The following is a 57093-nucleotide window of genomic DNA, read 5'->3' as shown; positions in this document are numbered from 1 at the left end:
CCTGGGGCACGGAGTCTCGCTGGCCAATCCGCACGGCACCGACCCAAACTGATTAGCCCTCTCCTCCGAACACACTCCGACAGACTTTGGAGGAGACCGTGCTCTCACTTGCCCTCATCGGATTCTTCGGTGGCTTGATCACCGGGATATCACCGTGCATCCTGCCCGTGCTACCCGTTATCTTCTTCTCGGGCGGTGTTCAGGGGGCGAAGTCAAGCGACGACGCGGCCGCCATCGCACCCTCGCGCTGGCGGCCCTACCTCGTGATCAGCGGCCTGGTGGTGAGCTTCAGCGTCTTCACGCTGATCGGCTCGCTCCTCCTCTCCCTCCTCAATCTCCCGCAGGACGTGCTCCGCTGGGCGGGCCTGATCGTGCTCGTGTTGATCGGCATCGGACTGATCTTCCCCAGGTTCGAGCACATCCTGGAGAAGCCGTTCTCCTGGATCCCGCAGCGCAACGTCGGCACCGAGCGCGGCGGTTTCGTGCTCGGCCTCGCCCTCGGCGCGGTCTACGTGCCGTGCGCCGGGCCGGTGCTGGCCGCCATCACGGTCGCCGGCTCGACCGGCAGGATCGGCATCGAGACGGTCATCCTCACGGTCACGTTCGCGTTGGGCGCGGCGATCCCGCTGCTCGCCTTCGCCCTCGCCGGCCGACGAGTGGCCGAGCGGGTCAAGTCCTTCCGCAAGCGCCAGCGCGGCATACGGATGACCGGTGGAATCGTCATGATCGCCCTCGCGATCGGTCTCGTCTTCAACGTGCCGCAGCTGCTGCAGCGTCTCGTTCCCGACTACACCAGCGCCCTGCAGGACCGGTTCAGCAACTCGGAGCAGATCACCAAAGCGCTCGACCTCGGCGGCCTCGTCACCGACGAGAACCAGGCCCTCTCGAAATGCACCGACGGCGCCGGCGAGCTGCAGAGCTGCGGAACCGCGCCGTCGATCCGCGGCATCCAGGAGTGGTTCAACACCCCGGGCAACGAGCCGATCGTGCTCTCGGAGCAGAAGGGCAAGGTCGTGCTGGTCGACTTCTGGGCGTACTCCTGCATCAACTGCCAGCGCTCGATCCCGCACGTGACGGCCTGGTACGACGCCTACAAGGACGCCGGGCTCGAGGTCATCGGTGTGCACGCCCCCGAATACGCCTTCGAGAAGGAACCGCGCAACGTCAAGGCCGGCGCGAAGAGCTTCGGCATCGACTACCCGGTCGCCATCGACAACAAGCTCTCGACCTGGACCAACTACCGCAACCGCTTCTGGCCGGCCCACTACCTGGTCGACGCGTCGGGCACCGTGCGCCACATCAAGCTCGGCGAGGGCGACTACGACGTGACCGAGAAGCTCATCCGTGAGCTCCTGGTTCAGAACAACCCCGACGTCAAGCTGCCGCCGGCGACGGATGTCGCTGACACGACGCCGACCGCCGGCAAGACCACCCCGGAGACCTACCTCGGCACCACCAAACAGGTGAACTTCGGCGGCAGCGAGAAGTACTCGGCGGCGACGTCGGCCTTCGACGCACCGAAGAAGCTCGCCGCGAACTCGTTCGCGCTCGACGGCGCCTGGACGCTCGGCACCCAGTCGGTCACCCCGGCGGCAGGGAAGGCGAAGATCGCGCTGAACTACACCGCCAGCGAGGTGCGGATGGTCCTGTCCGGCTCCGGAACGGTCAGCTACACGGTCGACGGCAAGACGAAGTCGTTCAGCGTGAGCGGCACCCCGAAGTCGTATCCACTCGTGAAGACGAGCGACATCGGCACCGGCGCCCTCCGAGTGACCGTTTCGCCCGGTGTGGAGGCCTTCTCCTTCACCTTCGGCTGAACCGTCCGCCGTCGCCCCTCCCCCCGCCTCTCCTGCCCAGTTCGGCAGATCGTGGTGGTCAGGGTTGGCGGATGCGTATCGCCGCCGACAGAGACCGCACGATTCGCCGATCTGGCGCGTGTCTGGCATTTCCTGGTTGAGTTGCGGAAAAAGCGCCTTCGTTTGTGGATTTGAGGTGCTTTTTCCGCAACTCAACCTGGAATGCCGTTTACCGGACGTGTCAGCGGGTCGCAGGTGTCGACCGACCCAGTGGCGCCTGGACCTGCCCGACTGGACTAGCCCACGGCCGGCAGTGCGACGGTCCAGCCGCGAAAACCGGATCGGCCGCCGGAAACCGGCCGTTTCATCCTGTTGTCGGGCACGTGGGCGCAAACCGTCCGGTATTCGCGACGCGGATGCTGCCCCGCGGCAACGCAGGCAGGCAGGCAATGCAGAGTTCACCAACCCGATGACTCCACGATCTGCCGAAGGAGTCTCCTGGGGACGGGGGAGAGGTCGGGGGCCCCGGGTAGAGTTGGCGGGTGAGTTGGAACGCCGAAATACCCTGGGATCCCGACGAGTTCGAACCACCCGAAGACTTCGACGCGCCGCCACCGCCCGACAGCCACCCCGACCGGGCATTCGTCCCGGAGGGCTCCACGCCCGGCACTTCCGGGCGCGGGGCACCGGCCGCATCCATCGCGGCCAGCGCGAAGTTCGCGACCGCCGCCGAGGCCCTGCACACGGTGTTCGGCTACGACTCGTTCCGCGGCGAACAGGCCGCCATCATCGAGCAACTCATCGGCGGCGGCGACGCGGTCGTGCTCATGCCCACCGGTGGCGGAAAGAGCCTCTGCTACCAGATCCCCTCGCTCGTGCGCGAAGGCACCGGCATCGTCATCTCGCCGCTGATCGCCCTCATGCAGGACCAGGTCGATGCGCTCACCGCCGTCGGCGTGCGCGCGGAGTTCCTCAACTCGAGCCAGGACGCCGCCACCCGCGGCCAGGTCGAACGCGACTACCTCGCCGGCAACCTCGACCTGCTCTACGTCGCACCGGAGCGGCTCTCCTCCGAGGCCACCAAACGGTTCCTCGGCCAGGGCACCATCTCGCTCTTCGCCATCGACGAGGCCCACTGCGTGTCGCAGTGGGGGCACGACTTCCGGCCCGACTACCTCGCCCTGTCCGAACTCGCCGACCGCTGGCCCGACGTACCGCGCATCGCGCTCACCGCCACCGCCACGGATGCCACGCACAAGGAGATCACCACCCGGCTGCAGCTCGGGGAGGCGAAGCACTTCGTCGCCAGCTTCGACCGGCCCAACATCCAGTACCGCATCGTGAACAAGCTCGAGGTGCGCAAGCAGCTCCTCGCCTTCATCCGCTCGGAGCATCCGGACGACGCGGGCATCGTTTACGCCCTCAGCCGCAAGACCGTCGAACAGACCGCGGAGTTCCTCCGGGCCAACGGCGTCAACGCCCTGCCCTACCACGCCGGGCTCGACGCGGGAGTGCGCGCCCGCACCCAGTCGAGGTTCCTCCGCGAAGAGGGTGTCGTCATCGTCGCCACCATCGCCTTCGGCATGGGGATCGACAAGCCCGACGTGCGCTTCGTCGCCCACATCGACCTGCCCAAGTCGGTCGAGGGGTACTACCAGGAAACCGGCCGGGCCGGCCGCGACGGCGCCCCCGCGACGGCCTGGCTGGCCTACGGGCTGCAGGACGTCGTGCAGCTGAGACGCATGATCGACCAGTCGCCCGGCGACATGGCGCACCGGCGCAAACTCTCCGCGCACCTCGACGCCATGCTCGCACTCTGCGAGACCGTGCACTGCCGCCGGGTCAACCTCCTGCGCTACTTCGGCCAGGCCAGCGAGCCCTGCGGCAACTGCGACACCTGCCTCGAGCCGCCCGTCGGCTGGGACGGAACGATCCCCGCCCAGAAGCTGCTCTCCACGGTCGTGCGCCTGCTGCGGGAACGCAACCAGCGCTTCGGCGCCGGGCACCTCATCGACATCCTGCGCGGCAAGACGACCCCGCGCAGCACGCAGCACAGGCACGAGCAGCTCGCCACCTGGGGCATCGGTGCCGACCTCAGCGACCAGCAGTGGCGCGGCGTCGTGCGCCAGCTGCTGGCCCAGGGATTCCTCGCCCCCGAAGGCGAGTACGGCACGCTGGCCCTCACCGATGCCGCGGCCGAGGTGCTCGCCGGCAACCGCCCGGTGCAGCTCCGCACCGAGCCCGACCGCCCCGCGCGCCGCACGGCGGCCGCGAAGAGCACGGCCAGGGCCGGCGTCGCCGACCTCACGCCCGGGCAGGAGGCGCTGTTCGAGGCTCTCCGCGCCTGGCGCTCCGCCGCGGCCAGGGAGCAGGGCGTGCCCGCCTACATCGTCTTCGGCGACGCCACGCTGCTGGCCGTCGCGGCGGCCGGGCCGGCGACCCTCGGCGAGCTGGACGGCATCAGCGGGATCGGCGCGAAGAAGCTCGAGGCCTACGGTGAGGCGCTGCTGGGCGTGGTCGCGGCGGTCGCGGCCGAGTAGCCCATGGACTGGACCGGCTACTACGACGCGCAGGCCGGTCGCGCCGTGCGGTCGGTCGTGCTGCAGGCCCTCGCCCGCCGGGCCGATGCCCCACCCGGTGTGGCGATCGACATCGGCTGCGGCGAGGGAACCGAGACCCGTCACCTCCTCGCGAACGGATGGCGGGTGGTCGCGATCGATGCGGACCCCGCCTCCGCGGCGCGGGTGCGCGCGGGCCTCACCCCCGAGCAGCTCGCCCGCCTGGACTTCCGCCGCGCCCGGTTCGAGGAGATCGGCGAGTTCCCCGCCGCCGACCTCGTCTACTCGACCTTCGCGCTGCCGTTCTGCGCACCGGCGGCGTTCCCGGCCCTGTGGTCGGACATCCGTGCCTCGCTGAAGCCCGGCGCCTGGTTCGCCGGCGAACTGTTCGGCCCGCACGATTCCTGGTCCGGCCGCGCAGACATGAACTTCCACGACCGCGCCGAGGTGCAGGCGCTGCTCGCCGGACTGACCGTGCACAGGCTCGACGAGGACGACCGGACGGGCCAGTCCGCCTTCGGCCCCCGGCACTGGCACGTCTTCCACATCATCGCCAACAACCCCGCCTGACCTCGCCCGACCCTCGTCTTTTTGTGGGTCATGGCAGGCACATTCCCGGATGGCCTGCGGAATCCTACAAAGCGAATGCCGAGCCCGGCCTGGTTCTTTGTAGGCCCGTCACGCACAATTTCGGCCGCTTCGGAGCCAGCCGTAGCGTGGAACAAAACTCCAGTTCCGCGCGAAAGACGAAGGACCGACGATGGTTGACACCGCCCAGCGCCCCACCGCCCGCAGCACCTCGACCGGCGCCAACGTCGAGGCCGACATCGACGCCGGCGTCGACACCGGGCCGATCAAGATCGCCGGAGACCCGACCGCCCCGGCGGTCGACCTTCCGTCCCTGAAGCGGCAGCTGCTCGGCACCTGGGCCGACGTGCGCCTGACGGCGCGCGAACTCACGGCGCGGCCCGAGATGCAGCGCATCGACGGGCTCTCGATGGACGAACACCGCACCCGGGTATTCGGCCAGCTGAAGACCCTCGCCGAGATCGGCCACGTGCACCGCGCCTTCCCCAGGCACCTCGGCGGCCAGAACGACCAGGGCGGCAACATCGCCGCCTTCGAGGAGCTCGTCACCGCCGACCCCAGCCTGCAGATCAAGGGCGGCGTGCAGTGGGGCCTGTTCGGCGCCGCAGTGCTCCACCTCGGCACGAAGCCGCACCACGACGCCTGGCTGCCCGACATCATGAGCCTGAAGATCCCCGGCGCCTTCGCGATGACCGAGATCGGACACGGTTCGGATGTCGCCAGCATCGCCACGACCGCGACGTTCGACCCCGAGACGGACGAGTTCGTCATCCACACCCCGTTCCGCGGAGCCTGGAAGGACTACCTGGGCAACGCCGCGAAGGACGGCGTCGCGGCGGTCGTCTTCGCCCAGCTGGTCACGCAGGGCGTGAACCACGGCGTCCACGCGTTCTACCTGCCGATCCGCGACGAGGACGGCGCCTTCCTGCCCGGCATCGGCGGCGAGGACGACGGCCTCAAGGGCGGGCTGAACGGCATAGACAACGGACGGTTGCACTTCACGAATGTGCGAATTCCGCGTGCGAACCTCCTCAACCGCTACGGCGACGTCGACGCCGCCGGAACGTACACGAGTTCGATCGACAGCCCGGGCCGCCGATTCTTCACCATGCTCGGCACGCTCGTGCAGGGACGGGTCTCCCTCGACGGCGCGGCCACCCAGGCATCCGCGCTGGCGCTCACCATCGCCATCACCTACGGCGGCCAGCGCCGGCAGTTCACGGCCGGCAGCGAGACCGACGAGGAGGTCATCCTCGACTACCAGCGGCACCAGCGCCGGCTGCTGCCGTGCCTGGCCACCACCTACGCCCAGACCTTCGCGCACGACGAGTTCCTCGTGAAATTCGACGAGGTCTTCAGCGGCCGGGCGGACACCGACGACGACCGACAGGATCTCGAAACCCTCGCCGCCGCGCTCAAACCGCTCTCCACCTGGCACGCCCTGGACACCCTGCAGGAGGCACGCGAGGCCTGCGGAGGCGCCGGCTTCATGGCGGCCAACCGCCTCGTCGGCCTGCGCGCCGACCTTGACGTCTACGCGACGTTCGAGGGCGACAACAACGTGCTCCTGCAGCTGGTCGCCAAGCGCCTGCTCACCGACTACAGCAAGAAGTTCGCCACCGCGGATGCCGGGGCCCTCGCCCGGTACGTCGTGCAGCAGGCCGCGGACCGCGCCTACCACGGGACCGGCCTCCGCACCCTGGCCCAGGCCGTCGCCGACTTCGGCTCCACCGCCCGCTCGGTCGGGCAGCTGCGCGACACGAATGTGCAGCGGCAGCTGCTCACCGACCGGGTCGAAACGATGATCGCGGATGTCGCGGCGAAGCTTCGCTCGGCCAACAAGTTGCCGAGGAAGCAGGCCGCCGACCTGTTCAACTCACACCAGAACGAACTCATCGAGGCGGCCAGGGCGCACGGCGAACTCCTGCAGTGGGAGGCGTTCACCCGCGCGGTGGACTCGACCCCGGACGCGGGGACCCGGCAGGTGCTCACCTGGCTGCGCGACCTGTTCGGGCTCGGCCTGGTCGAGAAGAACCTGGCCTGGTACCTCATCCACGGCCGGCTGTCCGCGCAGCGCGCCCAGTCGGTCACGGCCTACATCGACCGCCTCATCGCCCGCCTGCGCCCGCACGCACAGGACCTCGTCGACGCCTTCGGCTACAGCCAGGAGCACCTGCGCGCCCCGATCGCCAGCGGCATCGAACGCGAGCGCCAAAACGAGGCCCGCGAGTACTACCGCAACCTGCGTGAGAGCGGCACGGCACCGGTCGACGAGAAGGCGCGCAAGGCGAAGTCCGGCAAGACGCGGAAATAGCGCCCGGAGCCCGGCTCGATCACGGTCCGTCGATCACCTACGCCCGCCGACCCTCTGCTCGACCAGCCCGACCGTGTTCCCCTCGCTGTCGGCCACGAAGGCCATGAACTCGTCGGTGCCGGCCGGGCCGAGGCTGTCGTCGCCGTGGTGGAAGATCAGCGCAGGCTCGGCGACGACCCGGACGCCGTCGGCGCGGAGCCGCTCCAGCGCGGCAGCCAGATCGGGCACCTGCAGGTAGATGACGGCTGACGGCGCCCGGCGCTCGAGGAGCAGCCGCACGCCGTCGAGGTCGAAGAACACCAGCCCGGGCGGGTCGAACACCCCGGTCGGCTCCGTGCCGAGCAGCCGCGAATAGAACGCGCTCGCCCGCCCGAGGTCCTCGGCCCTCTGGGCTACCTGGATCATGCGCATGCCGGGCATCGTACCCGCACCCGCTCGGCACCCGCTCGGCCGGCACTCGGGCGGCGGCACTAGGGTCGAGGAAGGTCAGCCGCACGCCGATCGCACGCCGATCGCCCGCCCACCTCACGCCCACCGCCCCGCACCGACAGACGAACGAGGACAGCGATGATCCAGGCACAATCCCTGACCAGGCACTACGGAAGCAAGACGGCGGTCGGCGCGGTCGACTTCACAGTGCAGCCCGGCAAGGTCACCGGTTTCCTGGGCCCGAACGGCGCGGGAAAGTCCACCACGATGCGCATGATCGTGGGGCTGAGCAGACCGAGCGCCGGCTCCGTCACGGTCAATGGCAAGCACTACCGCGACCACGCGGCCCCGCTCCGCGAGGTGGGGGTTCTCCTCGACGCGAAGGCCGTGCACACGGGGCGCTCGGCGTACAACCACCTCCTCGCCATGGCCGCCACGCACGGCATCCCCGCCCGCCGGGTGCGGGAGGTCATCGAGCTGACCGGCCTCGAGTCCGTGGCCCGCAAGCGTGTGGGCGGTTTCTCCCTCGGCATGGGCCAGCGGCTGGGCATCGCGGCGGCGCTCCTCGGTGACCCGGCGACGCTCATCCTCGACGAACCGATCAACGGACTCGACCCCGAGGGCGTGCAATGGGTGCGCCGCCTCGTGCGCCACTTCGCTGCCGAGGGCCGAACGGTGCTCCTGTCCTCGCACCTGATGAGCGAGATGGCGCTCACCGCCGACCACCTCATCGTGCTCGGGCGGGGCCGCGTGATCGCGGACGCCCCGGTGGCCGACATCATCGGATCCGCCACGCGCAGCACGGTCCGGGTCCGGAGCCCCTACTCCGGACGGCTGGCCACCCTGCTCGCCCGGCCGGACGTGACCGTCACCCCGACGGGGCCGGACGTCCTCGAGATCGTCGGCATCACCGCGGCGGACATCGGCGAGCAGGCGGCCGGTGCCGGCATCGCGCTGCACGAGCTGACCCCGCTCTCCGCTTCCCTTGAAGAGGCCTACATGACCCTGACCCAGGACGAGGTGGAGTACCGCAGCATGGGCTCCCCGGATTCCGACGCGCCCGAACTGCAGGAGGCCGCACGATGAGCACGACGACCCCGACCTCGACCCCGTCGCAGGCGACACCTCCCGCCCCGGCCGGTGCGGAACGTCCACCGTCGGCCTTCCGGCTGAGCTTCGCCGGCATCCTCCGCTCGGAGTGGATCAAGCTGCGCACCGTGCGCTCCACGTCGTGGTCCTACGCCATCGTCGTGGTCATCTCCCTGGGCATGGCGGCGATCATGTCCGCCGCTCTGGACCTCCAGGACGGAGGCCCGATGCCTGCCGCCGTGCAGGCCGCCTTCGTCGTGCAGGCCTCGACCTTCGGGGTCTTCTTCGGCCAGCTGGTCGTTGGCGTGCTCGGCGTGCTCGTCGTGACCGGCGAGTACTCCACCGGCATGATCCGGTCGACGCTCACCGCGGTGCCCCGTCGGCTGCCCGCGCTCTGGGCGAAGGCGGCCGTGCTCTTCACGGCCACCTTCGTGGTCGGCGCGATCGCCACGCTGGGATCCTTCCTCGTGGCCGGGCCGATGCTGGCCGGGAAGGGCATCCACGCCAGCCTGGTCGACGGCGCGGTCATCGTGCCCCTGCTGGCCGGCGCCCTCTACCTTGCCCTGGTTGCCGTCTTCGCCCTCGGGGTCGGCGCCATCCTGCGCAACAGCGCCGGCGGGATCGCCGCGACCCTCGGGATGCTGCTGCTCTTGCCGATCGTCCTGTCGATGATCCCGGCGACCTGGGCGAACGACCTTGTCCCGTACCTGATCTCCAACGCGGGCACCGGCATGATGGCTTCCGGCGGGCAGGCGGTCATGGAGCCCTGGCAGGCCCTGCTGGTCGTCCTGGGCTGGCTGGCGGTGAGCCTGGCCGGCGCCGCCCTGCTGCTCAAGCGTCGAGACGCCTAGCCTCGAGGCGCCCGGGGCATAGGCTCTTCGCATGCGAGAGTTCTATCCCGAAATCGAACCGTACGAGACCGGCACCCTTGACGTGGGGGACTGCCAGACCCTCTACTGGGAGGCCTCCGGCAACCCGGACGGGAAGCCGGCGGTCTACCTGCATGGAGGGCCGGGCGGCGCGTCCAGCGCCAACCAGCGCCGCGTCTTCAACCCGGAGAAATACCGGATCATCCTCTTCGACCAGCGCGGTTGCGGCCGGAGCACGCCGCACGCGAGCGAACCGGACGCCGACCTCGAGACGAACACCACCTGGCACCTCGTGGCCGACCTGGAGAAACTCCGCGAGCGCCTCGGCATCGACAGCTGGCTGGTCTGCGGCGGATCGTGGGGCAGCGCCCTCGCCCTGGCCTACGCCCAGACCCACAGGGAACACGTCACTGAACTGGTCGTCCGCGGCATCTTCACGCTGCGCCCGGTCGAGCTGGACTGGTTCTACGAGGGCGGCGCCGCGGCGATCTACCCTGACCTCTGGGAAGACTTCCTCGCCCCCGTGCCGGTTGACGAACGCGGCCACCTGATCGAGGCCTACGGCCGGCTGCTGAACGACCCCGACCAGGCCGTTCGCGAACGCGCGGGCATCGCCTGGTCGAAGTGGGAGTCGTCCACGATCACGCTGCTGCAGCAGCCGGAGACGATCGCGCACTTCACCGAGCCCGCCTTCGCCGTCGCCTTCGCCCGGATCGAGAACCACTACTTCCAGAACGGGGGCTGGTTCGAACCGAACCAGCTGATCCGCGACGCCGCCAGGCTGAAGGACATCCCGGGAGTCATCGTGCAGGGCCGGTACGACATGTGCACCCCGCCATTCACGGCCTGGGAACTGCACAAGGCGTGGCCGGAGGCCGAGTTCCGGATGATTCCGGATGCCGGCCATGCCTTCGACCAGCCGGGCAACCTGGACGCCATCATCGAGGCGACCGACCGCTTCGCCGGGTAGCGTGATTCCATGACGTTCAACGACAACGCCAACATCGGCGGTGGCAGGGCCAGCAAACGCGGACGCAACACGGGCATCGCCGTCGGCGGAGGCGGCCTTGGTGTCGTGGCCCTGATCATCCTGTCGCAGATCCTGGGCGTCGACCTGACCGGGCTGGCCGGCGGCGGCGGACCCCAGCCCACCGGGTCCTCCCTCGAAAACTGCCAGACCGGCGCCGACGCCAACGCCAACATCGACTGCCGGATGAAGGGCGCAGCGGCGTCGCTCGAGACCTACTGGGCCGCCGAACTGCCCGCGCTCGGAGTGGACTACCAGTCACCCCAGGACCTCGCGCTGTTCACCGACAGTGTCAACACCGGCTGCGGCGCCGCCTCGAGCGCGACGGGACCGTTCTACTGCCCGCCGGACGCCACGATCTACATCGACACGGCGTTCTACGACGAACTGCGCACGCGCTTCGGCTCCTCCGGCGGGCCGCTCGCCGAGATGTACGTCGTCGCCCACGAGTGGGGCCACCACATCCAGAACGTCACCGGGGTCCTCGAGGCCTCCCAGGACGGCCGGACCGGGGCCGGCTCCAACGCGGTTCGCGTGGAGCTGCAGGCCGACTGCTACGCCGGCGCCTGGGCGGCCGCCGCGTCGACCACAGAGGATGCCGGCGGAGTCCCGTTCCTGGAACCGATCACCCAGGCGCAGATCACCGACGCACTGAGCGCGGCATCCGCAGTCGGCGATGACCGGATCCAGCAGGCCACACAGGGGCAGGTGAACCCGGAGGGCTGGACCCACGGATCGAGCGAGCAGCGCCAGCGCTGGTTCCTGACCGGTTTCGAGCAGGGCGCCGACGGCTGCGACACGTTCAAGCCGGGCGACGCCGCACTCTGAGCGCGGCCCGACGCGCGTACCGGCCGAGGGTCTGCAGGTCCGACCGCCGCACGCCGTAGAACTGGAAGAAGCCGATCCCGAACACCCGCGACAGGAAAACCAGGTTGAGGTTGCTGGCGATCACGCTGCCGGCCAGGGTCGCCAGCGCGGCGCCCATCGCGCCGAGTGCGGGCGCCAGCCAGACCAGCAGGCCGATGTTGATGGCGCAGGCGATGGTCAGGGAGAGGCTGCGTAGTCCCGGCCGGCCGCGCGCGCTCAGGCCGGACCCGGCGATCGACCCGGGCGTGAGCAGAACGACGGCGAGCAGCAGCACCGCGGCCACCGGGATCGACCCCCGGAAGTCCTCGCCGAAGAGGAACGGGAGCCACCAGAGCATGGTCAGGCCGATGAAGAGGGCGGCGAGCGCGCTGAGGGCGGTCGAAATGCGGGCGGATGCGCTCAGCCTCGCGTCCACCGAGTCGGCCGCATCCGTCACGAAGGTCACATCACGCACGGCGTGGTGGATGATCAGGGGGAGCTCGCTGATGCTGACCGCGACCACGTAGAGCCCCAGCTGGTAGGTCCCGGCGAGCGGAGTCATCAGCACCTGGTCGACGCGGGAGAGCAGAATCCCGGACAGCGATCCCACCCAGATCCGGCCGCCGTAGCCGAGCAGCCCGGCGACCCTGGCCTCGCGCGGCACGACGAGCGCCCGCGGATCGAGACGACGCAGGTGGCCGATGTACACGAAGGCGCCCACGACCGGCATGCCCGCCACCGTGATGGTCGCGACCAGCGGCGTGAGGGTGCCGGTCAGCCAGAACGGGATGAGCACGGCGAGGCGGAGCGAGGACGTCAGGATCCTCTCTATGGTGACCAGCCGCCAGTGGTTCGTGGCCGAGGCCACCCCCCGCAGCACGCCGACGAGGAGGTTCGGCACGATCGCGAGGCTCGCCACGATGATCAGCTGCTGCACCCCAGGGTCACCGCCGCTCAGCCAGGGCGGGGCGAGCAGGATGCCGGCCGTGGCGAGCACGCCGGCCAGGGCCAGGATCAGCAGGCCCCGGCCGGCCGCATTCCGGGCCAGCCCCGGCGACCGGGCGATGGCCCAGGTCACGGCCTCCGGCACGCCGAAGGTGGCGACGGTCACGACGAGGGCCATCGGGGCGATCGCCGCCGCAACGGAACCCCGCCCGTCCACGCCGAGCGCCTGCGCCAGGATCGGCCCGGAGAACAGGGCGACGAGGGGCGGGAACGCATTGCCGAGGAGCGAAATGGTCATGTTCCGCGAGACGGCGCCGGAGCGCGCGGCCGGGCCGCCGGGAGTACTCGCCCGGGGCGCAGCGCTCTCCTCGGGCACGGGCGGCCGACGCTTAGGTGACATGTCGGTTCGTCACGGCGCTCTGCTTCCGTCGGGTCGGCGCGGATCTGTGGGTCGCCACTCTACTCGCAGCCCCCGCGAGGGAGGCTACCCCCGGTCGGGGGGCATTGCCCGGCGATTTCACGTCGACCCTTGTTTCCTGCGCCGACCGAGTCCTATGGTGGGGCTCGAGGTGGCTACGCGAACAGGCGACGAGACCCGAATCGTCGCCCGCGGGGCCCGGTGCGGTGGTGAGCGTGGCATCACAGGTGCTGTCCGGACGGAAGGCGGCGAGGGAGCGGGCCGCTCCCGCAGTCGTCGTGCGCCGGATCGTCGCGGTCGTCGTCGTCGTACTGATTGCCATGCGCATCGAGCTGCAGTTCGGCCTCACCGTGGGCTATCTGGCCGCCGCCGCGCTGGCCCCGCTGTGGTTCCCGGTCCTGCGCGAGTACCGAGGCGCGCGTGCCCTGCTCATCGCCGGGCTGGTCGCGCTCGGCTCGGGGCTGTGGCTCACCGAGCTCGCGCGCGACACTCACGAGATCAGCCTGGGCATCGCCGCAGGCTGGACCTTCCGCCTGGCGGGGGTCCTCTGCTCCGTCGGCTTCATCCTCTGGGCCCGGAAGGTGATTCCCGGCTCCTGGCTCGCGCTCTGCTTCGGCCTGGGACTCCTCGCCGGGGGGCCGACCGCCAGCGAGCTCTACGAGCAGAACCCCTGGCGCTTCGGCTTCTCCTTCGCCGTGTCGATCATCGTGCTGGCACTCGCCACCCTGGCCGGCCGCCGGTGGCTCGGGTTCGTTGCCGCCCTCGGCCTCACCGTTGTCGCGATGTTCACCGATGCGAGGTCGTCCTTCGCGATCCTGCTGCTCACTGCCCTCCTCCTCGGCTGGCAACTGCTGCCGGCGCGCACGGCGCGGGGCAGGTCCGGGGCCCGCGTGGTCATCGCGCTCGCGGCGCTGGCCGTCGTCGTCTACAACTTCGGCCAGGCGGCCATCGTCGCCGGGTACTTCGGGCAAACGACCCAGCAACGCACGATCGAACAGCTGGATGCCTCCGGCTCGCTGATCCTGGGCGGCCGGCCGGAACTGGCGGCGACGCTGGCGCTCATGCAGGACCGTCCGATCGGATTCGGCGTGGGAACCCTGCCGAACCTCGGGGACATCCTCACCGCGAAGTCGGGAATGGCCGAGATCGGGTATGAACCCAACAACGGCTATGTCGAGAGGTACATGCTCGGCGGCCACATCGAACTTCACTCCCTCTTCGGCGACCTCTGGGCGCACTTCGGGATCCCCGGACTGGCCCTGGCCGGCTTCATCCTCTTCCTCATCCTCCGCGGCATCGGGGCGACCATCTCAGCCCGGAGCGCGAGCCCGGTCCTGATCTTCCTCGTCGTCACCGCCGGGTGGACGTTCTTCTTCGGGCCCTTCTACAGCGCGGAACGGATGCTCATCCTCACCCTGGGGCTCGTGATGCTGCCCGGTGCCTCGACGACGACCGTGACGACGCCGCCGACCGGCACCTCGCCGCCGCGTCCCTCGGCGCGCAACGGCCGCAAGCGGCGGTCTGGACTCGGCGCGTGACGACGGCCCCGGAATCAGCGGTTCCGGTCCGGCCGCGCGAGTCCTGGATCGACGTTGCGAAGGGGATCGCGATCATCCTCGTCGTCCTCTTCCACGCGGTGATGTACCTCGACGCGGTCGGTCTGGCCGGTGCGCTCGCCCGGCTCAATCCCCTCCTCGACACCTTCCGGATGCCGCTTTTCTTCTTCATGTCCGGCATCCTCGCCGCAGGGGTCATCGGCCTGCCCTATCGGCAGCTCTTCCGAAAGCGGATGCTGCTCCTGCTCTACCTCTACGTCGTCTGGGCCACCGTGCAGACCCTGTTCCTCCTCGCCCTGCCGCCCATCGGTCACGGGGCCGTGAACGCGGGCTGGAGCAACCTGTACACCATCTTCGTCCGGCCCAGTTCGAACCTCTGGTTCATCTATGCGTTGCCCCTGTTCTTCACCGCCGCCTGGCTCATGCGGCGGTGGAACCCGCTGGTCCAGGTGGCCGGGACGGCCATCGTCGCCGCGGCCTTCGGATCGGGGCTGCTGCACACCGGGACGCCCTGGGACAAGATGGGGCGATATCTCGTCTTCTTCCTGGCGGCCGTGTGGCTCGGACCGCTCGTTCGCCGGCTCGTGCCGCTCGTTCGCTGGTGGCATGCCGGCGTCCTGGCGGGCGCCTATCTCCTCGTCGTGCTCGCCATGGCAAGGCTGGAACTGACGCATGTGCCGTTCGTGCTCCTGGGGGTCAGCGTCCTCGCCGTCATGGTGGGAATCTCGCTCGCCGTCCTGCTGTCGCGCCTCCCCTCCTGCGATTTCCTTCGTTTCCTGGGCACGAGGACCTTGCCGATCTACCTCGTGCACACCTTTCCGATGACGGCGCTCGCGGCCGTTCTGGCCGGCACCGGCGCGAGCGTCGCGTTCGGCTGGGCCACGCTCCTGCCGCCTGTGCTCTGCGTGTTCTCCGTCGTCGTCGCCCTGCTGCTGCACGCGCGTTTCGCGGGGGTGCCGGGGGTCTTCACCGTCCCGGCAGGATCCTGGCTCGCCGTGTCGACGCCGCCGAGGCCCGCGGCCGCCGACTAAGCGCGCACGTCGGAGCGTTGCGGGTTGAGCGAATGCAGCGCCCTCCGGAGCACCGTGCTGGACGTGTTGACGGTATAGGGGAAGTAGACCACCTCGACCCCGACGGCCTCGAACTCCCGCTCGAGTCTCCGCCCGCGCTCGGTGCCGCGCCAGTCGTCACCCTTGAAGAAGACGTCGAAGCGCAGCTCGTTCCAGGTGTCCAGCTTGTCCTCCAGCACCTCGGCGACGGCCTCGTCGACGTAGGAGATGTGGCGCACGATCTCCAGCCGTTCGAACAGCGGCACGACAGGGGGAGTCCCCTTGCGCTCGAGGAGCAGTTCATCGGAGACCACGCCGGCAATCAGGTAGTCGCACTGGCTCCTGGCGTTCTTCAGGATGTTCAGGTGGCCGACATGGAAGAGGTCGAATCCGCCGGCGGCGTAACCGACGCGCATCTCGGTGGTGCGGGGCGGTACGTCGGAGCGGTCCAGTGTCACGGGGTCTCGGTTCTCTCAGGCCGTCCGGGGGTGGCAACGGCGTTCGGGTAGAGAGGTAGGTGAGCAATCCTAGTTTTGTGGGAGCGTTCGGTCTAGTGCCAGTCCGGCCGCAATTCCGGCGACCGCCTCGTCGACCAGCTGCAGCGCGGCGCGATGGCGGCGCGCGCTGGATCCGTGCCCGTCCGCGATGTCGAAGGTCGGCTCGACGAGGCCCCTGGCGCGATTGAGGTCATCGACGAAGTCAGCCAGCCGCTCCGCCGGCCCGTGCGCCGACGCGGCCCGGTAGAGGTCGCCCCGGGGGCCGGCCGCCCGGGCCGCTTCCGCGAGGGCGGCCGCCTCGCGCAGGGTGAAGGTTCGCCATCGCGCCTCCGGGGCGAGCCGGGCGACGGCCGCCCGGTGGTCGCGCTCTGCCGTCAGCACGAGCTGGGCGTCGTCGATCAGCTCTCGCGTCAGCTGGCGTGGCTGGTGGCCGGCCTGGTCCAGCCCCAGGCGCTCGAGGAGCCGGCCGGCTTCGCGGCAGGCGGGGTGGTTGTAGGCCACCCGGGTCCCGGCGCTGGAAACTGAGAATTCGCTGGGCAGCCAACCGCCAAGGCGCGCCCGCAGAAGCTGCTCGGCGAGGGGGGACCGGCACGCGTTGGCTGTGCAGACGACGAGGATGCGCGCGTTCATCGACGGCAGCCTAACCGCATTTGCCCCCGGAACGAACCTTTGAATCTCATGTGCCGGTTTGACGCGGGGACAGATAGTGAGCAACACTCTGTTAACGATCGGTGGCCCCCTACGGTTGCTCAATCCCGCATATCCCGAACGTGTGCACACACACGAAAACTTAAATGCTCCTCTCTAAGCTCCGCTCACAGACCACCGCTTCCACCGACACCACCCAGGCTTCACGCTCCAGCAGGACCAGGAAAGGCGCCCTCGCCGTTTTCGCGGCCACGGCGATCATGACCCTCGGAATCACCGGCTTCGCCGCCGCTCCGGCCCAGGCCGCAGTCGCCGGATCCACGACCACCGGCGTGCCCGTCGGCACCGCGCTCAAGGTCCACTACGGCGACCTCAAGATCACCACGCCCGGACAGGTCGTCAGCGGCCTCGACGTGCGCGGCCTGATCAAGATCGCCGCGGCCAACGTCACGATCAAGAACTCGATCATTCGCGGGCGCACCGTGACTGCCCCGACCGCGCTGATCAACAACCTGTCCGGATACTCCGGCCTGAAGATCATCGACACCGAGCTGTTCCCGTCCAAGGCCTCGCCGTACATGAACGGGATCTACGGCTACAACTTCTCCGCGACGCGCCTGAACATCCACGGCGTGATCGACGGCGTCCACATCACCGGCAGCAACGTCGCCGTGACGAACTCCTGGTTGCACCACAACACGCACTACACCAGCGACCCGGTCCAGGGCGGAACCCCGAGCCATGACGACTCGATCCAGATCCAGAAGGGTGACAACATCAAGGTCATCGGCAACACCATCAGCGGCTCGTACAGCGCCGGTGTGCAGATCACCCAGGACCGCGGAAAGGTCTCGAACTTCACCTTCACCGGCAACCGGGCCGACGGCGGCAAGTGCACGATCAACATCGCGCAAAAGACCTACGGTCCGCTCTCCGGCGTGAAGATCCAGGACAACAAGTTCGGCCGCAACACCCGGCTCGCCAACTGCGCGATCATCGCGCCCACGACCACGGCGACGCAGAACGCCGGCAACTACTACACCCCCGACGGCACCATCGTGACCGTCCGCAAGGGCGCCTAAGCACTCCGCGTCACCCCGGCAGAGCCCCCGCGTCCAGACGCGGGGGCTCTGCTTCTTTTTTTGCGCAGGGGGTCGCGGCCCCGCGCGAAGCGTTTTATTGTCGCTGCAGCACCGGGGTCACTCGAAGGCCCTTGTCCTGACATGATTCGAGGGCTCCATGCATCCGCGACTCTCGCACCTGTCCTTCGCCGTGGCGGCCGCGGTCATCGCGGCCATTTTCATCGGCCCGCCGGCCGGCGCGGACACGGCCCCGCCCAGCTCCTCGACGCCGAAGACGGTGGCCGCGGATGCCCTGCCCACGCCGCAGATCAACGGGGTCGTCTGGACCCAGCTGATCGTGGGCACGACCGTGTACGTGGGCGGGGAGTTCACGAAGGCGAGGCCGGCCGGCTCAGCGCCCGGCGCGAACGAGGTCACCCGCAACAACATGCTCGCGTACAACCTCACAACGGGAGCGATGACCTCCTTCAACCCGAACATGAACGCCGCCGTGCGCGGCCTCGTCGCCTCCGCCGACGGCACCCGGGTGTACGCGGGCGGAAGCTTCACCAGCGTCGGAGGCGTCAGCAGGTACCGGCTGGCGGCCTTCAGCACGGCGACCGGGGGGCTCGTTTCCACCTGGGCTCCCGTGGTCAACGCGGCCGTGAAGGCGGTCGGCATCTCGGGCGGGACGGTCTTCGCGGGCGGCACGTTCACCGTGGCGAACGGGCAGTCGCGTCCCCGGATCGCATCCTTCGCCACGTCGAACGGGGCCGTGCAGGGCTGGAAGGGCAACCCGTCCGGCGGGTCGGTGAACGCCCTCACCGTGTCCCCGGATGGGACGAAGGTCGTCATCGGCGGAAGCTTCACCTCCTACAACGGAGGCACAAACCCCGGCTACGGCATGGCCGCCACGAGTGCCGGCACCGGGGCATCCCTGGCCTGGAAGGTCAACGGGTTGATCCGCAACGCCGGGGCGAACGGCGCCATCCTGAGCCTGACATCCTCGAGCAGCGGAGTCTTCGGCACCGGCTACGACTTCGGCTCCGGGGCGATGTTCGAGGGGACGTTCCGGGCCAGCTGGACCGACGGCACCCTGGTCTGGATCGAGGACTGCCATGGCGACACCTACTCCGCCGTCCCCGTCAACGACGTCGTCTACACGACCGCGCACGCGCATTACTGCGGCAACATCGGCGGGTTCGGGGAGACGAGCCCTCGCTCCTATCACCGCACCCTGACCTTCACGATGGCGGCCACCGGGGTGGTGGCGAAGAACGCCGTGGGCAACTACTACAACTTCGCCGGGCAGCCCCGGCCGACGCTGCTGGCCTGGTACCCCGAGATCAACACGGGCACCTACACCGGGCAGGGACAGGGCCCGTGGAACATCGCGGCGAACTCGCAGTACGTCCTCTACGGGGGTGAGTTCACCTACGTGAACAACAAGCGGCAGCAGGGCCTCGTGCGCTTCGCCGTGTCGGCGATCGCCCCGGACAAGGAGGGCCCCAGGCTCCAGGGGGCAAGCTTCCTCCCGACGCTCTCGTCGCCGAGCGCCGGGACGGTGAGGGTGTCCTGGACCTCGAACTACGATCGGGACAACGAACAGCTCACCTACCAGGTGCAGCGCGACGGCGTCACGGTGAAGACGCTCACCGGGCTGTCGGTCGACTGGAAGAGGCCGACGATCACCTGGACCGAGACCGGCCTCACCCGCGGGAAGACCTACGCCTACCGGCTCAAGGTCACCGACCCGTTCGGCAACGTGCGCACCGGGAACCCCGTCAGCGTGACGGTGTCCTAGCGTCGCTTGCCCGGGCGATCACGTCGGCGACCATGCGCATGCGGCGATCGAGGTCGAAAACCGGATTGACCGCCGCCGGCTCCGGCAGGGCGGCCCGCTCCCGGGTCGCGGACGCCACGGCGCAGAGGGCCGCCGAGATGTCGGCGACGGGATCGATGGTCCGGGGAACCCCGATGCCGCCGACCAGGGGGAGCACCTCGGCCGCCCCGCCGTCCGCGTACCCCGCCGACCGGATCCCCAGCCGCCAGGCCTCGACCGGAACCAGGCCGAAGGGCTCCGGCTTGGAGGGAAAACAGGCGACGGCGTCGATCGTGCCGGCCAGCGCCGCCATCGACGGGGCTTCCCCGAGGTAGGTGATCCGATCGTCGTGGGCGATCGCATCCCGCACGGCGTCGAGCGCGTCTTCCTGCCCCGGGAACGGCGCACCGTAGAGCAGCAACTTCCAGTCCCGGTCGCGCAGGGCCGGAGACGCAAAGGCCCGCGCCACCTCCAGGTGCCCTTTGTGGCCGTTGACCCGGCCGACGACCCCGATCACGAGGGGCTCGTGCGGCTCGTGCGCCGGCAGCTCGGCGACCGGGCTGAAGACGGGGGACATCACGGTCACCCGGCGACGGTCCACTCCCGCGCCGGCCAGCCACCCGGCGGTTGCCTCGCTGCAGGCGCTCACCGGGAAGCGACCGCCGGCGAGGAGTCCCCGCACGAGGATGCCCCCGACCGGGCCCGGCAGGAGTTCATGGACGGAGACATAGAAAGGCAGCTTGCGGAGGCGCAGGGCCGGCACGTAGGCCGCCAGGGCGAGAGTCCACACGATGACGAAATCCGCGTCGGCCACTCCGGGGCGGAGCGACGGAAGACGGAGAGCATCGGCCAGGCGGCTTCGCCGGAGAACCGCCAGCCCCGGGTCGATGGTGACCACGGCCCAGTGCCCCAGGTGCGCGAGCGAATCGGCCAGGGGGCCGTCATGGGGCACGAACACGCTCACGTCGTGGCCGAGCCTGACCAGGCACTCCACTTCCTGGATCAGCACACGCGTCGCCCCGTAGCTGTCATTGCTGCCGTGCAGAACGGCAATCTTCATTCTCGACCCCTCGACGGATGGCGCTTGCTCAGAACTGTACCGCCAGCGGCGGGGCGGAGGAGGGATTGGGCCTGGCCACTAGTCATGAGGCAGGCTCACGTGTATGAATGGCTGCACGAGGTAACCCGACCGGCGCGCCACCACGAGCCGGCCTCACCGTGGGGAGTTCGATCATGGCAGCACAGCAGCCCGGGCACGCCGGTGGACGCCAGGCGCGAGCGTGGGGGATCCTGGGCGTCGCCGTCCTGGTCCTCGTCGTCACCGTTGCCGTCCTGGATGGGGCGGAATCCCGTGACCAGGCCGGCGCGGCCCCCGCGCCCAGCGGGGCCGTGGCGGGCGCAACGCCGACGGCGGTCCCCGCGCCGAAGTCCGAACCGGCGCCGACCCCGACGCCCGCCCCGCCCAGCGCCCCCCGCGCGGGGGAACCTGCTCCGCCCGCGGCCAGGCCGGCGGTTCCGTTCACGAAGTCGTCCGCGCCCGTGGCCGGAGTGGTCTTCAGCATCGACAAGCTCCAGGCCGTCAACGGCATCGCGCAGGGCCCCGGCGAGGTCGGCGGCCCCTCTCTCCGCTTCGAGCTCACCGTCCGCAATGACACCGCGGCGGCTGTGTCGCTGACCTCCACGGTCGTGAACGTGTACTTCGGGCCGGATGAGGCGCCCGCCACGGAGCTGCGGAAGCCCGGCAGTATCCCACTGCCCGCAACCCTGGCGCCGGGGCGGACCGCACGAGGCGTCTTCATCTTCGCCGTCCCCGAGCAGTCACGGGACCAGGTCCGGATAACGGCCGACTACACGGCCGGGGTTCCGATCGCCGTCTTCGAGGGGCAAGCGCCGCGCTAGCCTGCCGCGCGTCGCGGTCTGCGGGCGCGTGCCGGGCCCCGATCCTCGACCCCCTGTTGGGGGACATCCATAGCTGAGCAATCGTCACTATACTCACGAAAACGGCGGCCACCCGAAGGCCGCCGGCTTACCCGAACAGAGGTCTTCCATGGGTGTTCCATCCGTGTCCCGTCTGCGATTCCTTGCTCTGGCCACGGCCGCGGCCGTCGCCGCGGGCGTCCTGATGGGGACCGCGGCGGCGCACGCCGACACGGCGCCGCCCGACGCCTCGCTGCCGAAGACGGTGGCGGCCGACTCCCTGCCCACGCCGCAGATCAACGGGGTCGTCTGGACCCAGCTCATCGTCGGCAACACGGTCTACGTCGGCGGGGAATTCACCAGGGCGCGGCCGGCCGGCTCGGCGGCCGGGGTCAACGAGGTCGCACGCACCAACCTCATGGCCTACAACCTGACCACGGGCGTGATGACCTCGTTCAACCCCAACGTGAACGGCGCGGTTCGCGCGCTCGTCGCCTCGCCGGACGGCACCCGCGTCTACGCAGGCGGGAGCTTCACGTCGGTCGGCGGGGTCAACCGCTATCGGCTCGCCGCCTTCACCGCCGCCACCGGCGCGCTGGTTACCACCTGGGCGCCCGTCGTCAACTCGACGGTCAGGGCGCTCGGCATCTCGGGCAGCACGGTCTACGCCGGTGGCGTCTTCACCGCGGCCAACGCGGTCACGCGCACGCAGATCGCCTCCTTCAGCACAACGAACGGCGCCCTGCTGCCCTGGCAGGGGACGCCGGCCGGCGGCGGGGTCTACGCGCTGGCGGTTTCGCCGGATGGCACCAAGGTGGTCATCGGCGGCAGCTTCACTTCTTACAACGGGGGGACGGACCCCGGCTACGGCATGGCGGCCACGAACGCGAGCACCGGGGCCCCGCTGCCCTGGAAGGTCAACGGTTTGATCCGCAACGGCGGGGTGAACGGCGCCATCCTCAGCCTGACTTCCTCGGCCGACGGGGTCTTCGGCACCGGCTACGACTTCGGCGCCGGTGCGATGTTCGAGGGCACCTTCCGCGCCGCCTGGGCCGACGGCACGCTGATCTGGATCGAGGACTGCCACGGCGACACCTACTCTGCGGCGCCCGTCAACGATGTCGTCTACACGACCGGCCATGTGCACTACTGCGGCAACATCGACGGTTACCCGGAGACCACGCCGCGCTCCTACCACCGCACGCTCGCCTTCTCCATGAAGACGACCGGTGTGATCACCGCCAACGCCGCCGGCAGCTACTACAACTTCGCCGGCAGCCCGCGGCCCTCCCTCCTCAACTGGCACCCCGACATCAACACCGGCACCTACACCGGGCAGGGCCAGGGGCCGTGGAACGTCGCCGGCAACTCCCAGTACGTGCTCTACGGCGGCGAGTTCACGATCGTGAACAACAAGGGGCAGCAGGGTCTCTCGCGCTTCGCCGTGTCCACGATCGCTCCCAACAAGGAGGGGCCGCGCGTCACGAACACCGCCTTCGTCTCGTCGGCCTTCGTCCCCGCGGTCGTCTCGCTGGCCGCGGGGAGCGCGCGGGTGTCCTGGTCGTCGGCGTACGACCGGGACAACGAACAGCTGAAATACGAGGTCCTCCGCGACGGGGTGTCGGTCAAGACGCTCCAGGCGTCCTCGTCCGACTGGAACCGCCTGAATCTCGGCTGGACCGACACGGGCCTGACCCCCGGCCAGTCCTACTCCTATCGCATCCGGGTCACCGACCCCTTCGGCAACGCCCGCACCGGCGACCCGGCAACGGTGACGATCAGCGCGTCCGGGAGCGCGAGCGCCTATTCGGCCCTCGTCCAGGGTGACGCGCGTTCCTACTGGCCGTTCGGTGAGGCCGGCGGAACAACCGCCTACGACTGGGCGACGGGCGTCGATGCGACCACAGGCTCCGGCGTGACCGGGAATGTGCCGGGCGCCATCACCGGCACGACGGGGACAGCGTCGCGATTCGACGGCACGACTGCCGGGTTCGCGTCCACCCGATTGATTGAGAATCCCGCGAGCACGTTCAGTGTCGAGGCGTGGGTCAAGACCACGACGAAGCGCGGCGGCAAGATCATCGGTTTCGGTAACAGTGCCACCGGCGCGTCGACGAGCTACGACCGGCACGTCTACATGGACACCAGCGGGCGGATCTGGTTCGGGGTGCGGCCGCCGGCCGGGACGCGCACGGTGAACTCTGCAGCCGGCTACAACGACGGGAAGTGGCACCAGATCGTCGCGACCCTCGGTGCCCAGGGCATGGTGCTCTACATCGACGGGAAGCAATCCGCGCAACGCACCGACACGACCACGGCCCAGTCCTATCGCGGCTACTGGCGAATCGGCGGCGACAACCTCAACGGCTGGACCGGCCGCCCGCTCAGCGACTACATCGCGGCCGACATCGACGAGGTAGCGCTGTACACCAGGGCTATCAGCGCAGAGACAGTGGCCAACCACTATGCCCTGGCAACCACGGGCACGCCCGGAAACCTCGCCCCGACCGCGGCCTTCAGCAGCGCGGCGAACGAGCTCGCGGTGGCCGTGGACGGATCGGCCTCGTCCGACCCGGACGGCACGATCACCGGCTACGCCTGGGCGTTCGGCGACGGAGCAACCGCCGCCGGGCCAACCGCCTCGCACACGTACGCCGCCGCCGGCACCTACACGGTGTCCCTCACCGTCACCGACAACGGCGGCTCGACCGGCACGGTGACGCACCAGGTGACCGTCGCCCAGGCCCCCGCCAACGCGACCCCGACGGCCGTCCTCACGCTCACCCCCACGGGCCTCTCCGTCGCCGTCGACGGGTCTGGGTCAACCGACGCCGACGGCACCATCGCCGGATACGCCTGGGCGTTCGGCGACGGGGGAACGGGGACGGGAGCCACGGACACCCACGCCTACGCCGCGGCAGGCACCTACACGGTGACACTGACGGTGACGGACAACGCCGGGGCAACCGGAGTGGCTACCCGCCAGGTCACGGTGGCCGCCCCGCCGCCGGCCGGGGCTGCGTTCGCCGCCGACGCGTTCGAGCGCACCACCACGGGTGGCCTCGGCACCGCCGACACCGGCGGCCCGTGGACCGTGACCGGATCGAGCGCCAACTACTCCGTCGGGGACGGGGTCGGCAGGCTCCGCGCGGCCACGGCGGGGGCGACGGTGAACGCCTACCTCGCGAACGTGTCGTCATCGGACGCGGACGTGACCGCGACCATCTCGCTGCAGGACCAGGTGACCGGGTCCGGTGCCTACGTCTCGGTCATCGGCCGGCGGATCGGATCGGACGACTACCGGGCCCGGGTGAAGGTGCTCGCCACCGGGGTGGTTCAGCTCCAACTGCTGCACGGGGCGACGAACCTGCAGACCGTGACCCTCGCGGGAATCACCTACGCCACCGGGGACCGGCTTCAGGTCAGGACGCAGGTCTTCGGAACCTCGCCGACGACTGTCCGTGCGAAGGCCTGGCCGCTCGGCACGGCCGAGCCGACCGGGTGGCAGGTGAGCGTCACCGACGCCACGGACACGATGCAGGGCCCCGGGCACATCGGTTTCGCCCTCTACCTCGGTGGAACCGCCACCGTCGTCCCCCTGACGGCCTCCTTCGACGACCTCGTCGCCAGGCCCGTCGGCTGACCGGCGGAGCGTGAAGGGAGATGTTCATGCCCGATGCCCGGCCGCGCATCCTCATCGCGGTCCTGACCTTCCGCAGGCCCCTGGACCTGGAGGAGTTGCTTCCGGCGCTCGTCGACCAGGCCGCAGGCGTCGGCCCGGAGGCGCACATCCTTGTCGTCGACAACGATCCTGATGCCGGGGCCCGCGGCCTGGTCAGGGAGCTCGGGCGGTTCGACCCGGTCGCCTACGTGCACGAACCCGAGCCCGGGATCGCCGCGGCCAGGAACCGGGCGCTCGCCGAGGCCTCCGCGTACGACCTCCTCGTCTTCATCGACGATGACGAGCGACCCACCGACGCGTGGCTGGCGGCACTGCTGGCCACCTACGACTCCTCCAGGCCCGCGGCGGTGGTCGGCCCCGTGCTCTCACGCTACGACACCGAGCCCGACCTCTGGATCCGCGCCGGTCGCTTCTTCGAGCGCCGCCGGCACACCACCGGGACGCGCGTCCCGCTCGCCGCGACGAACAACCTGCTCCTCGACCTCGAGCAGGTTCGCGCGCTCGGCGTCACGTTCGACGAACGCTTCGGGCTGAGCGGGGGCTCGGACTCGCTGTTCACCCGGCAGTTGCACGCGCGCGGCGGCGAGATGATCTGGTGCGACGAGGCGGTGGTCATCGACGTCGTTCCCGCCGTGCGGCTCACCCGGCAGTGGGTCCTGCGACGCGCATTCCGGATGGGCAACACCTGGAGCCGGATTGCGCTGGAGGACACTGAGAGCGCCCGGCGTGCGCTCGTGCGGATCTCACTGCTCACCCGGGGATCCGCCCGCGTGCTCGGGGGCACCGCCCGCTACGCCGCCGGCGTCCTCACCGGACAGCTCGGGGCTCGCGCCCGGGGCCTGCGTACCGCGGCGAGGGGGGCGGGAATGCTCACCGGGTCCGTCGGGTCCGTGTACAGCGAGTACCGGCGGAGCTAGGCGATGCCGGCGGCGCACACGGCCCACCCGAACGCTCCGCTCGGGCTGGAGCGGGCGCGACTGCTGCGCACGCTCCGAAGCGCGTATCTCGAGCGCGCCCACCGGCTCCCCCCGGCCACGATCATCTACCGCGTCCGCCGGTACGATTTCCAGGAGTCCCTGCTGGCCGGACTCGAGGTCGTGCAGGCCGGTCCCGTCCGGGCGGCCTGGCTGCTGGCTCGCTCGCGCGTCTCCGAACTCGAAATCAACGAGCCGCTCATGCTCTCCAGCCTGCCGGGGAGCGCTCTCGCGGTCGCGTCCCTGCGCCTGCGCTCACTCCTCGGGGGCCCGCGCGCGACGATCGTGAGCTACGCGATGGAGAACGCCGACCCATTCGGCCGCCCACCCGCCGGTTCGGCGAAAGAGCGGCTGAGGCGGACGGTCGACGGCGCGCTGGCGCGTTTCGTCTGGGGGCAACTCGACCGGGTCGCATTCGCGACGGACTCCGCACGCGGCACCTACGGCAGCGCCCTGCCGGAACCGCGCGATCGAACCCTCACGACCCTCATACCGGCCCTGCCGGCCCCCTGCTCCTGCGAGCACGACACCGTACGGGATCTTCCCCGCGTCCTCTTCGTCGGGGCGCTGGTCGAGCGCAAAGGGGTCCTGCGCGTTCTCGAAGCGTGGGACTCCGTGCGGGAACGGGTGCCCGGAGCGCGGCTCTGCATCATCGGCAAGGGGGTGCTCGAGGGTCGTGCCAGGTCGGCCGCGGACCGGGACGATTCGATCGAGCTGATGATCGACCCCGACCGGAGCGAAATCCATCGGCACCTCCGTCGCAGCGGCGTGCTCGTGCTGCCCTCGCAGCCCACGCCGACCTGGCGGGAGCAGGTCGGCCTGCCCATCGTGGAAGGCCTCGCGCACGGGTGCACGGTCGTGACCACGACCGAAACGGGCCTGGCCGGCTGGCTGGCCGACCACGGCCACGGTGTTCTCGAACCGGCCTCCGGTCCCTCGGAACTCGCCGATGCGCTCGTCTCCGCGCTCCGGGCCGGACGCAGCGCGTCCGCGGTGACGGCCGACCTGCCGGCCATCGACGGCCGGCTGGCCGCCGATGCCTGGCTGTTCAGTACAGCCCGGCCGGAACCGCGCGGGGAGCTGGTCGTGGCGAGCGAGCCGCGAGCACGGCCGACTCGTAGGCTTCGAAATGGCGGTCTATGACGTCGTCCCAGCGGCGCCGGGAGAGGTCGGGCCCGGTCTCGCCGCGCTGGGCGCGGGCACGCGCCATCCCCTCCGCGAGGACAGCCGCCGAGATCTCGCCGGAGTACGTGATCACCCAGTCCTGCCCGACCTCGGTCCTGAGCGCCTCGGTGACGGCGTTGGAGGGAACCAGGATGGGCCGGCCCAGGGAGAGTGCCACGAGGGCGGCCCCGGAATTGTGCATCTCCCGGTAGGGAAGAACGACGAGCTCGGCCCGCCCGACGGCGTCGACGAGTTCGGCATCGCTCACGTAGCGCAGGCAGACGTCGATCCTGGTGTCGACGGCGGCAGCGCGGACGACGGCCTCACCGAGCCCGGGCGGCTGGGGCCGACCGACGATCTGCAGGGACGGCGCCTCCGCCCCCGCGCCGGGGGCGGCCGGCAGCCCGGCGAAGGCGGTGATCAACGCGTCCAGGCCCTTGTAGGAACGGATGAGCCCGAAGTACAGCATCCGGCCGGGCTGCGTATCCGGGAGTGCGTGGCCGGCGAACCAGTCCCGGTAGTCGCCGTGCTCGATCGTGCGCACCGGGGCGCCGCCCGGCACCGGTGTCGCCTCGTTGAGGCGGATCCACAGGGTGGTCCGGCGGTCCAGGCGTTCGATCAGGCGCCGTTCCGCCGGGGTTGTGTCCTCGTGGCTCCGCACGTTGTGCACGGTGCGCACGACCGCGGTGCGCCGGCGGCGCACTCGAGCCAGGAGCGCTCGGAACAACAGCCGCCGCACCAGGGCTCGCAGGGGTGTGCGGCCGCGCAGCAGGGTCTCCGGCCAGTGCACGTGCAGCACGTCGTAGCGGTCGGTGAGCGCGCGCGTCCAGGTGAAGGTGAGCAGCTCCGAGCGTGCGCCCAGCCGGTTCCCGAGCTGGGTCAGGTACGGGTTCGTCGTTGCCCGCCCGCCCGGGTAGGACTGGAGGATGCGCACTACGTCGACCGGCTTCGCAATCCGTCGCGCAGGCGCACGAGGGCCGACTCCGCCCTGGACCGCCCCGCCGGGGCCTTCCGGCGGGTCGCGGCGGCCGGCTCGGCCGGCGCCTCCTCGGGTGGCAACTGGGCTCCGTAGTACGCCTCGGACCGGCGGTCGCGCACCTGGTTGAGCACGATCCCGAGCACGCGCGCGTTCACCGCTTCCAGCGACTCCAGGGTGCTCGCGAGCTTCTGCCGGCGGGTCGAGTTGAAGCGGGCCACGACAATGGCGCCGTCGGACACGTGCGCAAGCCCGAGGGCGTCACTGGCCGGCAGCAGTGGGGGAGAGTCGATCACGATGAAGTCGTACTCGGCGGACAGCTGCTTCACCAGGTCGTGCATGGCCGTCGACCCGAGAAGCTGGCCGGGATTCGGGGGAAGCGCGCCGGCCGGTAGCACGTGGAGCGCGTTCGCCCAGACGGTGATCGCCTCCGAGCGGGTGCAGGCTCCGACGAGAACCGTGGTGAGGCCGAGCTCGCCCTCGATCCCGCACATGTCCGCGAGGCTCGGTCGTCGGAGGTCGGCGTCGATGAGCAACACGCGCGGGTACCGCTCGGCCATCGCCAGGGCCAGGTTGGCCGCCGTGGTCGACTTGCCGTCCTGCGGCAGGGGAGAGGTGACCACGACGATGCGCGGCCGATTGTCCACGTCGATGAACTCGAGGTTGGCGCAGATCCGCCGGTAATCCTCCGCGAGCGAACTTCGGGGCATCGCCCGCATCACCAGGCCGGCCGGGTCGGTGCGGCGCTTCAGGCCGACCTTGCCGATCAGGGGAGTGTCGGTCACCCGCGCCAGGTCCTTGTCCTCCCGCACGCGCGTGTCCAGCAACTCGCGGCCGAGCGCGTACACGACGCCGAGGGCAAGGCCCGCGAGCAGGCCGGTGACCAGGATGAACGGCACGTTGGGCGACGACGGGTTCTTCGCCACCTGCGCGGTCGAGACCGTTTCCATGGTGATCGACGGCGCATCGTTCGGGCCCTTCGGCGCGAGGTTCTGCACGGTGGTGGCCAGCGAGTCGGTGATGGCGTCCGCGATCACGGCGGCGTCCGTCGCCGAACGGTCGGCCACGGTGATCTCGATGATCACGGTGTTGAGCGGCGTCTCGGCGGTCACCCGCGAGGCGAGCGCCCTCGCCGTGGTGTCGAGCCCGAGATCCTCGATGACGGGGTCCAGGACGGCCGGCATCGTCGCCAGCTGCGCATACGATTCGACGAGGTTCTGGGTGAAGGTCGAGCCCTGCACCAGCTCGTTCGTCGTTTCGCCGCGCTGGCTGGTGACGAAGACGCTGCTCCTCGATTGATACATCACGGGCAGGGTGGCCGCATACGCCCACGCGGCGGCGACCCCCACAACCCCGAGGACCAGGATCACCAGCCACCGCCTGGTCACCGTCCTCAGATAGTCGATCGGTTCCACGTTGTCTCCCCTCGGTATTCGCTCAAGGCGCTATTCGCTAAAAAGTCTTGTCGGACGGGTGCTGGATGGGTTCAGGGACCGTCTGTGCCGCCGCGGTCCCCAGCACGGCCATATCGCGGAACCACTTGTGCAGGGCGAGCGCCAGGAAGGCCGCATTCGCCGCGAAGATGACCGTGTAGACGGTGAAGAACAGCTGCGGTGCACCGAGGAGCACGAAGACCAGGCAGAGGATGCCGTAATCCGTCGGGATCACGAGCAGCGAGCGCCACGGCGTGCTGCGGCGGGGCGCGGCCTCCGCCCCGGTGGCGTGTTTCGCCTTGAGAAGGTCGTTCAGGATCATCGCGAAGAAGGAGACGGCCGCCACGACGGTGAAGCCCACCGGGACGAGCAGCCAGGCCGGGCTGGGGAGGTCGAAGTGGCTGAACGCCGTCACCAGCACGGCGAGGTGCAGGCTCGAGATCTTGACCGAGTCCACCACGTGGTCGAGCCATTCGCCGGACGGAGACCCGCCTCCCCGCAGCCTGGCCACCTGTCCATCGGCGGAATCCAGGGCGTAACCGACGGCGAGGAGAAGCCAGACTGCGACGCCGAGCCCCCAGCCGGGCTCTCCGATCGCGAGGAGGAGGATCCCGGAGAAGGTGAAGACCGCGCTGATCGCGGTCACGCCGTTGGGGGCAAGTCCCACCCGGTAGGCGGCCGCGGCGAGGTAGCGGCCTATCCGTCGATTGACGTAGATCGAGTAGGCCGGTGCGCCGGGCGCCGCGGTCTTCTGGGCGGCCGACAGCCGCCGGACCGTGCCCCAGTAGCTCTCGGGCGCATCCGTGCCAACGGTGAACGGGGGCATGGCGCTCATATGATCGTCCGCCTGACCACGGCCGGCGACGGATGCCGGGTCGGCTTGTAGGCCTCGCTCCAGGCCGAATGGCCCGTGCGCCCGCGGCTCAGGCCGCGCGTGCTGTAGCCCTCGGTGAGCCGCATCGCGAGGTCTTCGTACCCGGAGGTGACGCTCTCCCAGTTGAAGAGCGCCCTGGCGCGTCCCTGCAGGCCCTCGCCGATTTCCGCGGTGCGGTGCGGGCTGAGCTCGGCGTCCTCGATCAGGTTGGCGAGGTTCGCGGCATCCTGGAAGTAGGCCCCGTTGCTGCCGAGCACCTCGCGATTGAAGACGACGTCCCAGGCCAGGACCGCCGTGCCGGCGCCCATCGCGCGCAGCAACGACGGGTTCGTTCCGCCGACCGAGTGGCCGTGGAGGTAGGTGACGGCGTGCGCGTAGAGCTGGTCGAGGAGATCCTGGTTCCAGACGCCGCCGAGCAGGCGGATGCGGGGATCGGACGCGGCGAGCCTGGCGACCCGGGAGGTGTACTCCGCCGCGTACGGCGCAGAGCCGACGACGACCAGGGGAAGGGTCGCGCCACTGCGGAGATACCCCTCGACGAGGACGTCGACGTGGTTCTCCGGTTCGAAACGCGCCACCACGAGGTGGTAGCCGCCCGCGACCAGCCCGAGATCCGACACGAGGTCGGTCGGAACCTCGCGCAGGATCTTCGCGCCGTAGGTGATGAGGTCGGTGGGAATGGCGAACTCGTGCTGGTAGTAGTCCACGATTCCCTGCGCGTCCGAGATGAGCGCGTCCGCCTGGCGTACGGCGACCTCTTCGGCCCAGCGGTAGTAACGCCGGCCGACGGGGCCCCACTTGCCGCGCTTCCACTCCAGGCCGTCGACGTGCACGGCCGTCGGCACATTGTGGCGGCGGAGCCGGGGCAGGAACGGCGCGTTGGCCGCGTTGAAGACGAACGCGACGTCGGGCCGTCGATGCCGCGACAGGTGGCCGACCGAGAGGGCGGTGTGGCTAAGGGTCTCCAGCGCGCGCAGGTGCAGGGACGGCAGGTGCACGAGGTCCATGCCCCGGTAGGTGCGGGGGGACGCTTCACCGGTGGTGCGGCAGTACACGGTGACCTCATGGCCGCGGCTGACGAGCCTGTGGCCGATCTCCTCGACCGCCGTCTCGAACCCGCCGTAGGCCGCGGGCACGCCCCGGGTGCCGATCATCGCTATCCGCAGAACGGCCTGCCCGTCCGTCATGTCGACCTCACCGGGGCCGGGGAGCCGAGGCGGAGGGCGCGGCAGGCGGCGGCAGTGGTGGCGGCGGGTGGGCCGGAGGTGCGGTGTCGACGGAAGCGTCGACGGCTCAGCGACGTGGTCACAGTTCATTCCCTGCAGTTCGGGTTTACAGGTAAGGGGTGGCGCGTCGGGCCTGGCGCCCTGGGGCGCCGGTCCGAAACTGTGAATCACTGAAGAAAGCTCAGCTACTCACGTGGCGAACATACCCCGCCGGAACGCGGCCCACAGCCCCCTGAAAGGGGGTCGCGGCAGCCGGTGGGCGCGCCGCCCGGATATTCGCCCCCCATCGGGGGGTATTCGAGCGCAGGGTGCCGTGCCATTGTCTGAAACGTGAGAGATATTCAGATCGCTCGGACGAGCCCGCCGGATGCCTGGCACTGGACGCACGCCGGTTGGAGGCGCAGATGACCACGAAGCTGAACATCGCGGTGGTGGGCGCGGGCTACTGGGGTCCGAACCTGGCCCGGAATTTCCACACCAGCCCGGACTGGAACCTCGTCGCGATTTGCGACATCGACGGTGAGCGGGCACGCCGGGTCGCGGAGATGACCGGCGGTGTGCGCGTGGTCACCGCGCTGAGCGACCTGCTCGCATCCGCCGACCTCGATGCGGTGGCGATTGCGACGCCGGCGAAGACCCACCACGGGATCGCCCGGGCGGCCCTGTCGGCCGGAATGCACGTCATGGTGGAGAAGCCGCTGGCCGACACAGGGGTGCGCGGGCGTGACATGGTCCGCGCGGCCGCGGAGCGCGGACTGGTCCTGATGGCCGACCATACCTACTGTTACACGCCCGCGGTGCTGAAGATCCGCGAGCTCATAGAAGAAGGAGCGCTCGGCGACATTCTCTTCGTCGATTCCGTGCGGATCAACCTCGGTCTCATCCAGCCGGATGTCGACGTGTTCTGGGACCTCGCACCGCACGACCTGTCGATCATCGACTTCGTGCTGCCGGGGGGACTGCGGCCCCTCACGGTTTCGGCGCACGGTGCCGACCCGCTCGGAGCGGGGAAATCCTGCGTGGGCTACCTCAGCCTTCCGCTGCCGAACGGGGCGATGGCGCACGTGCACGTGAACTGGCTCAGCCCCACCAAGATCCGGCAGATGATCATCGGCGGCACCAAACGCACACTCGTCTGGGACGACCTCAACCCCCAGCAGCGACTCAGCGTCTACGACCGGGGAGTCGACCTCGAGCTCCAGGCCCTCGACGGAGCCGAACGCAGCGCGGCCACGGTCTCCTACCGCCTCGGCGACACCTGGTCGCCGGCCCTCCCGGAGCGGGAGGCCCTCGGCGCCATGGCCAGCGAGTTCGCCGAGGCCATCCGGGACCGCCGCCCGTCCCGCACCGACGGCGAGGCGGGCTTGCGTGTACTTTCCATCCTGGAGGCAGCCAGTCGCAGCCTCGCCGGCTTCGGTGCGGCCACCCCCCTTGACGCCGATCGAATTGCCGCCGATCGACCCCTGGCAGAGGAGTTACTGTGAGCGAATTGCACGGAGCGAACGTGCTGGTCACCGGCGGAGCGGGGACCATCGGCTCCGAGATCGTGGACCAGCTGCTGGAGGCCGGGGTAGACCACATCGATGTGCTCGACAACCTGGTCCGCGGTCGGCGGGCGAACCTCGACGGCGCCCTGGCAACCGGTCGGGTCACCCTGGTCGAGGGCGACATCCGCGACCGCGACCTCGTTCGCGACGTGACGCGGGGCAAGGACCTGGTCTTCCACCAGGCGGCGATCCGGATCACGCAGTGTGCCGAGGAGCCGCGCCTGGCACTCGAGGTCCTCGTCGATGGAACCTTCAACGTCTTCGAGGCGGCCGTGGCCCACTCGGTCGGCAAGGTGATCGCGGCCTCCAGCGCATCCGTGTACGGGCTCGCCGAGGAATTCCCGACTCCGGAGCGACACCACCATCACAACAACGACACGTTCTACGGCGCCGCGAAATCGTTCAACGAGGGCATGCTCCGAAGCTTCCGGGCGATGAACGGACTCGACTACGTGTGCCTCCGCTATTTCAATGTCTACGGGCCCCGGATGGATGTGCACGGGCTGTACACCGAGGTGCTCGTGCGCTGGATGGAACGCATCGCCGACGGGAAGGCGCCGTTGATCTTCGGCGACGGCCTGCAGACCATGGACTTCGTCTTCACGAGGGACATTGCCCGGTCCAACCTGCTCGCCGCGACGAGCGAGGTGCGCGAAGGGGTCTTCAACATCGCCAGCGGCGTCGAGACGAGCCTGCTGGGCCTCGCGGAGGCGCTCCTGGAAGCGATGGGCTCCGACCTGCCGGTCGAACACGGACCGGACCGTGCCATCAACGGGGTCACCCGTCGCCTGGCCGACGTCTCGCTGGCCAGGGACGTCCTCGGGTTCGAAGCGAAGGTCACCCTGGCGGAGGGGCTCCGGGAGCTCGTCAACTGGTGGGAGCCGCTCCGTGAGGAGATCGCCCAGGGCCGCTCGCTGGTGCCGTCGTCATGACGCGCATCAACGTGATGAAGCCGTGGCTGGGCCCGGAGGAGATCGCGGCCGTCACCGAGGTCATCGAGTCGGGCTGGCTGGCGCAGGGACCGCGCGTCGCGCGTTTCGAGACGCTCTTCGCCGAGGCCGTGGGGTCCCCGTTCGCCGTTGCCACCTCCAATTGCACGACGGCGCTCCACCTGGCTCTCATCGTCGCGGGCGTCGCGGCCGGCGACGACGTGGTCGTTCCGTCGTTCTCGTTCATCGCGACCGCGAACGCCCCGATCTACGTCGGGGCCAGGACCGTTTTCGCCGACGTGGAGGCAACCACCGGGAACGTGAGCGCCGGGACGATCGCCGCGGCCCTCACCGCGCGGACGAAGGCCGTCATCGTGGTCGACCAGGGCGGGATGCCGGTCGACCTGGACCCCATCCGCGCGCTCTGCGACCCCCGGGGAATCCTCGTGATCGAGGATGCCGCGTGCGGCGCCGGCTCGCTCTACCACGGGAACCCGGTCGGCTCGGGGGCCGTCCTCACCGCCTGGTCCTTCCACCCGCGCAAGCTGCTCACCACCGGGGAGGGCGGGATGCTCACGACCTCCAACGAGGAGTGGGCGCTGCGGGCGCGCCGGCTGCGGGAGCATGCCATGAGCGTCTCCGCGGCGGACCGCCAGGCCAGCGTGCTCGCGCCGGCGGAGGAGTACCTCGAGATCGGCTTCAACTATCGGATGACCGACCTGCAGGCCGCCGTCGGCATCGTGCAGCTCGGCAGGCTGCCGGAGACCATCCGGCGCCGTCGGGAACTGGCCGACCGGTACGCGGCGCTGCTCTCCGGGGTCGCCGGGCTGCGCCCGGTAGCCGACCCCGAGTGGGGCCGGTCGAACTTCCAGTCCTACTGGGTGGAGGTCGACGAGGCGTTCCCGGTCGATCGCGACGGCGTGCTCGCCGCCCTCGCCCGGGCCGACATCTCCGCGCGGCGCGGCATCATGGCCGCGCACCGCCAGCCGGCCTGGTGGGGGATGGACACCGGATCGGCCCCGCTCCCGGTGACCGAGCGGTTGACCGACAACACGCTGATCCTCCCGCTCTTCCACCAGCTGACCGAAGAAGAACAGGACCGCGTGGCGGGGACGCTGCGCGCGGCGGCTTCGGTGCGGGAGCCGACATGACGGGCGTGCTCCTGCTCGCGGCAAGCGGGCTGGCCCGGGAAGTCATTGCCGCCGCGCGGGACACGCTCGGCATCGTCGGGGTCCTCGACGACGACGAATCCCTGCACGGCTCGCTCCTGTCCGGTGTTCCCGTGCTCGGCCCCATCGCCCGGGCGGCAACGCGGCCGGAGCGGCTCTTGATCTGTGTCGGGTCCGGGTCCGGCCGGCGCCGGGTCGCCGAGCGGCTGGCCGCCCTGGACGTCGGCGTCGAACGCTATGTCACGTTCATCTCCCCGGCAGCCAGTGTCGCCAGGGGCACCGGAATCGGGCCCGGGGGCATCCTGCTGGCCGGCGTGGTCGTGACAGCCGACGTTGGCATCGGCCGTCATGCCGTCATCATGCCCCATGCCACCCTGACCCACGACGACGTCGTCGGCGACTTCGTGACCATCGCCGCCGGCGTCTCCCTCGGCGGCGGAGTGGTCCTCGAGGCCGAGAGCTACGTCGGAATGAATGCGTCGATCCGGCAGCGGGTCCGGGTCGGGCGCGGGGCCACCGTCGGGATGGGCGCTGCGGTGCTCACGGACGTGCCGGCCGGGGAGACCTGGGCCGGCGTTCCGGCGCGCGCCCTGCGCTCCACGGCGTTCGCGGCCGAGCCGGCGCCGATGCTGGATGCGCGGCTGACGTGAGGATCGTGGTCTATCCGCACTCGATGGAAATCGGCGGAAGCCAGAAAAACGCGATCGACATCGCCGGCTCCCTGCAGGCTCGCGGGCATGAGGTCGTCGTCTTCGGTCCGCCGGGCCCGCTGGTCGACCTCCTCGCCGAGCGGGGGCTTCGGCACGAGCCGGCGCCCCGGCCCCGGATCCGGCCGTCGCAGGCCGTCATGGGCCGTCTCTGCGACGTCGTCGAGGAGCTGAACGCCGATGTGGTGCACGGCTTCGAGTGGCCGCCGGCCGTGGAGGCGGTCTTCGGCCCGTATCGGAGGCTCAACGTGCCCGCCGTGTGCTCCGTCATGTCCATGTCCGTGGCGCCGTTCCTGCCGCACTGGCTCCCGCTCACCGTGGGGACGGAGAGCATCCTCCGGTCGGAGCAGGCGAAACGACCCCAGGTCACCCTGCTGGAGCCGCCGGTCGACACCCGGCGGGACCGGCCGATCGACCAGCTCGAATCGAAGGCCCTGCTGGGCATCGACCCGGGCACCCTCGTCGTTTCCCTGGTCACCCGGCTGGCCGCCGAACTCAAGCGGGAGGGCATCCTGACCGCGATCAGCGCCGTCGGCCGGCTGGCAACCGAGTTCCCGGTGCGGCTCGTGATCGCCGGCGACGGGCCGGCCCGGGCCGAGGTCGAATCCGCGGCCCGGCGGGCGAACGCCGCCGCCGGAACGGATGTCGTCCGGCTGACCGGCGACCTGCCCGATCCTCGCGCCGTGTACGACGCCGCCGACATCGCGCTTGGCATGGGCGGGTCGGCGCTCCGGGCCATGGCCTTCGGCAAGCCGTTGGTCGTGCAGGGCGAAAGCGGCTTCTGGCGCCTGCTCGAGCCCGGTTCGCTGCCCGAATTCGTCGGCGGAGGATGGTTCGGCATCGGCGACGGCGGCGACGGCGCCGCGCGGCTCGCGGCGCTCCTTCGTCCGCTGCTGGCCGATGCCGCGCTGCGAGGAAGGCTCGGGGAGTTTGCCAGGGCCACCGTCGAATCCCGCTACGGCCTCGACGCCGCAACCGAGGCGCTGGAGGCCTTCTACGGCGAGGCAATCGGGCGTCACCGCTCCGAACCGCGCGCGATGTCCCGGCTCCTCGGGCCGTACCTCTCCGTCACCCGGTACGAACTGGATCGCAAGGTCAAACGAAGGCTGGGTGGCGTGGTGCGCGACGATTTCAACTCGCTCGCGGCCATGCGGGCGCAGGAGCAGAGGGGGCGGTCCCGGTGAGCGAAGCCGTACCGTTCATGGACCTCGTCGCCCAGCAGGCGGAGGTCGCCGACGAGATCCTGGCCGACCTCGAGGCGATCGTGCGCGGCGGCGGGTTCATCGGCGGCGACCAGGTGACATCGTTCGAGACGGAATTCGCCGCCTTCTCGGACGTGGCCCACTGCGTCGGCGTCGGGAACGGGACCGACGCCCTGGAGCTGGCGCTGCGCGCCCTGGACATCGGGGAGGGCGCGGAGGTGCTGGTCCCCGCCAATTCCTTCATCGCCTCGGCGGAGGCGGTGATCCGGGCCGGCGCCCGCGTGCGGTTCGCGGACGTCGACGACGAGTCGCTGCTCCTCGACGCCGCGTCGGTCGAACGGGCCATCACGCCGCACACGGCCGCCGTCCTGGCCGTCGACCTGTACGGGCAGCCCGCCCCGTTCGACGAGATCACGCCCGTCGCGGAACGGTTCGGCGCCGCCGTCATCGAGGACGCCGCGCAGTCCCAGGGAGCCACCCGTTTCGGCCGTCCGGCCGGGTCGCTCGCCCGCATCGCCGGGACGAGCTTCTACCCCGGCAAGAACCTCGGCGCCGCCGGTGACGCCGGCGCGGTCCTGACCGGTGACCGCACGCTCGCGGAGCGGGTGCGTGTGATCGCCAGCCACGGCAGCACGGAGAAGTACGTGCACGACGAATTCGGATTCAACTCCCGCCTCGATGCCATCCAGGCGGTGGTGCTCCGGGCAAAGCTCGCTCGCCTCCCGGCCTGGAACGCCGCACGCCGCGCCGCCGCGCTCCGGTACGACGAACTCCTTGCCGGCCTGGAGGGTGTCCGCCTGCCCGTCACCCTGCCGGGGAACGTGCACAACTGGCACATCTACTGCGTCCGGGTTCCGGACCGGGATCGCGTCCTGGCCGGCCTGAAAGCGGAGGGAATCGGCGCCGCGCTGCACTACCCGACGCCGATCCACCTCACCGGGGCGTTCCGGCGCCTGGGGCTGTCCCGGGGCGATTTCCCGGTCGCGGAACGTGCCGCGTCCGAGCTCCTGTCCCTGCCGATGTTCCCTCACCTGGCCGAAGCGCAGCAGGTCAGGGTGGCGGACGCCCTGAAGCGCCTGGTCTAGCCATGACGGCCGCGCCGGACGAACCCCTTCGCACCCTGGAACAACAGGTGGGGAAGGGACTGAGCTGGAGCCTGGTCAACACCCTGGCCGGACGGCTGGGTTCCTTCCTGGCCGGAATCGTGATCGCGCGGATCGTCGCCCCGGAGGACTTCGGCGTGTACGCGGTCGCCCTCGTCGTGCTCAATCTCCTGCTCAGCATGAACGAGCTGGGCGTCAGCGTGGCGCTGGTGCGGCATCCGGGGTCCGTCGCGGCGATCGCGCCGACGGTGACCACCCTGGCGATCGTCACGAGCGCCGCGCTCTTCATCGCGAGCTGGTTCGCGGCCGAGCCGTTCGCGGCGGCCATGGGAGTTCCCGAAGCGACGGGGATCGTTCGGCTGATGTCGGTCGCCGTGCTCATCGACGGGGTGGCCTCCGTCCCGGTGGCCCTGCTCACCCGGGCCTTCATGCAGGCCAAACGGATGCAGATCGATGTGATCGCCTTCGTGGTCAGCACCCCGGTGACGATCCTGCTCGCCCTGTCCGGCCAGGGCGCGTGGAGCCTGGCCTGGGGAGCGATCGTGGGCAACCTGGTCACGGGCGTGCTGTCCCTTGCCTGGGCTCCCGCGCGCTACCGGCCGGGATTCGATCGCGTGATCGCGGGCCGGATGCTGCGGTTCGGGCTGCCGCTCGCCGGCGCCAGCCTGCTCCTGCTCGCCCTCGTCAACGTTGACTTCGTGGTCGTCGGCCGGATCCTCGGGACCGCCGAGCTGGGCCTGTACCTCCTGGCCTTCAACCTGAGCACCTGGCCGATGACGCTGGTCACCGCCGCCGTCCGCCGCGTCACCACGGCCATGTTCGCCCGGCTCCACGAGAGGGGTGACGGCAGGCAGGGATTCCGGGAGGCGCTCTACCTCGTGCTCGCCCTCGGCGCACTGCTGAGCGCGCTCCTGGCCGCCTACGCCGAGGGAATCGTGACCTTCCTCTACGGCGACCGGTGGGCCGCCGCGGCCCTGGCCGTGCCGGCGCTGGTGATCCTGAGCCTCGGGCGGATGCTTGTCGAGTTGAGCTACGACTACCTCGTCGCGGTCGGGCGAACGGTCGGCAACGCCTGGCTGCATGCGGCGTGGCTCGTGGCCGTGGTGCCTGCCCTGGTGTTCGGGGCGACCTCGTTCGGGATCCAGGGGGTGGCCTGGGCGCACGCGCTCGTCGTCCTCGTCCTGGTCGTGCCGGGGATCGGCATCCTGCTGCACCGCGCCGGGACCAGGGTGCGCTACCTGGCGGCGGATCTCCTGCTCCCGCTGCTCGGTGCGGCCGGCGTGCTGCTCTCCGCGTGGCTGGTGAAGAGCCTCCTGCCCCCCGGCTTCCTCCTGCTGGCCGTTGGCGGCGTGACGGGCTTCGCGATCTACGCCCTCATCACAGGCCGGAAGTTCATCCGCACCGTTCGAAGCCTCCTGGGCGCCAGGCCCGCCGGCCTGGGAAACGAGCCGGCCTGAGCATCAAACCGGCCTGAGCATCGAGCCGGCCTGGGGAACGAGTCAGGCCAGGGGCGCGACCGGCCGGAGTCCCCCGGTCGAGTCGGCGTTTCTCCTCAGCGTGTTCGAGAGGGCGCCGATGCACCCGATTCCGAGGAACATGAGGCCGGACGCCTGGGGGAAGCCGAAGGCGTCGAAGGTCGCGAAGGTGCACGCCCCCGCCGCCACCATCGCGGCCAGGGACTGGGCCAGGCTGCGGGCCTTCGGGTCCTGGGTCAGTCGCCGGCTGCGCACCGCGGACACAATGGCCACGAGGAAGAGCCCGGCCGCCGCCAGGGTGCCCACGACGCCGACCTCGATGAGCAGGCCCAGGTACTGATTGTCCAGGATCCGGTATTCGGGAAGGAACGTCGAGATCCCGCGACCGAAGATCGGCGATCGGGAAATGAAATCCAGCGCGAGGGAGTAGCTGTCGGTGCGCGAGCGGGCGCTGCCGTCCTCGGAGATGCCCGTGAAGAGTTTGGTGAGGGAGCCGACCATTCCCGGGATGGTGACGAATATCGCGAGGATCCCCGCAGCGATGACGACGTAGGAGATCCGTCGCCGCTGGACCGACCACGAAGGGATGAGGACCAGAAGCGCGACGGCCACTCCCACCAGGGCCGACCGCGAGATCGTGATCGGCACGGCGAAGGCGATCACCGCCACGGGTAACCAGCGCGCCAGGTGGTTCCGATGGGTGTCGGCGAAGGCGAAGTGCAGGGCAATGGGAAGGATCATCGACAAGACCACGCCGAATTCAATGGGGTGCGTGGACGTTCCGGCGGCGCGAGTGAAGCCGGATCGGTTGTAGATGCTCGTCAATTCGTTGTTGGGGGTCAGCCCCGGAATCTGGATGACGTCGACGAACGGGATCCGGGTCAGGAATTGCGCGATTCCCACGACGGCGACGACCGCGCCGAAGAGCACGAGCAGTCTCAGTGGTGCTTCGAGTCGGGCGATTCCGACCAGGCCGTCGGACGTGAGAAGCACGATTCCCAGCCAGGAGGCGATCAGCAGGAGGCCGCGGTCCGCCCCGTTCAGCTCGAAGCCGTCGAGCGGTCGCACGGTCGCCGCGACGTAGCTGAAGAGCACCGCGATGGTGAAGCAGAACATCGCCCGTCGGATGGGCTGCGCGGGAGTCAGGGTGGAGGTCGTCCGGTTCATCTGGGAGCCGAGCCACCAGAGCAGCGCGAACAGGCCGACGATGAGGGCCGGTGTGCCGATCGAACCGAGCGCCGCGATCGTCAGGTTCGCCGGTATCAGGAGGAGGAGGGCGACGAAGACGGCCAGCAGCCACGCGGCGTCAACCCGGACGGGACCCGCACCGAACGCGTCCACGACGAACGCCGGCCGCTGACGTGGGATCGGACCGGCGGACCCGTCGGCGGCCGGTGGGCGGCGCTCGGTCACCGCAGGATCACTCTCTCTCGCCAACCAGCGCCGGCTCCGCGGACTCAGAACGTCCGGGCGGCGGCGCCGGGGGCGCCGGAGGCCTCGCGAGGGCCTGGCGGTGCTGCCGCTCGACCTTCTTCGCCCTCCGCCGACGGACCGCGGAATCGATCGTCACGGTGAGGAGCAGCGTCAGGGCGAGTCCGCCCCCCACGACGACGATGAGTGCGCGGACCAGGGAGGCGATGTTGGCTTCAGCGATCGTGTTGTTGGTGATGACCATCAGCCGCACGTGAGCATTCGCCTGCGCACCCGCCGCGGTCTGCAACTGGTCCAGCCTCTCCGTGGCGAGAGCCAGCACCGCGTCCAGGGTAGCGAAGGCCTCCCGGGGCGAAGCGCCGGAGGCGGCGACTTCCAGCACGGATCCGGACACGCTCGCATCCTTCTGGACGGTGTATTCGCCCTTCGAGTCGCCGGGGATGATGCTCCGAACCGACTCGGAATCGGTGAGCGACTTGCCGAGCACGCCCGCCACGAGATCTAGACCGCCGAGGTCGAGAAAGGGGTTCCCGCTCTTCTCTGCCGCGCTCGCGGGAGGCAGCAGGAGAATGGAGGATTTCGCGTCATACGTCACGGGCACGAACCGCAGGGTGAGGAAAACCAGGCCCGCGATCGTGAGCAGGCCGAGGACCAGGACATACCAGCGCCGACCCACCGCACGCAGGAGTTCGGCCAGGTCCATCAGGGCTTCCCTTCGCTTGGGCGCAATGTTAGCTTGACGGCATGATACCCGGATGGTGCGCCCTGTCCAGAGGAGCCGCCGCGCCATGACCATCTGGGATTTGCTCGGTTCCGCGGTGCGCCGCTGGGGCGTGACACTGGCCGGTCTGCTGCTGACGGCCACCGCCGTCTTCTGGGTGATATCGGTCCCCGAGGTCTATTCCTCGCACGTGCGGGTCGTTCTCCTGCCGCCGATCTCCGACGAACCGAACGGCTACGCCGACAGCTCCAGGTCGCTGGTCCACCTGGCAGGGGCGGTGGCGCGGGAAATCCGGGGAACGGGCGACATACCCGAGTCCGTCTCGGGAGACGTCACCCTGGCGCGTGCGGGCTACCACGACGGGTTCGAGGTGAGGCACGTCAATGCGGGCGGGCAATGGAAGTACCAGTTCGATGACCCCGTCCTGGATGTGCAGGCCGTCGGGGCGACCCGGGCGGAGGCCCAGAGCCAGATGACGCGCGCCCTCCAGGCGGTGGAGTCCACCCTGACCCGCATGCAGGATGCCGAGGCCGTCCCGGCGGAAGACCGCGTCCGCACGCGGCTCAACCCGCCCGCGCCCCAGCTCCGCGTGGAGGACGGCAGTCGAGTCCGAGCTCTCGCCGCGACGGTCCTGGCCGGCGTCATGCTGACCCTGGGCATCCTCGGCAGCCTCGGACCTGCGCGGGGAGCCGGCCCAGGGCCGGGACACCGGGACGGGCCCGACGGTCCTCAGGAACCCTCGAACAGCCTCACGAAGTCGCGCGCCCGCGCATCCCAGCTCTGACTTCGGGCATAGTCCATGCGTTTGCGCGCCAGTTCGGCGTCCGTCCCGCGTGCGAGGGCCCGCCCTGCCAGGTCGGCGAAGGAGTCCGAGTTCGGGCTGACGTCGATGAGGTCAGCGGGTATCCGCCGGGTGCTGGGCAGATCGCTGACCACCGCGGGCTTGCCCGCGGCCAGGTATTCGAGGGTTTTCAGGGGATCGCTGCTGCGGTTGAAATCGCTGTCGGTGTAGGGGGTGAGGCCCACCGCGATCCGCTTCATGAACGACGGCAGTCGCTCGAAGGGCTGGGGGCCGACCCACTGGACGTTGTCGTGGGCCAGCAGGGCATCCATCCGTTCCAGGTCGAACGTCGACTGGCGCGGCCCGATGAGGAGGAGCGACGCGCCGGATTCGGCGACTCGCTCCAGCGCGTCGATGTCGATCCGGTCCGACAGGTGACCGATGAACCCCGCCACCGGGTCGGGCAGGGTCACTTCCTCGGCGGGTTGCGCCGCGTCCGTGCGAGAGAAGTGGTCGGTGTCGCATCCGTTCGGTATGACGACCACGGACCGAGCCTCCGCCGACCACCGGGCGGCCAGCGTGTCTGACACGGCCACGACCACGTCCGCCTTCCGCAGCTGGGCGCGCTCGCGCTGCCGCAGCCACGCCGTCGGCAGGCCCATCAGGCTGCCGCCGGCGATCCAATCGTCGGTGCCGTACATCACCTTCATCCCGGCGTCGCACGCGTCGAAAACGTCGTCGAGGGAGGCGACCACGAGCGCCGCGGGCCGTGCGGCGAGGCGGCGGACCGCGCGAGCGATGCTGCGCCGGGTGGCCCAGGCCGCGATGTCGCGCAGCCCGCGTCGGCTGATGCCCGGGATCGTGATCGGGGTCAGCCTGGCCAGGTTCCGGTCGACCACTCGCAGGCGCGGCCCCCTGGTCGACCCGCGCAGGGCCGGCTTGTTGAGCGGGGTCAGGTAGGAGATTGCCGGGTCGACGAAGAGCACCGGCAGATAACGCGACAGGTGGATGGCCAGGTGTTTCTCCGAAAGCCAGGTGTCGTCCCAGGAGACTCCGGACATGATGACGACGAGCCCGGCCCAGTCCTGGTTGCCGAACCTGCCCTTCGGCGCCCCGTCACGTCGACCGCGGGTCATGTCGCCCGGCTCGTCTCGTCGCGCATCCACGTGCTGGTCCGACTCCCGCGCATACGGCGCTCGAGCAGCCGGGAGAGGATCGTCGTCACCAGGAAGACCGGGAGCCGGGTTGCCATCCGGGGTTCCGCTCGAACGATCCCGAGGAGGTCGCCGACGCTCGTCGACGCGGATTCCGAGACTCGCCCGGCCTCATGGAGTTCACGATTGCCCTGCACGACGCGCACGCGGCGCAGCACGAGGGAGCGCCAGGTCCGCGCCGGCCAGACGGACACAACGGAGTCTTCGGAGATGCCGCGCTCGCCCGGCTGGAACGACTCGGAGAAGGCGAGGTCGTCGGAGACGAATTGGGGCAGGGCCGACACTCGGCGGAAGCCGGCCTCGGAGAGCACAATGACGCCGCGGCCGAAGAGCCCTGCTCTCACGCCGGGAAGTCGCTCCCAGATGTCGTAGTACCAGCCTGCGGGGCGGGAGACTCGCCCGCGCTCCAGTCGACGTGTCGGAGCGGCCGCGAGGAGCCCCGGCCGGCCGAGGAGGGCCACGAGCCCGCGAACGCTCTCCGTGTCGAGGGCGACATCGGCATCCACGAAGGCGACCGGGTAGGCCCGGACCAGGGCTCCGCCCGCGGCGAGTGCGGCGGCCTTGGAGGGCTGGGCCAGCTCGACGACCTCGACGTCGCTGCCGTGCCTCCGCGCCTCGGCCGCGCTCCCGTCGGAGCACCCGTTGCAGACGACGATGACCCGGAACTCCCCGGGGGCGGCCGACCCGAGCAGGAGAGGAAGGAGCCGGCCCAGCCCGGACACCTCGTTGTGGGCCGGAATCACGATCGTCGCCGATGGCTGCGCGTGGGGCATGGTCGGTTCCTCCCGGGAGGTTGGGGGTACAAGCTACACTAAAGCGCAGTTTGACCGGCGTGAGAATGTCGAACAGCGCGAAAGATTTCCGGCGCCGGGGATTGGGCGGAGGGCACGTCTATGGGGTCGGGACACGACACACGCGTAGCTGTCGTCGTTGTGACCTGGAACAGCGCCGGCGTCATCGAGGGCCTCCTGCGATCCGTCCAGGGCTCCCGCCTCGACGGGTCGGTCAGGCTCATCGTGGTCGACAATGCCTCATCCGACAGCACGGTGCAGGTCGTGCGCGAGCTCATGCCCGATGCCGAGGTCCTCCAGGCGGGGCGCAACGCGGGCTACGCCGCCGGGATGAACGCCGGGATGGCGGCCGCAGGCGACTGCGACAGCTACCTGCTGCTCAATCCGGACATCCGGCTCGGGCCGACCACAATTCAGTCGATGCTGGAGGAACTCCGGGAATCGGGAGCCGGGATCGTCGTCCCGAGGCTCGTGGATGAATTCGGTGCGCTCCGCCTGTCGCTCCGCAGGGAGCCGACCGTGCTCAGGGCGTGGGGGGAGGCGCTCCTCGGTGGCCGGAGGGCCGGCCGCTTTCCGCCCCTCGGTGAGGTCGAAACACGGGCGGAGGCCTATGACCGGCGAACCGAAGCAGACTGGGCAACCGGGGCGGCCATGCTCATCTCGAGGGAGTGCCTGGCCCGGGTTGGCGCCTGGGACGAAACCTACTTCCTCTATTCCGAGGAAACGGACTTCGCACTCCGGGCCCGGGACGCGGGGTTCGCACTCAGGTACACACCCGAGGCCGTCGCCGTTCATCATGAGGGTGAGTCCCACGAGTCTCCGGCTCTCTTCTCGCTCTTGTCCCGGAACCGCGTGAAGCTGTTCCGGTCTCGTCACGGGGCGGCACGCACGGCGCTGTTCTGGTCGGGGGTCTTCCTCGGGGAACTGATCCGCGCGGCGCGGCCGACCCGTCGCGCCGCGGCGTGGGCCCTGCTCGGCAATGTGCGAGGGGTGGCTCGACCCAGCTCGTGACGCGACGGGGCGGCCAGTCCGGGCAGCTTCAGCGTCGGGGAGGACCGTCCAGGGGTATCCCGGCGATGAAACGTGCGATTGCGTCATTCATGACGGTCACGTTGAACGTGGAGTCCACGGAGTGCCGAGCCGAGAGGCCCATCCGCTCGCCCATGGCCGGGTCGGCCAGGATCTGGGCAATCCTGGCCGCAAACTCCTCTGGGTCGCCCGGTCGAGTCAGGAAGCCGCTCTCACCCTCTCGCACGTAGTCGTCGAGTCCGGGGTTGGCGGTCATGACAATCGGCCGGCCGGATGACATTCCCTCGAGCGCCACCGTGATTCCGGAGACGTGGACGTTCGGCAATGTGGCAATGACGACGACACTCGCTCGCTCGAAATTGCGTCGGATGTCCTCCCCGCCCAGGCGTTCGACGGTCTCAATCCCGCGAGGGAACGCCTCCGGGCGGTTGGTCTGGACGAGGATTTCCGCTTCCGGGTTCCTGTCCAGGACCAGCGCCAGCGCCCGACCGAGCGTCTCGGGATCCCTGTGCTTGTCGGAGCCCATGCTGAACACAAACGGGGACGCCGGATACGCGTACCGGGGGAAGAAATCCGGATCGACCCCCATCGGAATCCACTCGAGCGCAATGCTCGATTTCCTCAGCCAGGACCGTGTGATCTCGAGCTGTGCCCGGCTGGAGAAGAAGATCCCGTCAAGCTCGCGCAGCACAGACCGGAACAGGAGTCTCCTGAGCCGCTCTGTGCCGGTGGCGACATCATCGGACAGCCAAATCAGGCCGGAGACGTACCGCCTCGCGTTCACGAGGGCCAGGGAGCGGAGGGCCATGTGCTCGTCCCAGGAGAGGGAGTACTCCACCTCGGCCGTCTCCCGGTTGCCCGGGGTGTTCCGGAAGCCCGTCAACGACCTGAGCCACAGCCGGGCCAACCGGCCGGGGCCCAGCTTGTCCGAGACGATCGGCAGCAGGGTGAACTGTCGCTCGAGAAGGTTGAGCGCGTAGGGCCACGGGCTGGCGACCTGCCCTGCCGCGTTCCGGGCCCGCCACGCTGCGGGCTCCTGGCCTGCGGACAGGGCGACGGCCAGTCGGGGTATGGCGGTCGGTGCCGGCGGTGGAGGGATGGGAATCACGGAAGAAGAGCCCCCTTCCGGTTCGTGGGCGCGGGTCCCGTGGCGATCATGCGTGTCGTCGGGTGATGTTAGCGTGACCCGCTCTCCCGCTCAAGGGAGCGGCGGCCTCGTCCCCGCGCGGACACGAACGAGAGCCCCCGCAATCAAGTGAGTGCAGTCGCACTCACTCCGATGCGGAGCCTCTCGTCGTGTGGATCAGCCCGCGCCGGGGGAGGCAAACACGGGGCGGGCCGTTAGTAGCCGGACAGCAGCGCGCCCGGGGTCACCCCGTCGCTGGTGTACCGGTTGTTCGTCCAGGTGACCGGGGCGATCTTGCCGATGTACGCGGTCGGACCGTAGTAACCGACCTTGGGCGAGAACTTGGTCCACCACAGGTTGTCGGTGTACGTGATGCCCGAACCACCGCCCCACATCGTGTAGTTGCCGCCGGCGACCAGGTTGTGGTCAACCACGATCCTGGTTGCGACATCCGGGAAGCCCATCGCCGCCGTCATTCCGCTCGTGCCCCCGGACACCCACATCTCTACGGTGTTGTCCTTGATCAGTGCGGGGGCCGTCGTGTCGTCCCCGGCCTGCCCGGGGTAGTGGAGTCCGTCGTAGTGGACCCCGCCGTCCCGGAAGACGAAGTCGTGCACCCAGTTGCCCACGAGGTTCGCGTTGTCGCCGTAGATGCTGACCCCGTCACCGGAAATCCAGTAGACGTTGTTGCGACTGAAGTCGACGTACTGGCCCACCAGCTTGATGCCGTTGATGGGGGTCTGGGTCCAGTCGGTGGCAGATTTCCCGCGAATCGTGTTGTCGAGGATCTTGACTCGATCGCCGACGACGTGGAGTGCGGCCTGGTCCCATGACTCGTCTGTCGGGCCCTCGATGATGTTGCCCTGGATCGTCACGTCATTCGCTTCGATGCGCAGTCCGGCGGGGATGATCTGGTTCTTGATGACGGTTCCCGCCGTGGTGATGGTCAGCGGCCCGGTGTACTTCTGCGTGGGAGTGAACCCTGCGGCAGCGGGGCCGGTGTTACCGGAATTGGCGAAGGATGACCCGATCGTGCTGGGAGCCGGTGCGGGCTCCGGTGCCGGTGCGGGGGCGGGCGCGGGCTCGGGTGCCGGGGCTGGTGCCGGCGCGGGCTCCGGTGCCGGAGCGGGCGCTGGTTCCGGGGCCGGCTCGGGCGCCGGTGCGGGCGCTGGTTCCGGTGCCGGCGTCGCGGTTGCCGTGGTGCTGGGCACAAAGAGCACATCCACCCAGTAGCCGGACGAACGCCAGGACTTGGTCGGGAAGGAGGTCGTCGCCCCGTAGGCGAACACGCCGCTGTCCGAGGACGGGGCGGAGAGCAGTTTCGACGAGAGGGAGGTCGCCGTGAAGTCCGGGGTGGAGCTGTACCGGCCCCTGGGGGCGAGGTAGGACGCGACGTAGTTCGTGCCGGCCGCGATGGCGACCGGGGTGGCGAACTTCACGGTCTGCCAGCCGCCGGAGGTCTCGGAGGAGAACTTCGCCGAGGCCAGGCGCTTGCCGCTGCCGTTCCACAGGTTGCCGACGTGGGTGCCGCGGTTTTCCCTGGTCTTCCAGTAGCGCACGCCGACGACCTTGCCGGAGACGGAGGGGGTGAACTTCGTCCCCAGCTCCACGCTGTTGGTTTCGCCGGCGACGGCGGAGCGGAGCGGGGCTGCGGTGCCCCAGAGAGTCTCGGCTCCGGCGGTGAGGGTTGCCGCGCTGCTGAACGACGCGTTCAGGTTCAGGCCCCCGGCAACGAGTCCCAGCACGGTCGCGAAGATGGCGGCGACGAGGGGAATCACTGTCCGAGGGCGTGACTGTATAAGGCGGTGTTTCATTGTGGAACTCCAAGCGGATTTGAGGCTTGAATGCAGCAGAAATCGCTAGTCATTCGCCCGAAGGAAATGGCAGAAGAGCCCCCCAAATGCGCTACCCGAGCTTCCATCTTCACACTGCCTTTCGGCCAAAGCCAACTCCATCCGGAAGCCTGAGAATACCTCGAATAGGAGCTGTGAGCCTTTACAGAACAGGAAAATCCGGCGACATTAGGGGCAGGTCGGCCGAAACCCGGCCGAGGTTCTTCCACCGTTCTTCGGCGCTGATCAGGTAGTGCCCCAGTCACTAGAGGAGAGGTCCGGGTTTGTCAATGCACAAGGTCCTCGTGGTCTACGGGACGCGACCGGAGGCGATAAAACTCGCCCCCGTGATCCGGGCGCTGGACGACTCGGCGACCTGTGAGCCGGTGATCGTCGTCACCGGGCAGCATCGGTCGATGCTGGACCAGGTCAACTCCCTCTTCGGCATCACCCCGAAGCACGATCTCGACCTGATCAGCGGTCGCCCCAACCTGGCCGGGATCACCGCGGGCGTGGTGGAGGGGCTCGGCCCGATCCTCGAGGCCGAGCGGCCGGATCTCGTGGTCGTGCAGGGTGACACGACCACGGTCTTCTCGGCCGCGCTCGCCGCCTTCTACGCGCAGGTCCCGGTGGCGCACGTGGAGGCGGGACTCCGCACCCTGGACCGGTATGACCCCTTCCCGGAGGAGATCAACCGGCGCCTGACCACGGCGTTGACCTCGCTCCATCTCGCTCCGACCAGGGGGGCCCGGGCGAACCTGCTGGCCGAGGGCGTCGACGGCGACGGGATCCACGTGACCGGCAACACCGTGATCGACGCCCTGTTCGACATGGCGGCGCGCGGTCTCCCGCCCACCAATCCGGCGCTGGCCGGCCTGGGCGACGCCGGGCGGGTCGTGCTGGTGACCAGTCATCGCCGCGAGAACTGGGGTGCGCCGATGGCCCGCATCGCCCGCGCCATCGCCCGGCTCGCCCTGGCCTATCCGGACGTGGTCTTCGTGCTGCCCGCGCACCTGAATCCGACCGTGCGCGGCGTCCTCCTGCCTCCGCTGGCGGGCCTGCGTAACGTGCTCGTGACGGATCCGCTCGACTACGTGGACATGGTCTATGCCATGGCCGCCTCCTATCTCGTGATCACCGACAGCGGGGGCGTCCAGGAGGAGGCTCCCAGCCTCGGGAAGCCCGTGCTCGTCCTCCGGGAAACCACGGAGCGCCCGGAGGCGGTGGAGGCGAGAACGGTTCGTCTGATCGGCACCGACGAGGACCGGATCGTGGCGGAGGCCGCCGCGCTCCTGGACGACCCCGCCGCGTACGAGGCCATGGCGCGGGCGGTGAACCCCTACGGCGACGGTTGGGCGTCGAACCGGGTCCTGGGAGCCATCGAGCACTTCCTCGGCTCAGGCCCGCGCCCGCAGGAGTTCACCGTCGGGGCTCAGCGCCACGCGCCCCTGGTGTCGAAGATGACCCTGCCTTCGAGTCGGGACTTCGGGAACGTCTTGAACTGATCGTGGTCGACGAGGAGCACGACGATGTCGGCTTCATCGATGGCCTCGGACAGGCCCTGCAGGCGCACGTTGGGGCGCCCGGCGAGTTCGGCCGGCAGGCGGGTGGTGAACGGTTCGACCACGCGGATGTCCAACTCCGGTCCCGCGTCGGCGATCGCGACGACGACATCGACGGCGGGGCTCTCCCGCATGTCGTCGATGTTCGCCTTGAACGTGAGGCCGAGGCAGGCGATGGTCGGCTCCCGGAAGCGGGAGGCCTTCTCCACGACCTGCCGGGCCACATGAAGCGGTTTGGAATCGTTGACCTCCCGGGCCGTCCGGATCAGCCGGGCGAGGTCGGGGGCCGCGCCGACGATGAACCACGGGTCGACCGCGATGCAGTGGCCGCCGACGCCGGGCCCCGGGGTCAGGATGTTCACCCGCGGATGGTGATTGGCCAGCCGGATGATCTCCCACACGTCGAGGCGCAACCGTTCGCTGATCAGTGACAGCTCGTTGGCGAACGCGATGTTGACGTCGCGGTAGGCGTTTTCAACGAGTTTCGCCATCTCCGCGCTCGAGGCGTCGGTGGTCAGGATCTGGCCCTGGGTGAAGACCCGGTAGAGCGACGCCGCCTTGTCCGCGCACCGGCGGGTCACGCCGCCGATCACGCGGTCGTTGGTGATCATCTCGATCATGATCCGCCCCGGCAGCACCCGCTCGGGGCAGTGGGCGACGAAGATGTCCGATAGCCCGTCCGCCTCGTGCGGGAGGCGCAGGTCGGGCCGGAGGTCCCCGAGCCAGCGGCTCACCTGGTCGGTGGTCCCGGGCGGGGAGGTGGACTCCAGCACGACCAGGTTGCCGCTCCGGAGCATCGGCGCGATCTGGGCGACGGCGTTCCTGACGTAGGACAGGTCGGCGGTCCGGTCATCCAGGAACGGCGTCGGAACGGCGATGATGAAGGCGTCGGCCTCTGGCACAACCGTCGTCGCCGTCAACCCGCCGACGCTGACGGCGCCGCTGACGGCGATGGCCAGGTCCGGTTCCACGAAGGGGACCTTCCCGAGCGACACCGCCTCGACGATGGCGTCGTTGATGTCGACGCCGATGACCTCGATGCCCCTCGTGGCCAGCGCCACCGCCGTCGGCAGGCCGATGTAGCCGAGGCCGAGGATGGCGACCCGGCCGCCGAAGAGGTCATCCATCGGTGGGTTCCGTGCCGGCCGCGAGGCGGCTCGGTGAGTACGAGGCGGTGGGGTGGATCCGTTCCCGGACGGTCAGGGCGATGAACGCCGTGTTGGTCGAGAAATACCTGCTGAGGAGCCGCCGGGGTTCCTGGAGCAGGCGGAACGCCCACTCGCAGCCGAGCAGCTGCCACGTCCTCGGTGCCCGTCGGGTGACCCCGGCCATGATGTCGAAGGATCCGCCGACGCCGTGCAGGATGGGCACGTCGAGGGTGTCCCCGAACCGGGCAAGGAAGATCTCCTTCTTGGGCGAGGTGATGCCGAGGAAGAGCATGTCCGCGTGGCTCGCCGCGATGTCGCGCGCGACGTCGTCCGCCTGCTCCGGGGTGAAGTAGCCGTCCCGGGCGCCGGCGATGCGAAGCCCGGGGAAGCGCGTACCGACCTGCTCCACCAGCCGGCCCAGGACGTCCGGCCGGGCGCCCAGGAAGTACACGGACTGGTTCTGGCGGTCAGCGAACTCGAGCAGGCGCTCGAAGAGGTCGATCCCGGCAATGCGTTCGGGGAGAGGGTGGCCGAGGAGATGGCTCGCCCAGACGACCGACTGCCCGTCGGCCAGCAGGACATCGGCCTCCAGCAGGGAGTCGCGCAGCATTTCGTCCTTGCGCATGTTGACGATCTTCGCCGCGTTCACGACGCCGACCAGGAACCTCTGGTGGTCGAGGACCGCCCGGCGGGCGCGTACCAGGACCTCGTCCATGGCCAGGGCGTCGATTTCGAGGCCGAAGAGCGGCTGACGGGCGCGCATTCGGCCCGCATGGCGACCGAGCCAGGTGTTCATGTCGGCTCCTCCGTGCTGGTGGGGCGGCCGCCGGCGGCGCTGGCGCCGTCGGGGCCGGCGCTGGTGGGGCCGGGCGGGCGCCAGGCGTAGAGAAGCCACCCGAGCTCATAGGGGCGGCACTCATGGTCGACCTGGCTGGTCGGCAGCACGGTGTCGATGCCCGGCAGGCGCCAGCCGGGCCTGATCGATGTCGTCACGGCGGAGAGCCTGCGGGCGGCCTTCGCGGGCTCGCGGCGACCGACCTTGCGCCAGACCAGGCCGTGACGCTCGGAGACGAGGTCCTCGAGGACCTCCGGGTGGGTGTCCAGCCAGCGCAGGCCGCGGCTGATCGAGGCCTCGTGCTCGTCGCCGCCGGCCTCGGCGAGGTCGAACAGCGCCATCGGGGCCATGGCGTGCTGGTGCACGCTGTAGACCGGGAAGCCTTCCACGACGGAGCCGTCTCGCGCGTCGTAGTGCCACCACCACTGGCCGGCGTCCCCCTGCAGGGCGCAGATTCGCTGGGCGGCGAGATTGGCCGCCGAGAGGGCTTCCGGGTCGCCGGTCAACGCGGCCAGCCGCGCCAGGGACTGGATGGGATAGACCTGGTCGGCGAAGCAGCCGATGTGGGCGCGCCAGCGACCGAGCGAGGCCGCCGGAAGGGCGTGCGGGAAGATCCCCTGCGGACCCTGCGCCGCCAGGAGGAGGTCGCGAGCGCGCCGGGCGATCCCGCTGGAGAGGGCGTCCTCGCCGCCCGAAGCGCGCAGCGAGGACACGGCCGCCGCGAGCATCCAGGCCGTGTCCACGGTGGGCAAGGGTGAGCCCTTGGACAGGAAGCCGGAGAGGCGCCGCAGGAGGGCGGTGTCCGGCGCCCCGCCGACCTCGGCGGCCGCCCAGGCCGCGAGGGCCACGGCTCCGGGGTCGGGGGAGTCCGCGGCTCGCTCGCTCGCGGAGGCGGCCAGGTCCCCGGCGCTCCGCCCGGCCAGGACCTGGCCCTGGTCGTCCGGCCCGAGGGTGGCCAGGCCGAGGGCGACGATCGCGGAGTAGCGCAGGCTGGATCCCTCGCGCACGAGCTCGACCGTCGTCGGAGTGCGGACCGCCCGCACGGTCTGCGCGAACGCCGCCTGCTCGGGGATGAAGGAATGCCGCAGCCCGCGCGCCGCGAGTTCGACCAGGCTGTCCGCGGCCCGGGGCGGCGCTCCGGGGATCTCCCCCGCCCGTACCTGTTGTCCTGTGCCCATCCGTCTGTCCCTTAACAACTCGCGCCTATACCAGTCAGGTGTTTCTCGCCTTCGTGCCGGGGTCAGTACGCACCGGTCGGGTGGGTGAGCACCCGAAGCGTCCGCCAGAGGATCATCAGGTCGCCGGTGAGCGACCAGTTCTCGACGTAGTAGAGGTCGAGCCGCACGCTTTCCTCCCAGCTGAGGTCCGAGCGGCCGTTCACCTGCCACATGCCGGTGAGTCCGGGTTTGATGTACAGGCGGCGGTGGACATGGACCTCGTAGCCGTCCACTTCCCGGGGCAGCGGCGGCCGGGGGCCGACCAGGCTCATGTCGCCGATGAGAACGTTCCACAGCTGGGGCAGCTCATCGAGGGAGTACTTCCGGAGAACGCGGCCGACCCGGGTGATCCGGGGGTCGTTGCGGATCTTGAACATCACGCCGGAGGCCTCATTCTTGTCGAGCAGGCCGGCCAGGTCGTCTTCCGCGGTCTCCACCATCGAGCGGTACTTGAGCATCTGGAATGTTCGCTGGTTGCGGCCGCAGCGTTCCTGCCGGAAGAGGATGGGGCCGGGGCCGTCGATCCGAATCAGGATCCCGATCACGACCAGGAGCGGAAGCAGCAGCAGGAGCCCAACGAACGCGGCCCCGACGTCGAGGGTGCGCTTGAGCACGTGCTTGGCACCTTCGAAATGGGGGATCTCCACGTGGATGAGGGGCAGGCCTTCGACCGGGCGGAAGTGGATGCGGGGTCCGGCGACATCCGTCAGCCGGCTCGAGAGCACCAGTTCGGCGGATGTCCCCTCGAGTTCCCAGCCCAGGGTGCGGATGTACTGGCTCCCGCCCTTGGGCTGCCCGGCCACGATGACGGTGTCGACTCCCATGGCGGCCGCGGCGTCGGCCACGTGATCGAAGTCGGCCACGACCGGCACCTCATGGTCGCCGGCGTTGACGCTGTCCCCGGTGCCCTCCTGGAGCGCGGCGCCCACGACGTAGTAGGCGGCGCCGGATTTCTCGTCGATCTGGTTGACCACGTACTCGACGTCTTCACGGTTGCCGACGACGATCGCCCGGGCCAGGTAGTGGCCGAAATGCCGTTGGTGGAGCAGCCATTTGCGCCAGAGCCAGCGCTCCAGCAGGAGGCCGACGACGCCCAACGGCAAGGCGAGGATGAAGAAACCGCGAGCGATGTCGACCTGGAAGACGAGGAAGCCAATGGCCAGCAGCCCGAAGGCGAGGGCGCTCGCATTGGCGACCTGTTTGTATTCCGAGGCGCCGATCCCCACCACCCGGGAATCCCGGGTGTGGAATGCGCCAAGGGTGGCGACCCAGGTGGCCGCGATCAGGATGGCCACGGCCCAGTAGTCGGCCTGGAAGCCGCCGATGGATGCCTGGGCTCCCTCGACGCCGAAACGCGCGAGCAGGGCCACCGACACGGCCACGACGATGATCCCGACGTCGGTCAGGCGCAGTTTGGCCTGGTACTGCCTGGCCCACCGGACACCGGAGGTCTGGGCATCAACGGGAGGTCGCGACGCGGGCTCGGTGGCGGGGCCGACGATCCGGAGCCTCGGGCGGCGCCCGAGGGGCAGGGGGCCGATCAGTGGAAGGCGCGGCTTGGGGTCGCTCATCGCGTGGTCACCGCCTGGGGCCCGGCGGCTCGCGCGACGCGGTGGCGTGCGCGGGTGGCAGCCCGGCGGAGGTCGGTTACGGGGGGTCGACGAAGGGGTCGACGAATCGTCAGCGTTGTCACGGGTCATTCCCTGCAGTTCGGGTTTACAGGTTCAGGTACGGGGCAGTTCGGGTACGGGGCTGTGCGGGTACGGCGCTGTGCGGGACCTGGCGGTCCATCGGGCCGGGGGCTTAGGGGCCCCCGCCTTCAGCGGCTGGGAAACATGAAGGAATCTCAGCTACTCACGTGCCGAACATACCCCAAATCCGCAGACGCGTGCTGTAACCACATTGGGGGGCAAAATTCGACCGGCCCGGGGCTGCCGCGGGCACAAAAAAGGCCACCCCCGAGTAGAAGCCTGGGAGTGGCCTTCGTGGCCCCGACCGGCGTCGATCCGGTGACCTTTCGATTTTCAGTCGAACGCTCTACCAACTGAGCTACAGGGCCAGAAAGAGACCTCGAGAGGTGACTTTCTAAGGCAAAAGCCCTTCCTTTCGAAAGGGCTTGTTGCTTTGCGACCCTGACCGGACTTGAACCGGCGACCTCCGCCGTGACAGGGCGGCGCGCTAACCAACTGCGCTACAGGGCCTCGCTATGAGAACCATTTTATAGTGTATTTCTATATTCAATTGTGTAGCCCCAACGGGATTCGAACCCGTGTTAACGCCGTGAAAGGGCGCCGTCCTAGGCCGCTAAACGATGGGGCCGTGTCGTCACGAACCGCATGACTTCCGACGAGTAAGCATACGGTCTGGATGCTCGTTTGCCCAAATCGAGTCGCGCACGGCGTGCCGCCGCGGGAATCCGCGATTCCGGGCGTGCGCCGTCACTTCCCACCGCGCCCGTGAATTGCCGCGGTTTCGGCGGGCCGCGGGTTAGATTCGGTCCAAACCGGGCGCCTCCGCGTCCGGTTTGTTACTGTGAACGGAGTTAACACAGTGACGAATGTGAATAGTGAGCACTTGATCGGGGAATAATGAAGCGCACGGGAACTGCGATCGAGCGCGGGACGGTGTCGCGCCTGGTCGGTCGCGGAAGCGCGGCGTGGGCCGGAATCTCAAAGCCGCGCCTGATGACCGTCATCGGCTTCACCGCCGCCCTCACCCTGGCCGTGACCCTCGCCAGCCCGGTCGCACCGGCGCAGGCCATCAAGTACCCCAGCTGGCAGGACCTGCAGAACGCCAAGTCGAACACCTCCACCGCGCGGGCCCAGGTGGCCGAGATCAGGAGCCTCATCGCCGGCCTGCAGACCCAGGTCGCCGAGACCCAGGCGGCCTCCGATGCGCGCGCTGCCGAACTCGAGGTCGCCCAGGAGGACCTCGACGAGGCCACCCGTCGTGCCGAGTCGCTCCAGGCGCAGGCAGACGAGAGCGCGAAGACGGCGGACGCCGCGACCCGGCAGGCGGGCCAGCTGGCCGCCCAGCTCTACCGCACCGGCGGCACCGACCTCAGTGTCAACCTCTTCCTCGATGGCGAGGCCTCCGGCAAGGGTGCCGACGAACTGCTCTCGAAGCTCGGCAGCATGAGCAAGCTCGTCGAACGCAGCACCGGGATCTACGACCAGGCCCAGGCCGCCAAGAACACGGCCCAGGCGCTCGGCGACCAGGCGAAGGTTGCCAAGGCGGAGCGGGAGAAGCTCCGTCGCGCCGCCGAGGACGCGCTGGTGGCCGCGCAGGCCGCCGCAGATGCCGCGGCCGGGGCCCTGGCCGAGTCCGAGGACAAGGGCGTCGAGCTCGCCGCGCAACTCACGTTCATGCAGGACACGGAAGCCAGGACCGCCGAGGGCTATCGGGCCGGCGTTGCCGAGCGCAAGCGCCTCGCCGCAATCGAAGCCGCACGGGTCGCGGCTGCGGCGCGCGCCGCGGCCGCGCGTGCTGCCGCGGCCAGGGCGGCCGCAGCCGCGG

The 57093-nt window shown here is 69.8% G+C and carries 45 protein-coding genes, 3 tRNA genes and 1 pseudogene; 27 read left to right on the top strand and 22 right to left on the bottom strand.

All coding sequences use genetic code 11. The features are described 5' to 3' along the window. Positions 1-98: 98 nt before the first annotated feature. The 4 genes from E3O23_RS08020 to E3O23_RS08005 all read left to right on the top strand — a co-directional run bounded on the left by E3O23_RS08020 (position 99) and on the right by E3O23_RS08005 (position 7256). A complete protein-coding gene (locus E3O23_RS08020; protein WP_134489879.1) occupies positions 99-1817 on the top strand; it encodes a cytochrome c biogenesis protein DipZ in 1719 nt (572 codons plus the stop codon). A 521-nt stretch (positions 1818-2338) separates the two neighbouring features. Beyond that, entirely contained in the window at positions 2339-4336 is a 1998-nt protein-coding gene (recQ, locus tag E3O23_RS08015) for a DNA helicase RecQ (RefSeq protein ID WP_134489877.1), read from the top strand. 3 nt (positions 4337-4339) lie between these two features. Beyond that, positions 4340-4924, top strand: coding sequence for a class I SAM-dependent methyltransferase (locus tag E3O23_RS08010; protein WP_134489875.1), 585 nt, complete (start codon positions 4340-4342; stop codon positions 4922-4924). Between the two features lie 190 nt (positions 4925-5114). Next, positions 5115-7256, top strand: coding sequence for an acyl-CoA dehydrogenase family protein (locus tag E3O23_RS08005; protein ID WP_134489873.1), 2142 nt, complete (start codon positions 5115-5117; stop codon positions 7254-7256). Between the two features lie 33 nt (positions 7257-7289). Here the strand turns inward: E3O23_RS08005 and E3O23_RS08000 are convergent, their stop codons facing one another. Beyond that, positions 7290-7667, bottom strand: a complete 378-nt coding sequence (locus E3O23_RS08000) for a VOC family protein (protein WP_134489871.1) — start codon at positions 7665-7667, stop codon at positions 7290-7292. 156 nt (positions 7668-7823) lie between these two features. On the opposite strand from E3O23_RS08000, the gene E3O23_RS07995 reads away from it, so the two are divergent. The 4 genes from E3O23_RS07995 to ypfJ are packed head-to-tail and all read left to right on the top strand — an operon-like array spanning position 7824 to position 11498. Further along, entirely contained in the window at positions 7824-8771 is a 948-nt protein-coding gene (locus tag E3O23_RS07995; protein WP_134489869.1) for an ABC transporter ATP-binding protein, read from the top strand. Then, the gene (locus tag E3O23_RS07990; RefSeq protein WP_134489867.1) at positions 8768-9625 is read left to right on the top strand and encodes an ABC-2 transporter permease; all 858 of its coding nucleotides are present in this window, start codon (positions 8768-8770) and stop codon (positions 9623-9625) included. Before E3O23_RS07995 ends, E3O23_RS07990 begins: the two co-directional genes overlap by 4 nt. A 31-nt stretch (positions 9626-9656) precedes the next feature. Beyond that, positions 9657-10613 (top strand): prolyl aminopeptidase, encoded by a 957-nt coding sequence (pip, locus tag E3O23_RS07985; protein WP_134489865.1) that lies wholly within the window; start codon positions 9657-9659, stop codon positions 10611-10613. 9 nt (positions 10614-10622) lie between these two features. Beyond that, positions 10623-11498 carry a KPN_02809 family neutral zinc metallopeptidase gene (gene ypfJ, locus E3O23_RS07980; RefSeq protein WP_134489863.1) on the top strand — a complete coding sequence of 292 codons (876 nt, stop codon included), beginning with the start codon at positions 10623-10625 and terminating at the stop codon, positions 11496-11498. On the opposite strand, the gene E3O23_RS07975 is transcribed toward ypfJ, so the two are convergent. Continuing rightward, entirely contained in the window at positions 11473-12759 is a 1287-nt protein-coding gene (locus tag E3O23_RS07975; protein WP_166790449.1) for an oligosaccharide flippase family protein, read from the bottom strand. The genes ypfJ and E3O23_RS07975 overlap by 26 nt on opposite strands. A gap of 335 nt (positions 12760-13094) precedes the next feature. Here E3O23_RS07975 and E3O23_RS18095 point away from each other — a divergent pair, with 335 nt between their 5' ends. Next, a complete protein-coding gene (locus E3O23_RS18095) occupies positions 13095-14417 on the top strand; it encodes an O-antigen ligase family protein (protein ID WP_166790448.1) in 1323 nt (440 codons plus the stop codon). Continuing rightward, positions 14414-15466: an acyltransferase family protein gene (locus E3O23_RS07970; protein WP_166790447.1), complete on the top strand. Its 1053-nt coding sequence runs from the start codon at positions 14414-14416 to the stop codon at positions 15464-15466. The genes E3O23_RS18095 and E3O23_RS07970 overlap by 4 nt, the downstream gene beginning before the upstream one ends. Here E3O23_RS07970 and E3O23_RS07965 read toward each other — a convergent pair. Both E3O23_RS07965 and E3O23_RS07960 read right to left on the bottom strand, forming a co-directional pair. After that, on the bottom strand, positions 15463-15900 hold the full coding sequence (locus E3O23_RS07965; protein WP_134489917.1) for an FAD synthase family protein: 438 nt from the start codon (positions 15898-15900) through the stop codon (positions 15463-15465). The two genes, E3O23_RS07970 and E3O23_RS07965, sit on opposite strands and share 4 nt — an antisense overlap. Positions 15901-16011: 111 nt before the next feature. Next, positions 16012-16611 (bottom strand): arsenate reductase/protein-tyrosine-phosphatase family protein, encoded by a 600-nt coding sequence (locus E3O23_RS07960; protein ID WP_134489858.1) that lies wholly within the window; start codon positions 16609-16611, stop codon positions 16012-16014. Between the two features lie 164 nt (positions 16612-16775). On the opposite strand from E3O23_RS07960, the gene E3O23_RS07955 reads away from it, so the two are divergent. Both E3O23_RS07955 and E3O23_RS07950 read left to right on the top strand, forming a co-directional pair. After that, positions 16776-17711, top strand: a complete 936-nt coding sequence (locus E3O23_RS07955; protein ID WP_134489856.1) for a right-handed parallel beta-helix repeat-containing protein — start codon at positions 16776-16778, stop codon at positions 17709-17711. 157 nt (positions 17712-17868) lie between these two features. After that, positions 17869-19494 (top strand): hypothetical protein, encoded by a 1626-nt coding sequence (locus E3O23_RS07950; RefSeq protein WP_134489854.1) that lies wholly within the window; start codon positions 17869-17871, stop codon positions 19492-19494. On the opposite strand, the gene E3O23_RS07945 is transcribed toward E3O23_RS07950, so the two are convergent. Then, positions 19475-20572, bottom strand: coding sequence for a glycosyltransferase family 4 protein (locus tag E3O23_RS07945; protein WP_134489852.1), 1098 nt, complete (start codon positions 20570-20572; stop codon positions 19475-19477). The genes E3O23_RS07950 and E3O23_RS07945 overlap by 20 nt on opposite strands. A gap of 173 nt (positions 20573-20745) precedes the next feature. Here E3O23_RS07945 and E3O23_RS07940 point away from each other — a divergent pair, with 173 nt between their 5' ends. The 4 genes from E3O23_RS07940 to E3O23_RS07925 all read left to right on the top strand — a co-directional run bounded on the left by E3O23_RS07940 (position 20746) and on the right by E3O23_RS07925 (position 27228). Then, on the top strand, positions 20746-21411 hold the full coding sequence (locus tag E3O23_RS07940) for a hypothetical protein (protein WP_134489850.1): 666 nt from the start codon (positions 20746-20748) through the stop codon (positions 21409-21411). Between the two features lie 148 nt (positions 21412-21559). Next, positions 21560-25072: a PKD domain-containing protein gene (locus E3O23_RS07935; protein WP_134489848.1), complete on the top strand. Its 3513-nt coding sequence runs from the start codon at positions 21560-21562 to the stop codon at positions 25070-25072. A gap of 26 nt (positions 25073-25098) precedes the next feature. Next, the gene (locus E3O23_RS07930; protein ID WP_241983383.1) at positions 25099-26028 is read left to right on the top strand and encodes a glycosyltransferase family 2 protein; all 930 of its coding nucleotides are present in this window, start codon (positions 25099-25101) and stop codon (positions 26026-26028) included. 3 nt (positions 26029-26031) lie between these two features. After that, positions 26032-27228, top strand: coding sequence for a glycosyltransferase family 4 protein (locus tag E3O23_RS07925; RefSeq protein WP_134489844.1), 1197 nt, complete (start codon positions 26032-26034; stop codon positions 27226-27228). On the opposite strand, the gene E3O23_RS07920 is transcribed toward E3O23_RS07925, so the two are convergent. From E3O23_RS07920 to E3O23_RS07905, 4 genes are read right to left on the bottom strand one after another with little or no spacing between them, the layout of a single operon-like run. Then, positions 27134-28183: a glycosyltransferase family protein gene (locus E3O23_RS07920; RefSeq protein ID WP_134489842.1), complete on the bottom strand. Its 1050-nt coding sequence runs from the start codon at positions 28181-28183 to the stop codon at positions 27134-27136. The two genes, E3O23_RS07925 and E3O23_RS07920, sit on opposite strands and share 95 nt — an antisense overlap. Further along, a complete protein-coding gene (locus E3O23_RS07915) occupies positions 28183-29640 on the bottom strand; it encodes a tyrosine-protein kinase domain-containing protein (RefSeq protein WP_134489840.1) in 1458 nt (485 codons plus the stop codon). Before E3O23_RS07915 ends, E3O23_RS07920 begins: the two co-directional genes overlap by 1 nt. A 37-nt stretch (positions 29641-29677) precedes the next feature. Continuing rightward, positions 29678-30493 (bottom strand): CDP-alcohol phosphatidyltransferase family protein, encoded by an 816-nt coding sequence (locus tag E3O23_RS07910; RefSeq protein WP_420897649.1) that lies wholly within the window; start codon positions 30491-30493, stop codon positions 29678-29680. Then, the gene (locus tag E3O23_RS07905; RefSeq protein WP_198415157.1) at positions 30490-31719 is read right to left on the bottom strand and encodes a DUF1972 domain-containing protein; all 1230 of its coding nucleotides are present in this window, start codon (positions 31717-31719) and stop codon (positions 30490-30492) included. Before E3O23_RS07905 ends, E3O23_RS07910 begins: the two co-directional genes overlap by 4 nt. 443 nt (positions 31720-32162) lie before the next feature. Here E3O23_RS07905 and E3O23_RS07900 point away from each other — a divergent pair, with 443 nt between their 5' ends. Genes E3O23_RS07900 through E3O23_RS07870 form a run of 7 tightly spaced genes read left to right on the top strand, consistent with a single transcriptional unit; the run spans position 32163 to position 39872 of the window. Continuing rightward, positions 32163-33242: a Gfo/Idh/MocA family protein gene (locus tag E3O23_RS07900; protein WP_134489838.1), complete on the top strand. Its 1080-nt coding sequence runs from the start codon at positions 32163-32165 to the stop codon at positions 33240-33242. Further along, on the top strand, positions 33239-34237 hold the full coding sequence (locus tag E3O23_RS07895; RefSeq protein ID WP_134489836.1) for an NAD-dependent epimerase/dehydratase family protein: 999 nt from the start codon (positions 33239-33241) through the stop codon (positions 34235-34237). Before E3O23_RS07900 ends, E3O23_RS07895 begins: the two co-directional genes overlap by 4 nt. Continuing rightward, positions 34234-35385 carry a DegT/DnrJ/EryC1/StrS family aminotransferase gene (locus tag E3O23_RS07890; protein WP_134489834.1) on the top strand — a complete coding sequence of 384 codons (1152 nt, stop codon included), beginning with the start codon at positions 34234-34236 and terminating at the stop codon, positions 35383-35385. The genes E3O23_RS07895 and E3O23_RS07890 overlap by 4 nt, the downstream gene beginning before the upstream one ends. Continuing rightward, positions 35382-36053 carry a NeuD/PglB/VioB family sugar acetyltransferase gene (locus tag E3O23_RS07885; protein WP_134489832.1) on the top strand — a complete coding sequence of 224 codons (672 nt, stop codon included), beginning with the start codon at positions 35382-35384 and terminating at the stop codon, positions 36051-36053. The genes E3O23_RS07890 and E3O23_RS07885 overlap by 4 nt, the downstream gene beginning before the upstream one ends. A 5-nt stretch (positions 36054-36058) precedes the next feature. Next, positions 36059-37294, top strand: a complete 1236-nt coding sequence (locus tag E3O23_RS07880; protein WP_134489830.1) for a glycosyltransferase family 4 protein — start codon at positions 36059-36061, stop codon at positions 37292-37294. Next, the gene (locus tag E3O23_RS07875) at positions 37291-38397 is read left to right on the top strand and encodes a DegT/DnrJ/EryC1/StrS family aminotransferase (protein WP_241983382.1); all 1107 of its coding nucleotides are present in this window, start codon (positions 37291-37293) and stop codon (positions 38395-38397) included. Before E3O23_RS07880 ends, E3O23_RS07875 begins: the two co-directional genes overlap by 4 nt. A gap of 2 nt (positions 38398-38399) precedes the next feature. Then, positions 38400-39872 (top strand): oligosaccharide flippase family protein, encoded by a 1473-nt coding sequence (locus tag E3O23_RS07870; protein WP_134489828.1) that lies wholly within the window; start codon positions 38400-38402, stop codon positions 39870-39872. A gap of 42 nt (positions 39873-39914) precedes the next feature. Here the strand turns inward: E3O23_RS07870 and E3O23_RS07865 are convergent, their stop codons facing one another. Both E3O23_RS07865 and E3O23_RS07860 read right to left on the bottom strand, forming a co-directional pair. After that, on the bottom strand, positions 39915-41303 hold the full coding sequence (locus E3O23_RS07865; RefSeq protein WP_134489826.1) for an O-antigen ligase family protein: 1389 nt from the start codon (positions 41301-41303) through the stop codon (positions 39915-39917). 7 nt (positions 41304-41310) lie between these two features. After that, positions 41311-42024 carry a hypothetical protein gene (locus tag E3O23_RS07860; RefSeq protein ID WP_134489824.1) on the bottom strand — a complete coding sequence of 238 codons (714 nt, stop codon included), beginning with the start codon at positions 42022-42024 and terminating at the stop codon, positions 41311-41313. Positions 42025-42109: 85 nt separating this feature from the next. Between E3O23_RS07860 and E3O23_RS07855 the strand changes: the two genes are divergently transcribed. After that, entirely contained in the window at positions 42110-42826 is a 717-nt protein-coding gene (locus tag E3O23_RS07855) for a hypothetical protein (RefSeq protein WP_134489822.1), read from the top strand. On the opposite strand, the gene E3O23_RS07850 is transcribed toward E3O23_RS07855, so the two are convergent. Both E3O23_RS07850 and E3O23_RS07845 read right to left on the bottom strand, forming a co-directional pair. Further along, positions 42772-43959, bottom strand: coding sequence for a glycosyltransferase (locus E3O23_RS07850; protein WP_134489820.1), 1188 nt, complete (start codon positions 43957-43959; stop codon positions 42772-42774). The two genes, E3O23_RS07855 and E3O23_RS07850, sit on opposite strands and share 55 nt — an antisense overlap. Further along, positions 43956-44810, bottom strand: coding sequence for a glycosyltransferase (locus tag E3O23_RS07845; RefSeq protein WP_134489818.1), 855 nt, complete (start codon positions 44808-44810; stop codon positions 43956-43958). The genes E3O23_RS07850 and E3O23_RS07845 overlap by 4 nt, the downstream gene beginning before the upstream one ends. Before the next feature lie 120 nt (positions 44811-44930). On the opposite strand from E3O23_RS07845, the gene E3O23_RS07840 reads away from it, so the two are divergent. After that, positions 44931-45839, top strand: coding sequence for a glycosyltransferase family 2 protein (locus E3O23_RS07840; RefSeq protein ID WP_134489816.1), 909 nt, complete (start codon positions 44931-44933; stop codon positions 45837-45839). Positions 45840-45867: 28 nt separating this feature from the next. Here E3O23_RS07840 and E3O23_RS07835 read toward each other — a convergent pair whose 3' ends face one another. Then, entirely contained in the window at positions 45868-46965 is a 1098-nt protein-coding gene (locus E3O23_RS07835) for a glycosyltransferase family 4 protein (RefSeq protein ID WP_134489814.1), read from the bottom strand. Positions 46966-47198: 233 nt separating this feature from the next. Continuing rightward, entirely contained in the window at positions 47199-48761 is a 1563-nt protein-coding gene (locus E3O23_RS07830; protein ID WP_166790446.1) for a DUF4082 domain-containing protein, read from the bottom strand. Between the two features lie 344 nt (positions 48762-49105). Between E3O23_RS07830 and wecB the strand changes: the two genes are divergently transcribed. Continuing rightward, positions 49106-50320, top strand: coding sequence for a non-hydrolyzing UDP-N-acetylglucosamine 2-epimerase (gene wecB, locus E3O23_RS07825; RefSeq protein ID WP_134489909.1), 1215 nt, complete (start codon positions 49106-49108; stop codon positions 50318-50320). Here the strand turns inward: wecB and wecC are convergent. The 7 genes from wecC to E3O23_RS07790 form a co-directional block, all read right to left on the bottom strand. After that, complete coding sequence (wecC, locus tag E3O23_RS07820) at positions 50248-51504, bottom strand: UDP-N-acetyl-D-mannosamine dehydrogenase (protein ID WP_134489810.1); 1257 nt, start codon at positions 51502-51504, stop codon at positions 50248-50250. The two genes, wecB and wecC, sit on opposite strands and share 73 nt — an antisense overlap. Then, positions 51497-52321 carry a WecB/TagA/CpsF family glycosyltransferase gene (locus tag E3O23_RS07815; protein WP_198415155.1) on the bottom strand — a complete coding sequence of 275 codons (825 nt, stop codon included), beginning with the start codon at positions 52319-52321 and terminating at the stop codon, positions 51497-51499. The genes wecC and E3O23_RS07815 overlap by 8 nt, the downstream gene beginning before the upstream one ends. Next, the gene (locus tag E3O23_RS07810; protein WP_134489808.1) at positions 52318-53538 is read right to left on the bottom strand and encodes a prenyltransferase/squalene oxidase repeat-containing protein; all 1221 of its coding nucleotides are present in this window, start codon (positions 53536-53538) and stop codon (positions 52318-52320) included. Before E3O23_RS07810 ends, E3O23_RS07815 begins: the two co-directional genes overlap by 4 nt. A gap of 62 nt (positions 53539-53600) precedes the next feature. Continuing rightward, entirely contained in the window at positions 53601-55148 is a 1548-nt protein-coding gene (locus E3O23_RS07805; protein ID WP_134489806.1) for a sugar transferase, read from the bottom strand. Positions 55149-55563: 415 nt separating this feature from the next. Next, positions 55564-55636 (bottom strand) — tRNA-Phe (locus tag E3O23_RS07800). Between the two features lie 68 nt (positions 55637-55704). Further along, positions 55705-55778 (bottom strand) — tRNA-Asp (locus E3O23_RS07795). A 45-nt stretch (positions 55779-55823) separates the two neighbouring features. Further along, a tRNA-Glu gene (locus tag E3O23_RS07790) sits at positions 55824-55896 on the bottom strand. A 269-nt stretch (positions 55897-56165) separates the two neighbouring features. Between E3O23_RS07790 and E3O23_RS07785 the strand changes: the two are divergent. Then, positions 56166-57093: pseudogene (locus E3O23_RS07785) on the top strand (hypothetical protein); the annotation flags it as partial.

The organism is Cryobacterium tagatosivorans (assembly GCF_004402215.1).
Taxonomy (GTDB): domain Bacteria; phylum Actinomycetota; class Actinomycetes; order Actinomycetales; family Microbacteriaceae; genus Cryobacterium; species Cryobacterium tagatosivorans.
Note: the sequence above shows the minus strand (reverse complement) of the source record. Positions and strands in the feature narration are given on the sequence as shown.

What these genes read in the sequence shown, in the direction of transcription:
- E3O23_RS08010 (WP_134489875.1), top strand. Translation starts at nt 4,340, where the DNA reads ATGGACTGGACCGGCTACTACGACGCGCAGGCCGGTCGCGCCGTGCGG.
- E3O23_RS08005 (WP_134489873.1), top strand. Translation starts at nt 5,115, where the DNA reads ATGGTTGACACCGCCCAGCGCCCCACCGCCCGCAGCACCTCGACCGGC.
- E3O23_RS08000 (WP_134489871.1), bottom strand. Translation starts at nt 7,667, where the DNA reads ATGCGCATGATCCAGGTAGCCCAGAGGGCCGAGGACCTCGGGCGGGCG.
- E3O23_RS07995 (WP_134489869.1), top strand. Translation starts at nt 7,824, where the DNA reads ATGATCCAGGCACAATCCCTGACCAGGCACTACGGAAGCAAGACGGCG.
- E3O23_RS07990 (WP_134489867.1), top strand. Translation starts at nt 8,768, where the DNA reads ATGAGCACGACGACCCCGACCTCGACCCCGTCGCAGGCGACACCTCCC.
- pip (WP_134489865.1), top strand. Translation starts at nt 9,657, where the DNA reads ATGCGAGAGTTCTATCCCGAAATCGAACCGTACGAGACCGGCACCCTT.
- ypfJ (WP_134489863.1), top strand. Translation starts at nt 10,623, where the DNA reads ATGACGTTCAACGACAACGCCAACATCGGCGGTGGCAGGGCCAGCAAA.
- E3O23_RS07975 (WP_166790449.1), bottom strand. Translation starts at nt 12,759, where the DNA reads ATGACCATTTCGCTCCTCGGCAATGCGTTCCCGCCCCTCGTCGCCCTG.
- E3O23_RS07965 (WP_134489917.1), bottom strand. Translation starts at nt 15,900, where the DNA reads ATGCGCGTCGGTTACGCCGCCGGCGGATTCGACCTCTTCCATGTCGGC.
- E3O23_RS07960 (WP_134489858.1), bottom strand. Translation starts at nt 16,611, where the DNA reads ATGAACGCGCGCATCCTCGTCGTCTGCACAGCCAACGCGTGCCGGTCC.
- E3O23_RS07955 (WP_134489856.1), top strand. Translation starts at nt 16,776, where the DNA reads ATGCTCCTCTCTAAGCTCCGCTCACAGACCACCGCTTCCACCGACACC.
- E3O23_RS07950 (WP_134489854.1), top strand. Translation starts at nt 17,869, where the DNA reads ATGCATCCGCGACTCTCGCACCTGTCCTTCGCCGTGGCGGCCGCGGTC.
- E3O23_RS07945 (WP_134489852.1), bottom strand. Translation starts at nt 20,572, where the DNA reads ATGAAGATTGCCGTTCTGCACGGCAGCAATGACAGCTACGGGGCGACG.
- E3O23_RS07940 (WP_134489850.1), top strand. Translation starts at nt 20,746, where the DNA reads ATGGCAGCACAGCAGCCCGGGCACGCCGGTGGACGCCAGGCGCGAGCG.
- E3O23_RS07935 (WP_134489848.1), top strand. Translation starts at nt 21,560, where the DNA reads ATGGGTGTTCCATCCGTGTCCCGTCTGCGATTCCTTGCTCTGGCCACG.
- E3O23_RS07930 (WP_241983383.1), top strand. Translation starts at nt 25,099, where the DNA reads ATGCCCGATGCCCGGCCGCGCATCCTCATCGCGGTCCTGACCTTCCGC.
- E3O23_RS07925 (WP_134489844.1), top strand. Translation starts at nt 26,032, where the DNA reads ATGCCGGCGGCGCACACGGCCCACCCGAACGCTCCGCTCGGGCTGGAG.
- E3O23_RS07910 (WP_420897649.1), bottom strand. Translation starts at nt 30,493, where the DNA reads ATGAGCGCCATGCCCCCGTTCACCGTTGGCACGGATGCGCCCGAGAGC.
- E3O23_RS07905 (WP_198415157.1), bottom strand. Translation starts at nt 31,719, where the DNA reads ATGACGGACGGGCAGGCCGTTCTGCGGATAGCGATGATCGGCACCCGG.
- E3O23_RS07900 (WP_134489838.1), top strand. Translation starts at nt 32,163, where the DNA reads ATGACCACGAAGCTGAACATCGCGGTGGTGGGCGCGGGCTACTGGGGT.
- E3O23_RS07890 (WP_134489834.1), top strand. Translation starts at nt 34,234, where the DNA reads ATGACGCGCATCAACGTGATGAAGCCGTGGCTGGGCCCGGAGGAGATC.
- E3O23_RS07885 (WP_134489832.1), top strand. Translation starts at nt 35,382, where the DNA reads ATGACGGGCGTGCTCCTGCTCGCGGCAAGCGGGCTGGCCCGGGAAGTC.
- E3O23_RS07870 (WP_134489828.1), top strand. Translation starts at nt 38,400, where the DNA reads ATGACGGCCGCGCCGGACGAACCCCTTCGCACCCTGGAACAACAGGTG.
- E3O23_RS07860 (WP_134489824.1), bottom strand. Translation starts at nt 42,024, where the DNA reads ATGGACCTGGCCGAACTCCTGCGTGCGGTGGGTCGGCGCTGGTATGTC.
- E3O23_RS07855 (WP_134489822.1), top strand. Translation starts at nt 42,110, where the DNA reads ATGACCATCTGGGATTTGCTCGGTTCCGCGGTGCGCCGCTGGGGCGTG.
- E3O23_RS07850 (WP_134489820.1), bottom strand. Translation starts at nt 43,959, where the DNA reads ATGACCCGCGGTCGACGTGACGGGGCGCCGAAGGGCAGGTTCGGCAAC.
- E3O23_RS07845 (WP_134489818.1), bottom strand. Translation starts at nt 44,810, where the DNA reads ATGCCCCACGCGCAGCCATCGGCGACGATCGTGATTCCGGCCCACAAC.
- E3O23_RS07840 (WP_134489816.1), top strand. Translation starts at nt 44,931, where the DNA reads ATGGGGTCGGGACACGACACACGCGTAGCTGTCGTCGTTGTGACCTGG.
- wecB (WP_134489909.1), top strand. Translation starts at nt 49,106, where the DNA reads ATGCACAAGGTCCTCGTGGTCTACGGGACGCGACCGGAGGCGATAAAA.
- wecC (WP_134489810.1), bottom strand. Translation starts at nt 51,504, where the DNA reads ATGGATGACCTCTTCGGCGGCCGGGTCGCCATCCTCGGCCTCGGCTAC.
- E3O23_RS07815 (WP_198415155.1), bottom strand. Translation starts at nt 52,321, where the DNA reads ATGAACACCTGGCTCGGTCGCCATGCGGGCCGAATGCGCGCCCGTCAG.
- E3O23_RS07810 (WP_134489808.1), bottom strand. Translation starts at nt 53,538, where the DNA reads ATGGGCACAGGACAACAGGTACGGGCGGGGGAGATCCCCGGAGCGCCG.
- E3O23_RS07805 (WP_134489806.1), bottom strand. Translation starts at nt 55,148, where the DNA reads ATGAGCGACCCCAAGCCGCGCCTTCCACTGATCGGCCCCCTGCCCCTC.